The 57,473-nt window shown below is 72.8% G+C and carries 49 protein-coding genes and 2 pseudogenes (2 of these 51 cut by a window edge); 13 read left to right on the plus strand and 38 right to left on the minus strand.

The features are described 5' to 3' along the window. The 8 genes from ACGFIG_RS18490 to ACGFIG_RS18525 all read right to left on the minus strand — a co-directional run. On the minus strand, window positions 1-1,845 hold the 5' portion of the coding sequence (locus tag ACGFIG_RS18490) for an ATP-binding cassette domain-containing protein (RefSeq protein WP_393004319.1). 1,743 nt of this gene lie to the left of the window's left edge; 1,845 of the gene's 3,588 nt are visible here — the first part of the coding sequence; its start codon is at window positions 1,843-1,845; its stop codon lies off the left edge, out of view. A gap of 249 nt (window positions 1,846-2,094) precedes the next feature. Next, window positions 2,095-2,934 (minus strand): GNAT family N-acetyltransferase, encoded by an 840-nt coding sequence (locus ACGFIG_RS18495; protein ID WP_393004321.1) that lies wholly within the window; start codon window positions 2,932-2,934, stop codon window positions 2,095-2,097. 137 nt (window positions 2,935-3,071) lie between these two features. After that, window positions 3,072-4,244: a flavodoxin-dependent (E)-4-hydroxy-3-methylbut-2-enyl-diphosphate synthase gene (gene ispG, locus ACGFIG_RS18500; protein ID WP_393004323.1), complete on the minus strand. Its 1,173-nt coding sequence runs from the start codon at window positions 4,242-4,244 to the stop codon at window positions 3,072-3,074. A gap of 9 nt (window positions 4,245-4,253) precedes the next feature. Further along, window positions 4,254-5,504, minus strand: a complete 1,251-nt coding sequence (locus tag ACGFIG_RS18505; RefSeq protein WP_393004325.1) for a M50 family metallopeptidase — start codon at window positions 5,502-5,504, stop codon at window positions 4,254-4,256. Then, window positions 5,504-6,718 (minus strand): 1-deoxy-D-xylulose-5-phosphate reductoisomerase, encoded by a 1,215-nt coding sequence (gene dxr / locus ACGFIG_RS18510; RefSeq protein WP_393004327.1) that lies wholly within the window; start codon window positions 6,716-6,718, stop codon window positions 5,504-5,506. The genes ACGFIG_RS18505 and dxr overlap by 1 nt, the downstream gene beginning before the upstream one ends. Before the next feature lie 43 nt (window positions 6,719-6,761). After that, complete coding sequence (locus ACGFIG_RS18515; RefSeq protein ID WP_393004328.1) at window positions 6,762-7,448, minus strand: Uma2 family endonuclease; 687 nt, start codon at window positions 7,446-7,448, stop codon at window positions 6,762-6,764. 819 nt (window positions 7,449-8,267) lie between these two features. After that, a complete protein-coding gene (locus ACGFIG_RS18520; protein ID WP_393004329.1) occupies window positions 8,268-8,915 on the minus strand; it encodes a hypothetical protein in 648 nt (215 codons plus the stop codon). A gap of 231 nt (window positions 8,916-9,146) precedes the next feature. Beyond that, window positions 9,147-15,557, minus strand: coding sequence for a polymorphic toxin-type HINT domain-containing protein (locus ACGFIG_RS18525; RefSeq protein WP_393004331.1), 6,411 nt, complete (start codon window positions 15,555-15,557; stop codon window positions 9,147-9,149). 607 nt (window positions 15,558-16,164) lie between these two features. On the opposite strand from ACGFIG_RS18525, the gene ACGFIG_RS18530 reads away from it, so the two are divergent. After that, window positions 16,165-17,481: a family 43 glycosylhydrolase gene (locus ACGFIG_RS18530; protein WP_393004333.1), complete on the plus strand. Its 1,317-nt coding sequence runs from the start codon at window positions 16,165-16,167 to the stop codon at window positions 17,479-17,481. Between the two features lie 184 nt (window positions 17,482-17,665). Here the strand turns inward: ACGFIG_RS18530 and ACGFIG_RS18535 are convergent, their stop codons facing one another. Together ACGFIG_RS18535 and ACGFIG_RS18540 are read right to left on the minus strand one after the other, a co-directional pair. Next, the gene (locus tag ACGFIG_RS18535; RefSeq protein WP_393004335.1) at window positions 17,666-18,115 is read right to left on the minus strand and encodes a hypothetical protein; all 450 of its coding nucleotides are present in this window, start codon (window positions 18,113-18,115) and stop codon (window positions 17,666-17,668) included. 290 nt (window positions 18,116-18,405) lie between these two features. Beyond that, entirely contained in the window at window positions 18,406-18,978 is a 573-nt protein-coding gene (locus ACGFIG_RS18540) for a GNAT family N-acetyltransferase (protein WP_393004337.1), read from the minus strand. A gap of 272 nt (window positions 18,979-19,250) precedes the next feature. Between ACGFIG_RS18540 and ACGFIG_RS18545 the strand changes: the two genes are divergently transcribed. Continuing rightward, window positions 19,251-20,225, plus strand: coding sequence for a peptidoglycan DD-metalloendopeptidase family protein (locus ACGFIG_RS18545; RefSeq protein ID WP_393004339.1), 975 nt, complete (start codon window positions 19,251-19,253; stop codon window positions 20,223-20,225). A 245-nt stretch (window positions 20,226-20,470) separates the two neighbouring features. Continuing rightward, on the plus strand, window positions 20,471-21,298 hold the full coding sequence (locus tag ACGFIG_RS18550; protein WP_393004341.1) for a YhjD/YihY/BrkB family envelope integrity protein: 828 nt from the start codon (window positions 20,471-20,473) through the stop codon (window positions 21,296-21,298). 43 nt (window positions 21,299-21,341) lie between these two features. Here the strand turns inward: ACGFIG_RS18550 and ACGFIG_RS18555 are convergent, their stop codons facing one another. Together ACGFIG_RS18555 and ACGFIG_RS18560 are read right to left on the minus strand one after the other, a co-directional pair. Beyond that, entirely contained in the window at window positions 21,342-22,505 is a 1,164-nt protein-coding gene (locus tag ACGFIG_RS18555; protein WP_393004343.1) for an alkaline phosphatase PhoX, read from the minus strand. 73 nt (window positions 22,506-22,578) lie between these two features. Further along, complete coding sequence (locus tag ACGFIG_RS18560) at window positions 22,579-24,762, minus strand: MMPL family transporter (protein WP_393004345.1); 2,184 nt, start codon at window positions 24,760-24,762, stop codon at window positions 22,579-22,581. A gap of 100 nt (window positions 24,763-24,862) precedes the next feature. Here ACGFIG_RS18560 and ACGFIG_RS18565 point away from each other — a divergent pair, with 100 nt between their 5' ends. Both ACGFIG_RS18565 and ACGFIG_RS18570 read left to right on the plus strand, forming a co-directional pair. Then, the gene (locus tag ACGFIG_RS18565; protein ID WP_393004347.1) at window positions 24,863-25,717 is read left to right on the plus strand and encodes a TetR/AcrR family transcriptional regulator; all 855 of its coding nucleotides are present in this window, start codon (window positions 24,863-24,865) and stop codon (window positions 25,715-25,717) included. Between the two features lie 11 nt (window positions 25,718-25,728). Then, entirely contained in the window at window positions 25,729-27,321 is a 1,593-nt protein-coding gene (locus ACGFIG_RS18570; RefSeq protein WP_393004349.1) for a phytoene desaturase family protein, read from the plus strand. Window positions 27,322-27,344: 23 nt separating this feature from the next. Here ACGFIG_RS18570 and ACGFIG_RS18575 read toward each other — a convergent pair whose 3' ends face one another. Next, window positions 27,345-28,913 carry a Rieske 2Fe-2S domain-containing protein gene (locus ACGFIG_RS18575; protein ID WP_393004351.1) on the minus strand — a complete coding sequence of 523 codons (1,569 nt, stop codon included), beginning with the start codon at window positions 28,911-28,913 and terminating at the stop codon, window positions 27,345-27,347. Window positions 28,914-29,183: 270 nt separating this feature from the next. On the opposite strand from ACGFIG_RS18575, the gene ACGFIG_RS18580 reads away from it, so the two are divergent. Next, the gene (locus ACGFIG_RS18580) at window positions 29,184-29,405 is read left to right on the plus strand and encodes a DUF2631 domain-containing protein (protein ID WP_393004353.1); all 222 of its coding nucleotides are present in this window, start codon (window positions 29,184-29,186) and stop codon (window positions 29,403-29,405) included. Window positions 29,406-29,505: 100 nt separating this feature from the next. On the opposite strand, the gene ACGFIG_RS18585 is transcribed toward ACGFIG_RS18580, so the two are convergent. From ACGFIG_RS18585 to ACGFIG_RS18620, 8 genes and pseudogenes are all read right to left on the minus strand, one after another. Then, window positions 29,506-30,819, minus strand: a complete 1,314-nt coding sequence (locus ACGFIG_RS18585; RefSeq protein WP_393004355.1) for a DivIVA domain-containing protein — start codon at window positions 30,817-30,819, stop codon at window positions 29,506-29,508. Between the two features lie 31 nt (window positions 30,820-30,850). Beyond that, window positions 30,851-31,996, minus strand: coding sequence for a 23S rRNA (adenine(2503)-C(2))-methyltransferase RlmN (rlmN, locus tag ACGFIG_RS18590; RefSeq protein ID WP_393004357.1), 1,146 nt, complete (start codon window positions 31,994-31,996; stop codon window positions 30,851-30,853). Window positions 31,997-32,100: 104 nt separating this feature from the next. Further along, complete coding sequence (locus ACGFIG_RS18595; protein ID WP_393004359.1) at window positions 32,101-33,294, minus strand: phosphatidate cytidylyltransferase; 1,194 nt, start codon at window positions 33,292-33,294, stop codon at window positions 32,101-32,103. A gap of 297 nt (window positions 33,295-33,591) precedes the next feature. Beyond that, window positions 33,592-34,149 (minus strand): ribosome recycling factor, encoded by a 558-nt coding sequence (gene frr / locus ACGFIG_RS18600; RefSeq protein ID WP_393004360.1) that lies wholly within the window; start codon window positions 34,147-34,149, stop codon window positions 33,592-33,594. Between the two features lie 79 nt (window positions 34,150-34,228). Then, the gene (gene pyrH / locus ACGFIG_RS18605) at window positions 34,229-34,996 is read right to left on the minus strand and encodes a UMP kinase (protein WP_393004362.1); all 768 of its coding nucleotides are present in this window, start codon (window positions 34,994-34,996) and stop codon (window positions 34,229-34,231) included. A 159-nt stretch (window positions 34,997-35,155) separates the two neighbouring features. Continuing rightward, the gene (tsf, locus tag ACGFIG_RS18610) at window positions 35,156-35,983 is read right to left on the minus strand and encodes a translation elongation factor Ts (protein WP_393004364.1); all 828 of its coding nucleotides are present in this window, start codon (window positions 35,981-35,983) and stop codon (window positions 35,156-35,158) included. A 135-nt stretch (window positions 35,984-36,118) separates the two neighbouring features. Then, complete coding sequence (gene rpsB, locus ACGFIG_RS18615; protein WP_393004366.1) at window positions 36,119-36,979, minus strand: 30S ribosomal protein S2; 861 nt, start codon at window positions 36,977-36,979, stop codon at window positions 36,119-36,121. A 314-nt stretch (window positions 36,980-37,293) separates the two neighbouring features. Beyond that, a pseudogene (locus ACGFIG_RS18620) lies at window positions 37,294-38,521 on the minus strand (hypothetical protein). 319 nt (window positions 38,522-38,840) lie between these two features. Between ACGFIG_RS18620 and ACGFIG_RS18625 the strand changes: the two are divergent. The 3 genes from ACGFIG_RS18625 to ACGFIG_RS18635 all read left to right on the plus strand — a co-directional run bounded on the left by ACGFIG_RS18625 (window position 38,841) and on the right by ACGFIG_RS18635 (window position 42,008). Then, the gene (locus tag ACGFIG_RS18625) at window positions 38,841-39,200 is read left to right on the plus strand and encodes a YraN family protein (protein WP_393004368.1); all 360 of its coding nucleotides are present in this window, start codon (window positions 38,841-38,843) and stop codon (window positions 39,198-39,200) included. A 79-nt stretch (window positions 39,201-39,279) separates the two neighbouring features. Continuing rightward, window positions 39,280-40,800, plus strand: coding sequence for a YifB family Mg chelatase-like AAA ATPase (locus ACGFIG_RS18630; protein ID WP_393004370.1), 1,521 nt, complete (start codon window positions 39,280-39,282; stop codon window positions 40,798-40,800). Next, window positions 40,797-42,008, plus strand: coding sequence for a DNA-processing protein DprA (locus tag ACGFIG_RS18635; RefSeq protein WP_393004372.1), 1,212 nt, complete (start codon window positions 40,797-40,799; stop codon window positions 42,006-42,008). The genes ACGFIG_RS18630 and ACGFIG_RS18635 overlap by 4 nt, the downstream gene beginning before the upstream one ends. A 6-nt stretch (window positions 42,009-42,014) precedes the next feature. Here the strand turns inward: ACGFIG_RS18635 and ACGFIG_RS18640 are convergent, their stop codons facing one another. Continuing rightward, the gene (locus tag ACGFIG_RS18640; protein WP_393004374.1) at window positions 42,015-42,350 is read right to left on the minus strand and encodes a hypothetical protein; all 336 of its coding nucleotides are present in this window, start codon (window positions 42,348-42,350) and stop codon (window positions 42,015-42,017) included. A 449-nt stretch (window positions 42,351-42,799) separates the two neighbouring features. Here ACGFIG_RS18640 and ACGFIG_RS18645 point away from each other — a divergent pair, with 449 nt between their 5' ends. Next, entirely contained in the window at window positions 42,800-43,903 is a 1,104-nt protein-coding gene (locus tag ACGFIG_RS18645) for a tyrosine recombinase XerC (RefSeq protein WP_393004727.1), read from the plus strand. 21 nt (window positions 43,904-43,924) lie between these two features. Further along, window positions 43,925-45,106, plus strand: coding sequence for an aminotransferase class V-fold PLP-dependent enzyme (locus tag ACGFIG_RS18650; protein WP_393004376.1), 1,182 nt, complete (start codon window positions 43,925-43,927; stop codon window positions 45,104-45,106). Between the two features lie 40 nt (window positions 45,107-45,146). On the opposite strand, the gene ACGFIG_RS18655 is transcribed toward ACGFIG_RS18650, so the two are convergent. Then, window positions 45,147-45,710 (minus strand): murein hydrolase activator EnvC family protein, encoded by a 564-nt coding sequence (locus ACGFIG_RS18655; RefSeq protein WP_393004378.1) that lies wholly within the window; start codon window positions 45,708-45,710, stop codon window positions 45,147-45,149. Window positions 45,711-45,868: 158 nt separating this feature from the next. Here ACGFIG_RS18655 and ACGFIG_RS18660 point away from each other — a divergent pair, with 158 nt between their 5' ends. Continuing rightward, window positions 45,869-46,501, plus strand: coding sequence for a methyltransferase domain-containing protein (locus ACGFIG_RS18660; protein WP_393004380.1), 633 nt, complete (start codon window positions 45,869-45,871; stop codon window positions 46,499-46,501). Between the two features lie 184 nt (window positions 46,502-46,685). Here ACGFIG_RS18660 and ACGFIG_RS18665 read toward each other — a convergent pair whose 3' ends face one another. The 12 genes and pseudogenes from ACGFIG_RS18665 to proS all read right to left on the minus strand — a co-directional run bounded on the left by ACGFIG_RS18665 (window position 46,686) and on the right by proS (window position 55,043). Then, a complete protein-coding gene (locus tag ACGFIG_RS18665) occupies window positions 46,686-47,009 on the minus strand; it encodes a DUF2469 domain-containing protein (protein WP_007075222.1) in 324 nt (107 codons plus the stop codon). Then, a complete protein-coding gene (locus tag ACGFIG_RS18670) occupies window positions 47,006-47,818 on the minus strand; it encodes a ribonuclease HII (protein WP_393004382.1) in 813 nt (270 codons plus the stop codon). Before ACGFIG_RS18670 ends, ACGFIG_RS18665 begins: the two co-directional genes overlap by 4 nt. After that, window positions 47,812-48,339: an NUDIX hydrolase gene (locus ACGFIG_RS18675; protein WP_393004384.1), complete on the minus strand. Its 528-nt coding sequence runs from the start codon at window positions 48,337-48,339 to the stop codon at window positions 47,812-47,814. Before ACGFIG_RS18675 ends, ACGFIG_RS18670 begins: the two co-directional genes overlap by 7 nt. Before the next feature lie 48 nt (window positions 48,340-48,387). After that, window positions 48,388-49,008 (minus strand): signal peptidase I, encoded by a 621-nt coding sequence (gene lepB, locus ACGFIG_RS18680; protein WP_393004386.1) that lies wholly within the window; start codon window positions 49,006-49,008, stop codon window positions 48,388-48,390. A 9-nt stretch (window positions 49,009-49,017) separates the two neighbouring features. Next, a pseudogene (lepB, locus tag ACGFIG_RS18685) lies at window positions 49,018-49,892 on the minus strand (signal peptidase I). A gap of 186 nt (window positions 49,893-50,078) precedes the next feature. Then, complete coding sequence (gene rplS / locus ACGFIG_RS18690; protein WP_393004388.1) at window positions 50,079-50,435, minus strand: 50S ribosomal protein L19; 357 nt, start codon at window positions 50,433-50,435, stop codon at window positions 50,079-50,081. Window positions 50,436-50,577: 142 nt separating this feature from the next. Beyond that, on the minus strand, window positions 50,578-51,351 hold the full coding sequence (gene trmD / locus ACGFIG_RS18695) for a tRNA (guanosine(37)-N1)-methyltransferase TrmD (protein WP_393004390.1): 774 nt from the start codon (window positions 51,349-51,351) through the stop codon (window positions 50,578-50,580). A 20-nt stretch (window positions 51,352-51,371) separates the two neighbouring features. Then, window positions 51,372-51,926: a ribosome maturation factor RimM gene (gene rimM / locus ACGFIG_RS18700; RefSeq protein ID WP_393004729.1), complete on the minus strand. Its 555-nt coding sequence runs from the start codon at window positions 51,924-51,926 to the stop codon at window positions 51,372-51,374. A gap of 2 nt (window positions 51,927-51,928) precedes the next feature. Beyond that, a complete protein-coding gene (locus ACGFIG_RS18705; RefSeq protein WP_172862164.1) occupies window positions 51,929-52,189 on the minus strand; it encodes an RNA-binding protein in 261 nt (86 codons plus the stop codon). Further along, entirely contained in the window at window positions 52,164-52,625 is a 462-nt protein-coding gene (gene rpsP, locus ACGFIG_RS18710; RefSeq protein WP_393004392.1) for a 30S ribosomal protein S16, read from the minus strand. Before rpsP ends, ACGFIG_RS18705 begins: the two co-directional genes overlap by 26 nt. Window positions 52,626-52,877: 252 nt before the next feature. Next, window positions 52,878-53,525, minus strand: a complete 648-nt coding sequence (locus ACGFIG_RS18715; RefSeq protein ID WP_393004394.1) for a DUF402 domain-containing protein — start codon at window positions 53,523-53,525, stop codon at window positions 52,878-52,880. A 111-nt stretch (window positions 53,526-53,636) separates the two neighbouring features. After that, window positions 53,637-55,043: a proline--tRNA ligase gene (gene proS, locus ACGFIG_RS18720; RefSeq protein ID WP_393004396.1), complete on the minus strand. Its 1,407-nt coding sequence runs from the start codon at window positions 55,041-55,043 to the stop codon at window positions 53,637-53,639. A 104-nt stretch (window positions 55,044-55,147) separates the two neighbouring features. Here proS and ACGFIG_RS18725 point away from each other — a divergent pair, with 104 nt between their 5' ends. After that, window positions 55,148-55,756, plus strand: coding sequence for a TetR family transcriptional regulator (locus ACGFIG_RS18725; RefSeq protein WP_393004398.1), 609 nt, complete (start codon window positions 55,148-55,150; stop codon window positions 55,754-55,756). Between the two features lie 17 nt (window positions 55,757-55,773). On the opposite strand, the gene ACGFIG_RS18730 is transcribed toward ACGFIG_RS18725, so the two are convergent. From ACGFIG_RS18730 to ffh, 3 genes are all read right to left on the minus strand, one after another. Continuing rightward, window positions 55,774-56,853: an amidohydrolase family protein gene (locus tag ACGFIG_RS18730; protein WP_393004400.1), complete on the minus strand. Its 1,080-nt coding sequence runs from the start codon at window positions 56,851-56,853 to the stop codon at window positions 55,774-55,776. 70 nt (window positions 56,854-56,923) lie between these two features. After that, the gene (locus ACGFIG_RS18735; RefSeq protein ID WP_393004402.1) at window positions 56,924-57,082 is read right to left on the minus strand and encodes a hypothetical protein; all 159 of its coding nucleotides are present in this window, start codon (window positions 57,080-57,082) and stop codon (window positions 56,924-56,926) included. Window positions 57,083-57,154: 72 nt separating this feature from the next. After that, a protein-coding gene (gene ffh, locus ACGFIG_RS18740; protein WP_393004404.1) for a signal recognition particle protein crosses the window boundary here: on the minus strand, window positions 57,155-57,473 show its 3' end. The gene runs 1,241 nt beyond the window's last position; 319 of the gene's 1,560 nt are visible here — the last part of the coding sequence; the start codon falls outside the window, past its right edge; it ends in the stop codon at window positions 57,155-57,157.

Consider the following 57,473-nt stretch of genomic DNA (forward strand, 5'->3'; position numbering starts at 1 on the left):
CGACGGCGCGGTCGGGGGCGCGGCGGACGCCACGGTCACCGGCGGCGCGGTCGGCGTCTCCACCGGCGGCGTGGCCGGCGGGAAAGCCTCGTGCGGGGCGGTGGACGGCCACGGGTCCGACGGGCCGGTCAGCAGGTCGACCCCGCCGGAGCCGCTCGGGAGCGCGTGGGCGTACGCGGTGGCGTGGCTGGTGGCGAGCAGTTCGGCGAAGCGTTCCGAGGCGTGCAGCGGCGCGGCCTCGACCACCGCGCCGTCGGCCAGCACCACCACCTCGTCGCAGCGGCGCACGGAGGAGAGGCGGTGCGCGATGACGATGCCGATCCGGTCACGCAGCAGCCGCTCGGTGGCCCGCTGCACCCGCGTCTCGGTCACCGGGTCGAGGCGGGCGGTGGCCTCGTCGAGGATCACCACGTGCGGGTCGCGCACCAGGATCCGGGCGAAGGCGACCAGCTGCTCCTGGCCCGCCGAGAGCACGTGCCCGCCGTCGCCCAGCCGGGTGTCCAGGCCGGCGGGCAGCTCGGCGATCCAGCCGTCCAGCCCCAGCTCACGCAGCGCCCGGGCGGCGGCGTCGAGCAGGTCCGGTTCGAACAGCGCGACGTTCTCGGCGAGGGTCCCGGCGAGGATCTCGGTACGCTGCGGCACCACGGCGATCCATCGGCGCAACGCCTCGACGTCGAGGTCGCACACGTCGTCGCCGGCCAGGAAGACCGTCCCGCGTGGCACGTCGACGGCCCGGGTGAGCACCTTCGCCAGGGTCGACTTGCCGGAGCCGGTCCGGCCGACCAGCGCGTACGAGCGGCCCCGGGTGAAGGTCAGGTCGACGTCGCGCAGCACCGGCCCACGCTCGTCGTCGGCACCCGCGTAGCGGAAGGTGAGGTCCCGCACCACCAGGTCCCCCTCCGCCGGGGCGGCCCCGCCCCGGGGCTCCTGGGGCGAGTTCGCCAGCAGCAGCACGCGTCCCCACGCGCCGAGGGCGTACTGGAGTTCGGGGACCATCCGGCTGACGTGCTCGACGGTCATGCCGAAGCCGACGACGAGCAGCCAGATCGCGGTGAGGCGGGCGCTGTCGACCCGGCCGGTGACCAGCGCCCACGCACCGCCGAGCACCACGGCCGCGATCCCGGCCCGGATGGCGCCGGCGGCCACGGTGGTGACCTGGGCCGACATCCGCCACACCCGTACCCCCCGGCGCAGCACCTCGGCGGCCCGCCGGGCGTAGAGGCGCAGCACGTACGGCCGGGCCAGACTGGTACGCACGTCGTCCTGGCCGTGGATGGCCTCCTCCATCACGGCGGCGAGGTCGGACCAGGCCTCCTCCTCGGCCATCCGGGCCGGGCCGATCCGCGCGGTGGGCTTGCGCAGGCCGGCGGCCAGCAGCACGGTGAGCAGCAGCATCCCGACGCCGGCCGGCCACCACAGCACCAGGGCGACGACGGTCGACAGCACGCCCGCGGTCAACCCCTGCGCGATCCGTACGCCCTGGTTGCGCACCGACGCGGCGACCTGGTAGACGTCGCCGTCGATGCGGTCGAGCAGCTCGCCGACGGGGGTGGTCTCCAGGGTCGGCAGATCCTGCCCGAGCGCGACCCGGCACAGCCGGCGCCGGACGTCGGCGGACCAGTCGGCGGTCAGCCCGGCCATCAGCAGGCTCACCGCCAGATCGGTGAGGACGGCCGCCACCAGCGCCACGACGAGCAACGCGAAGTACCCGGCGGCGCGGTGCACCAGGACGGGGCCGGCCAGCGCGGCGGCGGCGGCCTGACCGCCGGCGCCGAGCACGATCAGGCAGGTCACGATCGCCATTCGGCGGGGCGAGGTGGCCCACATGTCCCGGAGCAGACGCATGGCAAAGTCCCTTCGGGCAAATGGGGGCGGAGTATCCAGCCTGGTCGGTGGAGCCGGCCGGCTCAACGCATTTACCGGCCGTTCACCTGGCCGGAGACCGGCGCGGGGGCCGTTCCGGGCGGGGGCTACGCCGGCTGCGCCGGCCGAGGGCTGCGTTGGCCGAGGGCTGCGTTGGCCGAAGGGCCGCTCCGGGCGAGAGCCACGCGGGCCGAGGGCCACGCCGGGTGGCTCAGAAGAGCGCCGGGTGGCTCAGAAGAGCACCGTGGCGAGCGTGCCGACGGGGCGGAACCCGCAGCGCTCGTAGACCCGGCGGGCGGGCAGGTTGAAGTCGTTGACGTACAGGCTGACGGTCGGGGCGACCTGAAGCAGCGCGTCGCGCACCACCGCCGCCATCGCGGCCGACGCGATGCCCCGGCCCCGCCAGGCGGGGGCCACCCAGACACCCTGCACCTGGGCGGTCCGGCGGGTCACCACCGCCAGCTCGGCCTTGAACACCACCTCACCGTCGACGAACCGGGCGTACGCCCGGCCGCTCCGGACCAGGTCGGCGACCCGCCGCCGGTAGCCGCGACCGCCGTCGTCGGCGAGCGGCGACACGCCGACCTCCTCCGTGTACATCGCCACCGCCGCCGGGAAGAGCCGGTCGACCTCGCTGGCGCGCACCCGCCGCACCTGCGGGTCCGCCCGCAGCGCCGGCAGCGCGTCGGTGGCCAGCAACGGCTGGTTGGGGCGTACGTCCCGGGCCGGCCCCCAGACGGCGGAGAGCCGGTCCCAGAGGCCGAGCACGGCGTCGGCCCGGCCCACGATCGACGAGCAGAACCGCTCCTCACCGGCGAGCAGGTCGGCGTACGCGGCGACGGCCGGCTCGGTGGCGAGCACCGGGGTGAGGTTGCCGCCCAGCCAGCAGATCGACTCCAGGTTGCGGCGGCTGCCGTAGCCCAGCACCCGCCCCTCGGCACGCCACCAGGCCAGGCCCCGCGCGGTGACCCGCTCGGCGACCTGCGCGCCCGCGAACGGGTCGAGGTCGAGCAGCCGCTCGACCGCGCGGCGCTCCGACTCCCCCAGTTGCCGTACCGGCACCGTCAGCACGGTTACCAGCCTGCCAGATCCGCCCGGTGCCGCGCGGGCCGTGTGACGAGTGGGACGACAGTCGCCCAACCCGTCGGACCCAGCGGCCGGGGTGCCCGTCGCCGTGGTGACGCGGGCACCCCGGCCGGCGCGACGGGTCAGTGCACGGTGACGGTGGCGCCGGGGAGCAGGCCGCGCAGTTCCTCGGGCAGTTCGGCGCCCATCTCGTCGGCGATGCGCAGCGCCTCCTCGATGAGGGTCTCGACGATCTGCGCCTCGGGGACGGTCTTGACGACCTTGCCCTTGACGAAGATCTGGCCCTTGCCGTTGCCGGAGGCCACCCCGAGGTCGGCCTCGCGGGCCTCGCCCGGGCCGTTCACGACACAGCCCATGACGGCGACCCGCAGCGGCACCGGCAGCCCTTCCAGGCCGGCGGTGACCTCCTCGGCGAGTTTGTAGACGTCGACCTGCGCCCGACCGCAGGACGGGCAGGAGACGATCTCCAGGCCACGCTCGCGCAGCCCGAGCGACTCCAGGATCTGGTTGCCGACCTTGATCTCCTCCACCGGCGGGGCCGACAGGGAGACCCGGATGGTGTCGCCGATCCCCTCGGCCAGCAGCGCGCCGAAGGCGACCGCCGACTTGATGGTGCCCTGGAAGGCCGGGCCCGCCTCGGTGACGCCCAGGTGCAGCGGGTAGTCGCACTTCTCGGCGAGCTGGCGGTACGCCCGGATCATCACCACCGGGTCGTTGTGCTTGACCGAGATCTTGATGTCGCGGAAGCCGTGCTCCTCGAACAACGAGCACTCCCACAGCGCCGACTCGACCAGCGCCTCGGCGGTGGCCTTGCCGTACTTGGCGAGCAGCCGCTTGTCCAGCGAGCCGGCGTTCACGCCGATCCGGATGGGCACGCCCGCGTCGCCGGCCGCCTTCGCGATCTCCTTGACCTTGTCGTCGAACTGGCGGATGTTGCCCGGGTTCACCCGGACCGCCGCGCAGCCGGCGTCGATCGCGGCGAAGACGTACTTCGGCTGGAAGTGGATGTCGGCGATCACCGGGATCTGCGACTTCTTCGCGATCGCCGGCAACGCCTCCACGTCGTCCTGGCTGGGCACGGCGACCCGGACGATCTGGCAGCCGGACGCGGTCAGCTCGGCGATCTGCTGGAGCGTGGCGTTGACGTCGGAGGTGAGGGTGGTGGTCATCGACTGCACCGACACCGGCGCACCCCCACCGACCGGCACCGGACCGACCATGATCTGGCGGCTGACCCGGCGCGGGGCGAGCGGCGGGGGCGGCACGGCGGGGATACCGAGACTGACAGCGGTCACTTCAGGCACTCACCTTGAGAAGAGCGTGATCGGGTTGACGACGTCCGCGGTGATGGTCAGCAGCGTGAACACGCCACCGATCAGGATCACCGCGTACGTGAGGGGCATGAGCTTGAGGTAGTCGACGCGCCCCGGGTCGGCGCGGCCGATGCGGGCGTAGAGCCAGGAGCGGGCCCGCTCGAACCAGGCGATGGCGATGTGCCCGCCGTCCAGCGGCAGCAGCGGCAGCAGGTTGAACACGCCGATGAAGAAGTTCAGCGAGACGAACAGCATGAAGAACAGCAGCCAGGCGTCGTTCTCGACGGCCTCGCCGCCGAGCCGGCTGGCGCCGACCACGCTGATCGGGGTGTCGATGTCCCGCTCCTCGCCGGTGATCGCCGCCCACAGGGCGGGGACCTTCTGCGGGATGCGCTTCATCGCCTCGTAGGTGTTGACCGCCATGTCGCCGGTGAAGTCGGCGGTCGCGCCGAACGCGCCGACCGGCCCGTACGTGATCCGGGTCGGGGTGCTGGGCACGAGGCCGACGCCGAGCGCGGCGACCGGGGCGACCTGGCCCTTCGGGTCGTCCAGCGGGGGCCGCTGGGTCTGCGCGAGCACCGTGCTGGTCGTCGCCGGCTGCCCGTCGCGGACGTACGCGATCTGCGCGGTGTCGCCCGGCTTGAGGCTGCGCAGGGTGGTGAGCAGCTGGCCGTAGTCGTTGATCTGCGTGCCGTTGATGGCGGTGATCCGGTCGCCGTCGCGCAGCTGCGCCTGGGCGGCCGGGCTGGCCGGGTCGGCGGTGGTGCACTCGCGCAGGGTGTTCTCCGGGACCACGCACTTCGACAGCTGGATGACCGCCGGTTCCTTGCGGATCTCCGCCTCGGTGGTCGGGAACTGCGGGTTGGGCAGGCCGGCGCTGACCGCGATGATCCAGAGGGCGATCAGGGCGAGGGCGAAGTGGGTGATCGAGCCCGCGGACATCACGATCGTCCGCTTCCACACCGGGTAGCGCCACATCGCGCGCGGCTCGTCGGCCGGGTCGACGTCGTCGTCCTGGGGGGTCATCCCGACGATCTTGCAGAAGCCGCCGAGCGGGATGCCCTTGATGCCGTACTCGGTCTCGCCCCGCTTGAATGACCAGAGGGTGGGGCCGAAGCCGACGAAGTAGCGGGTGACCTTCATGCCGAAGGCCTTGGCGGTGAGCATGTGCCCTGCCTCGTGCAGGCTCACCGAGACGAGGATCGCGAGGGCGAAGAGCACCACCCCGAGCAGGTACGCCATCAAGCTCCTTCCACCGAACCCGCGATGATGATCTCCTGCGCGTGCGCGCGCGCCCACGACTCCGCCGCGAGCACGTCTTCGACCGTACCTGGTTCGTCGAAATCGGGAGCGTCCTCCAACACCCGCTCGAGGGTGTCGACGATGCCGAGGAAGGGCAGCCGGCCGGCCACGAACGCGGCCACGCACTCCTCGTTCGCCGCGTTGTAGATCGCCGGCCGGCAGCGCCCGGCCTCGCCGGCGGCCTTGGCCAGCGCGACGGCCGGGAACGCCTCGTCGTCCAGCGGCGCGAACTCCCAGGTGTGCGCCTTCGTCCAGTCGACGGCCGCGGCGGCGTCGGGCACCCGGTCGGGCCAGCCGAGAGCGACCGCGATCGGCAGCCGCATGTCCGGCGGGCTGGCCTGGGCGATGGTGGAGCCGTCGACGAACTCGACCATCGAGTGGATCACCGAGGTCGGGTGCACGGTCACCGTGATGTCGGCGTACGGCACGTCGAACAGCTCGTGCGCCTCGATCACCTCCAGCGCCTTGTTGACCATCGTGGCGGAGTTGATCGTGATGACCTGACCCATGTTCCAGGTCGGGTGGGCGAGCGCCTGCTCGGGCGTGACCTGCGTCAACTCGTCGCGGCGCCTGCCCCGGAACGGGCCGCCGCTGGCGGTGACGATCAGCCGCCGCACCTCGCCCCGGGCACCGGAGCGCAGGCACTGGGCGAGCGCGGTGTGCTCGGAGTCGACGGGGACGAGCTGCTCCGGCCGCGTCACGGCGGCCTTCACGAGCGAGCCGCCGGCCACGAGCGACTCCTTGTTGGCGAGCGCGAGCGTACGCCCGGCGCGCAGCGCGGCCAGGGTGGGCGCGAGCCCGAGCGAGCCGACCACCCCGTTGAGCACGACGTCGCACGGCCACTGCGCCAGCTCGGTCATCGCGTCGGGGCCGGCGACGATCTTGGGCAGCTTGAAGTCCCCGGTGGCCCAGCCGCGCCGGCTCGCCTCGGCGTAGAAGGCGAGCTGGAGATCCTGCGCGGCGGACGCCTTCGCCACCCCGACCGCCTCGACCCGCAGTTCGAGGGCCTGGGCGGCGAGCAACTCGACGTTGCCGCCACCGGCGCCGAGCGCCACCACCCGGAACCGGTCCGGGTTACGCCGCACGATGTCGATGGCCTGTGTGCCGATCGAACCGGTGGAGCCGAGCAGAACAAGATCACGTGGGGATGTCACCGACCCATTCTTCCCCACCATCCCTGTGCCCCCGCTGGGAGCCTCAGCCCTCCGCGCCGGCCTGCTCCTCCGGCGCTTCCTTCTCCTCCTCGGGCGCTTCCTCGTCGAGGAGGTCGGCCGGGTCGACGGCGAACGCGAACGGCTCGATCATGGTGAAGGTGCTGCCGGCCGCCGCCGCGCTCAGCGGTCGGTACTCCCCCTCAGCCAGCTCGAACAGGGTCATGGTCGGCACCCGGTTGCGCAGGTCGACCCGGAGGAAGAAGGGGACACCCGCGGCGGCGTACTCACGCGGCCGGTCGATCACGTCCTTACGCCGATTTCCTGGTGACACGATTTCGCCCAGCAGGACGGCCTGACCGATGTCGACGGCCGGTCGCCCACCGCCCGAGGACCGGAGCACGGCGACGTCGGGGATGAAGAGGTCCTCGCCGGAGACCACGTTGATTTCGGGGTACACCCACAGGCCTGCCCGACGGGCGGCACGGTGCAGAAGGTAGGGCAGTTCACGGTCGACCGACTGGTGGTCGATTCCGGCGTGTGGGGTCACGATCACGCTTCCGCTCAGGACCTCAACCTTGGGGCCGTTGGTCTCCGGCAACAGGTCGAGGGCGAGCTGAGCGGTCCATGGCTCGTCGCGCCACCGCAGCACGTCGAACGACGGCCCGGTGGGCTGCGGCGCGGGGTCGGGTTGCTGCGGCGCCGGCTCGGGCGCGAAAGCTGCCTGGGCCATCCGGGCTCACCCCCTCAGCGGACATTCTGCTCAGGTCAGCCTAGCCGCCGCAGCCCTCGCCGCACGTCATCGCACACCTGGTCCGACACCGGAAGGAGAGACAACGGCACCGGCATCCCGCCAGGTCCAGTGGATCGCCCTCAGGCCCCGACCCTGCCAGCCTCCGGCCGCCATGCCAGGTCGCCGCTCGACAACTGCCCCGGCCACGCCTCCAGGCGTACGACGATGTCGAGCAGCGCCCGCTCGAAGGCCTCGTCGTCGGACTCGCCCGCCGACCGGCGACGCCACGTCTCGAAAGGTCGTCCTCTATCTCGCCCAACTGCACGAGGCGGTCACTGTAGGCGATCGCGCGTCGCGTCACCTCGGCCGTCGTACCGGTGTATCGCCTGTCCTTGTCCGCGAGCGCGGCGAGCGTGCAGCGCGCCTCGCCAGCGATGCCACGCCCGGCGAGCTGCACGGCGTGTAGACCGCACTGCCGAGCGTGGAGGATCTCGTCGAACACGCCGAGAATGCGTGAGTTGCGTATCACCACGGGGTTCGTCATCCTTGATCCTCTTCCTCGGTCGGGGCCGGCCCATCATCAGCCAGTCCCCGTAACCGCTGGAGCCGCCACGACGCGACGACCGACGGTGCGTGAAGTACTTCGACTGCCGCCGCACGATCGTCGACAGCACGACGGGCCTGAACAGTCTCCTGTTCAGGCCCGTCGTGGCGGCGCCGCCACGCTTCGCGGAAGTCATGCCCGCAGATCCGAGTTCCGCCTTGCGTCGAGCCGTACCACTGACGCAGGAGGCCGCTCTCAGATTGCCTGCCGCCGCCTCACGCCGACTGCGACGCCCCCACCGCCACGGCGACGGAAGGAAGTGGCTCTTCCGAATCCCGAGACCACCATACCGAAGCACCAAGTTCTTCAACGTAGAGTTCGGCTGGCGCTTCTCGTATCGAGAACCCCGCCGTCGTCAATGCGTCGCTCAGCTCACCATATGACCTTCCCAGCACTTCGATGTCACCCATCGCGGGTTTCGCCGGGGCGAGTGCGATCACATCGACCACCCTGTCGTCTGCATCGAACTTGGCTACGATGCCTTCCGTCCAATAATGGTCCATGCTGCGCGTCGCACTGACCACCGAATGCATGCCTTCGCCCATACGCTGACGAACTTCGCTTCGCATCTGACCTAAACGAACTCCAGCTATCCCATGGTGTGCATCTACTGGCCATACCTCGATCTTCGACTCCCCAGGCTCGCCAAAGAAGGAGGCATCCAAATCGACGGCGTCAACGGGCGCAGCCGACACCGCCTCGACCGCCGCGTCCTGCTCCGTGCTCGGAACGTACAGCTTCACGCCGGCATCTGCGATCGCCAGACCCGAGTCGATTGCGCGAGTCGTGAAGCCGGCACCACTGAGCCGGTCCGCGACGTCCACCACCCGACCAGGCAGGAGTTGCACGCCCTCAAGGGTCACGGCACACCGCCCCGAAGCTATTTCAATGAAGTCGAGGCCCCCTGAATCCGAATAGTCGAGCGTTAGCCAATACCGGTCGTAGCGATCAGTGAGATTGCGAGACCAAGCGACTCGCCGGGACATCTCGGTCGGTCGCCCCAAGATCGAACGTACCTCACGCCGACTTTGCCCGAAGCGCATATCCCCCACACCGGCAAGCGGCCAGATTGTAAGGCTATGAGACGTCATGCTTCACCTGAGAGTTCCTGTGTACACTCCCGCCCTGGCAATGGCATTGAGCAGCGCCGGCATTGAGCCACGCATTTCATCGATAGCAGCATCGTACCTGCCAGGGAAGTCGTTCTTTATCTGGTTTATATCCAGGTCCAGCGCTTCACTCAATCGACCCTGCCGAAGCAGGTACATCTGATGCGCTCGGTGCTGCTTTCCGACGTGGCTACTGCCCCAGCTCAGAGTCTTGTGGTGATCGGCTTTCGACATCTGGATCGCCAGACCCTGCCCTTCGGAAATACCGAACACCGCCTGCATGGCCTGATTGGCGGGCATGTGATTCCGCTCAATCTGGCCCTCCAATGCATGCAAATCCTTGTGCTGTCCGCCTCGGTAGGGCCCGCCGGTTACCGCACATGCCCCGGGCACCGGCGGCCCATTGACGTTGTGCACCAAGACTGGCGCGTCACCGGCCACCACATAGTACGTGTGGATGTCGTCGACGGTGAGGTCGTACGTGACGTGTTCGGCGTGGTATTTCCGGACCGCCCCGACCTGCACGTACGTGCCGGCAGAGGTCCGCAGCAGCTCGCCCGGCTTCAGGTCACCGGCGTCGACCCAACTCTCCCGCGTGACGGACCAGAACTTGTGGTGGTCCGTCGTGGTGAGCGTGTCGTCCCCGTCGGTCCCCTCGACCGTGACGTCGACGTACTCCTTGTCGCTGTCGGTACGGATCGTGTGCGTGACCTGGCGGGCCTCGGTGCGGCCTGACTCCGGGTCGGTGGCGAGCACGGTGTCACCCGGTTCAACCTGTTCGATCGCCTTGCGCGTGCCGTCGGCGAGCAGGACGAGGGTGCCGGCGACGAAGCTGTTCTTGCCGGAGCAGCCGCCACTGTCCTTCTTGGTCTTGGCTTTCGCCTTTGCCGCCAGCGCCTTGGCCCGCGCCGCCGCAGCCGCCGCAGCCCGCCTGGCCGCCGCCTCCGCGGCCGCCTTCGCCGCGGCGGCCTTCTGGGCCGCTTCCCTGGCCGCCGCCGCTGCCGCCGCCTTCGCCGCCTCGGCGGCCCGTTCGGCGTTGCGCAGGATGGCCCTGGCCCAGTCGAGTTCCTTGAGGAAGGTGACGACCGCCTTGCCGGCCCGGAAGATCGACTCGGCGATCTTCTTCGCCTTGAAGATCTTGCCCCAGGGCAGCGCCCCGATGACCATCGAGACGCAGGCGCCCAGGTCGCCCTTGAGGCAGTTGATGATGTCGTTGATCCCGAGGAACTCCATCAGGATCTGGCCGCCGGCCTCCAGCACCACGTCCAGCAGGCTCTTGCTCTGGATCTGCTGGGCCCTGGCGACGTCCTCCGGGTTCGACTGCGGGGCTCCCGTCGCCGCTGCCGGCTCCGGGGTCGCCCCGGTCGGATCGGTGTACGACGTCGGGTTGTTGTCGGCGTACGTGTACGGCGAGGTCGCCGCCCCGCCCATCGGCATCGGATCGGTGCTGGTGAACCGGCCCGTGCCCGGGTTGTAGTTACGGGCCCGCAGGTAGTAGTTGCCGCTGCCGGTGGTGGAGTCCTGGTACGCCCCGCCGTACTGCAACGGGTTCTCCGGCGCGCCGGCCTGACCCTCCGCCCCGCCGCCGCCCAGCGTCGGCCCGACGCGCGGGTTGCCGAACGGGTCGTAGTCGTAGCCGACCTGCGGCGTGCCGGTCGGGGTGAGCATGTTCGCGACCCCGCCGAGCCAGTCGTGGGTGTACGCGTGCGCCCCGCTCGCCGGGTCCAGCAGCGCCAGCGGCTCGTCGTCCGGGCCGTACGTGAAGCCGCGCTTCTCGGCGGTCTGCCCGTTGGCGTCGGTCACGGTGTCGACGGCGATCTGGGGCAGGGTGCCAGAGACGTCCCAGGACCAGCGCTGGGTGGCCTGTTCCGGCTTGCCCGGGTCGGTGGTGGCGGTCAGCCGCAGCCCGTCGGCGCCGTAGCCGAAGACCGCCTCCCGGCCGGCGACCTTCGCCTTGGCCAGGGTGTTGTCGAGGTGGTACTCGAAGCGGTCGGTGCCGGCCCGCGTCTGGTTGCCGTTGACGTCGTAGCCGTACTCCTTGGTGGTGACGTGCCGGGGCTCGAACAGGATCTCCTTGGTGAGCTGGTTGGCGTCGTCGTAGTGGTAGGTGGTGGTGTCGTTGCCGGCGCTGCCGCTGCGCTTCTGGCTGAGCCGGTTGCCCATCAGGTCGTAGCGGTAGTCGATCCGCCCGGTCGGCTTGCTCCTGTCATCACAGGAGGTGGCCGCGTAGCAGGCCGAGGTGAGCCGGTCGGCCTTGTCGTAGGCGTACGCGACGGACTCCGAGGTGCCGCCCCGGGTGGTGACGACCCGGGTCGGGTTGCCGACGGCGTCGAGTTCGAGTTGGAACGCCGACACCGGGTCCTGCGGCACCGGGACCGGGGTGACCGGGGCGGAGGGTTCCGACGCCTTCCCGGCGCCGTCCCTGTCGTGGGCGGCGACGGTGAAGGTGTACGCCGTGCCGGCGTCCAGCCCGTTCACCACCGCGCTCGTGGCGTTCGCGCCGACGGTGGTGGTCCTGCCGCCCGGCGAGGCGGTCACCGTGTAGCCGGCGACGTCGTTGTCCCGCGGCGGCTTCCAGGAGACGACCGCCAGGCCCGCGCCCGGCTGGGCGGTCACCGCGGTCGGCGCGTCGGGGCGGTCACCGAGGGCGAGCAGCCCGCCGTCCGGCAGCTTGGCCTGTTGCGCCTCGGGCGCCCGTTCGGTGCCGATGGCGGTCAGCCGGCCGGCGTCGTCGTACGTGCGCCGCTCGATCAGCCCGGTCGCGGCCGGTAGCCGGGTGACCTCCCGCCGGCCCGCCACGTCGTAGTCGAATCCCCAGGTCGCCGGGGTCGCCCCGACGGATCCACCCGAGGCGGTCAGCGTCTTCATCTGGCTGTCCGCGTCGTACGTCGCGGAGACCCTCGTGCCGTCCGGGTACTCGCGCAGCGTGATGTTGCCGCGCGCGTCGTACTCGTAACGGAACTTCTCCTCCAGGTCGGCCTCGACGCGGGTGACGGACTGGATCTGGTCCTCGTCGTCGTAGGCGACCGTGCGGTGACCGGTCGGGTCGACGTACGCGGTGGTCCGGTCCTTGGCGTCGTACCGCCAGGAGTAGCGCGGCCCCTCGCTGCCGAGGGTGCGGGTGTCGCGGCGGTTGACGATGTCGTACGTGTCGACGATGGTGCGCCTGGCCCGCTCCTCGGAGGTGAGCCGCTCGTGCTCCCGGCGGGTCAGGCTGGAGACGCGGTTGCCCTCGACGTCGTAGCCGTACTCGGTGACCCGGCCCAGCGGGTCGGTCTCCCTGGTCAGCCGGCCGCCGTCGTCGTACGACATCCAGGTGCGGTTGCCGTTCGGGTCGCGTACGGAGGCCACCAGGCCGTCGTCGAAGTAGTCGTAGACGGTGGTGTACCGGGTCGGGTCGAACAGGTCGCGTGGGGCGTCCGGGGTGCGCACGGTGCGCGGCAGGTTGTCGTCCCGGTAGGTGTAGTGCGTGGTGCGGTTCTTGGCGTCGGTGACCGAGGTCAGCCGGTTGTTGGCGTCGTAGCGGTACGTCGTGGTGTGGTCGAGCGGGTCGACGACCTTGGACGGGTTGCCGGCCAGGTCGTACTCGTGGTGGGTGGTGAAGCGCTCCCCGTCGGCGCCCGGGAGGTTGCCCCGGGGCTCGGTGGAGCTGGCCAGCATGCCGTCGTCGTCGTAGACGAAGGTGCTGATGCCGCCGGTCGCCCGCTTCGTCTTGACCTTGTTGCCCGCCTCGTCGTACTCGTACTCGACGACGCCCTGCTGCGGGTCCTTGATGCGGGTCTGCTGGCCGTTGTCGTCGTACCCCATCTCGGTGCGGCGTCGCAGGTTGTCCTGGGTGGCGGTGACGTTGCCGACGTTGTCCCGCTCGAACGTCGACTGCTTGTTGTGCTCGTCCGTCTTGGACGTGGTCCGGTCCAGTTCGTCCACGCCGATGTCGCGCTTGACGGTGATGCCACCCGGATAGGGGCGTTCCATCCGCAGCGGGTTGTCGTTGGCGTCGTAGAAGTAGGTGGTGGTGAAGTCGGCCGCGTTCGCGCCGGGCAGGTTGCCGCGCGGCGAGGTGACCTTGTGCAGCAGGCCCTTGGCGTTGTAGCGGTAGGTCGTCACCGGGTCCGGCTGGTCGTCCAGCTCCAGCCGGGCCGAGGCGCGCCGCCCCGCGTCCGTGTACGTGTAGGACATCGTCCGGCGCGGATCCTTGACGACCTTGAGCAGGCCGTTGTCGAGGTACCGGTACTCGGTGCGGGCCCCCATCGGCGTCGTCTGGGACCGTGTGCGGCCCACGTCGTCGTAGCTGGTCCGCCAAGGGTGGGCCTTGCCCGGCTCGTGCACCTCCGTGGTGCGGTCCTGGGCGTCGAACTCGTAGCGGGTTGTGTAGTCGCCACGGTCGGCCTTCGGCACGGTGCCGCGCGGGTCGGTCACCGCGATCTGCCGGCCGACCCGGTCGTACGCGAACTCGACCCGGCGACCCATCGGCGAGACGACCGCCTTCGGCAGGCCGCTGTTCGGGTGGCCGACTGGCAGGTACTCGTACCGGGTCACCTTCTTGCGCTGGTCGGTCCGGGCGACGAGCAGGCCGCGCTCGTCGTAGGCGTAGGTGATGGTGTTCTTCTTCGCGTCGGTGCTCTTGACCAGCTCGTCGAACTCGTTGTATTCGTCCTCCCAGACCTTGCCGTTGCCGTCGGTGTGCCTGGTCGGGTTGTTCCGGGCGTCGTAGGTGGTCTTCTCGTCGAAGTTCAGTGACTGCGGCGCCTTCCGGCGCGTCCGGTTGCCCCGGTCGTCGAACTCGGACTCGTGCTGGCTGTGCTTGCCGTTGACCACGAGACCGCGGTTGAGCGCGCCGTCGTAGCGGTGGTGCTCCGAGTCGCCGTTGCCGCGCTGGGTGTAGACCAGCACGTTGCCCCGGTAGCCGTCGTAGATCCGCACCCCGTCGGCGTCGGTGGTCAGCGACTCCTGCCGGTCGGCCCGCCACTCGAACGTGGTCGCCTTGCCCAGCGCGTCGAACTGCCGCACCACCCGGTCGCCCTCGTCGTACTCGGTGCGGACCTCGACGACCTTGTCCGGGTTGGTGACGGTCGTGAGCAGGCCGTCCGGGTCGTACCCGTACTTCCAGAGCTTGCCGCGCGCGTCCGAGTGCGCGGTGAGCAGCGTGCCGGTGTAGAAGAACTTGACCCTGCGGTGGTCGGGCAGGCTGATCTCGCGGATCAGGCCGCCCTCGACCGCCGCCTTCGCCACCCGCCCCGAGGCGTCCGTGATCGTGATGCCGGATTCGGTGTACGCCAACCGCACGCCCATGCCGCGCGGGTTGAGGATCGAGACCAGCCGCCCCTGCGCGTCGAAGGTGTGGGCGATGTTCCGGGGGGTGGTCAGCTCCCAGCCGTCCCCGGCCCTGCGCAGGTTCGACCGCACCCCCGGCGGCCGGCGGTAGCTCTCCCCCTCCAGCCGGTACGTCGCCTCGGCGCCGTCCTCGGCCCGGACGATCGCGCCGCCCTCGGTCGCGGTCACCGTCATGCCGTACGACCAGGCCCAGCCGCCGCCGAGCGGGCCGACCCCGTTGGCGGACGAGTAGGTGCGGGAGGAGTTGAACGGCACCCCGAACGACGCCATCGCCAGGTCCTGCTCGACCTGGACGAAGGACCCGATGGCGGTGTTGACGCCGTTGGCCCGGATCGCCTGGCCGGCGCTGGTCAGCGCGAGCGCGTTGCCGCAACCGCAGCCGGCCGCCTGACCACGCGGGATCGCCGGCGGCTCGATGGTGGCCCGGGGCTGTGCCTCGGAACGCTCCGAGATGACCTCGCGGCCCTCGTCCAGGATCGCCGTGATGGTGACCTCGTAGGTCCGGCCCGCGTCGAGCACCCAGCCCTGGTCCTTGCCGAACGACCGGCAGTAGTCGCGCTGGCCGGAACAGGCCGACCCGGCGATCTCGTCCCGGGTGAGCGTGGTCGACGCCTGCTCGGTCTGCGACTGCTTGTCGTACGCGGTGACCCGCCAGGTCGACCAGGCGGGGGCATCGGCGTCGACGTTGAAGTACAGGCTCAGCGAGGTGTCCCCGAGCAGGAAGCCGGGCCGCAGCAGCACGTCGGTGAAGACCCGGTCCTCGGCCGCCACCCGAGCACCGGTGCGCCGGTCCCAGTCGGCCCGGGCCAGTGCCCGCGGCGTGCCGTCGGCGCGCACCTCCGGGGGTACCACGGGTGGACGCTTGTCCGGTGGAAAGGCGGTGTCGGGGCGTACGCCCTTCGGCATCGGCCGGTCGACCGGCCCCTGCCCGGGCGCGGGTGCCGGGATCTGCGCCGCCCGCGCCCAACTTCTCTCGGCTGGCGGCGCCAGCGTGACGATCAGGATCAGCATGCAGAAGCCGGCCAACCAACGGCTACGGCTCAGCACAGTACGACTGGACAAGGTGGGATCCTCCCCCGTGGACGGATATGCCTGTCGTTTCCGGTTGATCCGTAGCCGAGAATAGACGCTTCTCTATAAGTTGCCTTGGTCGGCTTTATGACAGAAACCCGCTTCGTAAATCCAGGAAGAGACCCTGCGGGATCATCGATCTTCACAGTTACCCGGCGATTCCGGCCGTGCCGACCGCGTCGCCACGGGGCCACCTCAACCCGCCGCCCCCGCCTCAGGCACCGCCACTCACCAGCCGACCCTCGCCGCACAGTGCCGCCGGCACGGCAGAATCAGGCGGGGCGCAATTGCAGCACTGCACTTTGCCTTGTGCACTGCGGACGCACGCCTCGCCCGCATTTCGGATCGCCGGACACCGCCGAATTCCGCCCCGGCGATCAGGACGGCATGGACATCACCCAGCCTTTTCAAGGCCCATGGCACCCTGATCATCATTGGCCGGCCCGGCGCTCGTGGATCGCGTCAGCGACCGGCGACATTCGGGCGCAGTCGGGGCGACGGCGGGCGCACCTCACGACGCGGCGGCCCGCGCCCGTCGCAAGCCTCCGCGCGGTGCAGGAATCTTTCAATGCATCGATGACTGTGGTTGAATTCCGCCATGCGAAGAGGCCTCGTCTGGCTGGCGGCCCTGCTGGTCGCCGCCCCACTGCTCGTCAGCCCGGGCGTAGCCCAGGCCGCCACCGCCACCCCCTCGCTGGTCATCGCCAGCGACTTCCCCGACCCCGACGTCGTCAAGTTCGGCAGCACCTACTACGCGTATTCGACGAACAACGGCCACGGCAACGTCCCGGTCGCCACGGCCACCTCGCTGACCGGAACCTGGACCCGCCGCCCCGACGCGATGCCGACGCTCGGCGCCTGGGCCAACGGGGGCCTGACCTGGGCGCCCGACGTGTCGCAGCGGGCCGACGGCCGCTACCTGCTCTACTACACCGCCCGCAGCCGGGCCACCGGCCGCCAGTGCCTCGGCGCCGCGCTGGCCACGTCACCGCTCGGGCCGTTCACCTCCGTCGGCACCCAGCCGCTGGTCTGCAACGCCGGCGAGGGCGGCGACATCGACGCGGCGAGCTTCACCGACAGCACCGGGCTGCGTTACCTGCTCTACAAGGACGACGGCAACGCCATCGGCCAGCCGACGAGCCTCTGGCTGCAACGGGTCGCGGCCGACGGCGTGACCCTCCAGGGCGCCAGGGTGGAGCTGCTGCGCAGCGGGCGCGCCGAGGAGGGCGGCATCATCGAGGCGCCGGTGCTGACCAAGGTCGGCGCGCAGTACGTGCTGTTCTACTCCCTCGGCGGTTACGGCGGCGACGGCTACCAGACCAGCTACGCCACCTCGACCTCGCTGACCGGCCCGTACACCAAGGCGTACCGCTCGCTGATGACCACGGCGTCGCTGGACTCGGCCGTGCGGGGGCCGGGCGGCGCGGACGTGGTCCGCGAGGCGGGCGGCGACCACATCGTGTTCCACGGCTGGATCAACAACTACTCCGCCCGCGGCATGTACGTGGCGGCGCTGGGCTGGGCCGGCGGGTACCCCGTGGTGCGGGGCAGCCGGGTGCGCTACGAGGCCGAGCGCGGCACGCTCAACCACTGCGCGGCGCGCACCGCCGCGAACACGTCACAGGGCCAGGTCGTGGCGTACATCGACTACGCGGACAGCTGGGTCGAGGTGACCGTCTTCGCGCCCCGGGCCGGCGGGTACCGCGCGCACGTGGCCTACGCCGCCGGCTACGGCGACGCCCAGCACACGCTGACGGTCAACGGCGCGAACCCGAAGGTCGTCACCTACCCCAACACGGGCTGGGACGTCTGGCGGCAGGTGGGCGTCGACGTCACGCTGAACGCGGGCTTCAACACGCTCCGGTTCACCTATCTGAGCCGCTGGGCGGAACTCGACTTCGTCGAGGTCGCGTAACACGAAGACCCGGCTGCCTCGGAACGACGCGGGCCGAGGCGGCCGGTGGCACGTGGAGCCATGCCGGAAACCGCCGGGTCGGTTCAGGCCGACGCGTCGAACTGACCCACACGGGCAGCCCTGACGACCGACGGGCTCACCGAGCGGTTTCTCACCTGGGCCCAACCGGTCGTGGCGCGGCCTCTCAGGCGGGAGCGAGGCAGAACACGACGTCGACGAAGTCGGAGCGCTTCTCCCAGTTGGAGTAGTGGAAGTCGACGTAGGCCGGCGCCTCCGCCTTGCACAGTTCGATGGCCTGCCCCTCGTCGGTGACCGGCCGCTCGATCCGCGCCAGGACCCGCTGGGTCCCGTTGCCACAGGGGGCGACCTTCAGTACCAGCGTCTCCGCCTGCCTGACGATGCGTACACACTGCTCGGCCTGCACGAACTGTTCGTCACCGTTGGCCTTCACCGTCGAGGTGGGGGCTCCAGCGTCCACCGACGTGGTCGGCACCGGCGGCGGCGGATTGCGGGAGTCGGCCCACTCGATCATCTGGAACACCAGTCCGACGATGCCAGCGATGGCCGCAGCCGCGCCCAGCCAGCGGAAGAGGGCCCGCACCCAGCCCCGGCCCGGCTCGCTCTCGTCATCCATCACGGCGCCTCCGACATCGATCGTTCACCGAGGACGTTGAGGTGGATCAGGAATTCACACTGACACACGCCGAGAAGGGCACCGAGCCCTGGAATCCTGCCGCGCGAGGGCCCGCGTACGCACGTTTGCGCAGGTGAAGGCACCTCCAACGGTTGCGGGTTCCGATTTCGCCCGCCGGCGGCGAGCGCCGACAGTCAGATGTCCGACGGACACCGCCGCCTCGTCGGGGGCCGGGCCGTCCCGTCCTACGGGCAGCCGCTCCGCCGGCAGGGTGCGCCGTGACACGCCGCTCACCGAAGGGGCGGGGGCACGACCTCGTCCGTGGCGGCGGTCAGCACGAAGGTCTCCAGGGACTCGCCGCCGTACCAGTCGGTGCGGCGGCCCACGTGGCTCATCCCGAGTCGGCGCGCCACCGCCATCGACGCCTCGTTGCCGGGCGCCACGACGGCGTAGACCTCCCGGGTGCCGGTCGCCAACTCCCGGGCCACCAGGGCGCGGGCCGCCTCGGTGGCGTACCCGTGGCCCCACGAGTCGGGGTGCAGGTGCCAACCCACCTCGATGTCGTCGGTCGGCACGCGCTCGTCCCGCCCCGGCAGCGGCTTGAGCAGCACCGTGCCGGCCACCACGCCGGCGTCGCGGACCTCGATCGCCCAGGTGCCGTACCGGCCGCCGTGGTCCGCGTGCCGCTCCCGCCACATCGCCAGCCGGTCGGCGGCCTGCGCGGGGTCGGTCAGCGGCAGGCCGGGCGCGCCCAGCCAGCGGGCGACCTCGGGACGGGAGTAGATGTCGAAGAGCCGGGTCAGGTCGGCCGGGTCCGCCGTCCAGTCCCGCACGACCAGGCGTTCCGTGGCGAGGATTCCCATTCCCGCGATCCTAGGGAGCAGCGGACGACCGAGGGCCGCCGGGCCGCCCACCGGCAGACGCCCGAGGGGTGCTGCCGGCGGCCGGTCAAGAGGTAATGCCGGGCCGGCTCCCGGCGGGCGGTCGGGGGGCGCCGGGCCGGTCGGGGGCGGACGACGGGACGGGCATGAATGGCAACGACGTTGATCTATGCAAGTCTCTTACGATCATCGATCGTTATTGGTTGAATACCTTCACCTTCCGCCACCGAACCCCTCACCTCCGGAGGCACCTCTTGAGACTCGCCACCGTCGCGCGCGCCCTGGTCGCCGGGCTGACCGGAGCCGCCATGGTGCTGCTCGGCCCGGCCGGATCCGCGTCCGCAGCGACCACCACCGTGGACAACGCGACCGCCGGGAGCTTCACCGCCAGCGCCAACTGGGGCACGTCGTCCTGGGCCGGCCAGAAGTACGGCGCCGACTACCGGTTCGCGACGCCCTACACCGGCGGCAGTGACGCCGCCTGGTTCAGCGCGTCGGTCGCGGCCACCGGCGCGCACCTCGTCGAGGTGTGGTACCCGGCGGACGCCGGATACAACAGCGCCACCCCGTTCATCGTGGCCACCAGCGGCGGCAACCAGACCGTGATCGTGGACCAACGCGCCAACGGCGGCCGTTGGGTCAGCCTCGGCACGTTCACGCTGGCGGCCGGGGAGCACCCCGTCGTCGGGGTGAGCCGCTGGACCACCGCCACGGGCTACGTCGTCGCGGACGCCGTCCGGATCACCCCCACCACCGGCACCCCCGCCACCTTCTCCCTGCCGCTGGCGAAGAGCGCGCTGCCCCGCAGCGAGTACGACGACCCGCACCACGACTACCCCGCCATCGACCTGCCCGTCGGCACCGGCACCAGGGCGTACGCCGTGCGGGCCGGCACCGTGACGATCATCAACGACAGCTCCTGCGGCCAGGGCGTCAACCTCACCGGCACCGACGGCGCGGTGTACACGTACTGCCACTTCTCGGCGTGGTCGGTCACCAACGGCGCGACGGTGGCGCCGGGGCAGCAGATCGGCCTCACCGGCAACACCGGCAACTCCACCGGGCCGCACCTGCACTTCGGCATCCGCACCGGCAGCACCCGGCGGTGCCCGCAGAACTTCCTGCTGGCGCTCTACGACGGGGTGACCCCGCCGGCGGCGACGAGCCTGCCCACCACCGGCTGCTACTACGCCACCCTCGGCGCCAGCGAGGTCCCGCCGCTGGGCTGACCGCACGTCGCGTCCCCGCCGGAGCCGCCGGACCCACCCTCTCCGGCGGCTCCGCCGTACGCCGGGACGACAAGGACGCCGGCTCCGCCGTAGGCCGGGACCACAAGGACGCCGGCTCCGCCGCGCATCGGCACCCCGACCGGGCGGGCCGGGGCCGCCGCGAAGCCCGGACGCCGCAGGCGTCGATCCGGTTGCGGTCGGCGGTACGGTGCGTGACGCGAGGCGGTACGGGGAAAGAAGCCGCGATGGGCGACGGATGGCGGCGGGCGAAACGGGTCACCGGTGCGGCGTTCCGGCCGCTGCGGGGGCGGGACCTGTCCCTGCACGCCGCCGCCATCACCTTCTACGGGGCGATCGCCGTGGTGCCGGTGGCCCTGCTGGCGATCTGGCTGACCTCGCTGCTGGCCGGCGCGGACCGCGTACGGCGGCTCACCTCGCACGCCGTCGAGACGCTGCCGGACGCGATCGGCGCGCCCCACGCGGTGCGGGCGCTGGTCGAGGCCGGGGTGGGATTGACTCCTCTGCTGGCCCTGGCGTCGCTGCTGCCGGCGTCGCTCTACGGCGAGGGGCTGCGCCGCGCCTTCGTCTCGGTCGCCATGCCGCGCAGCGAGGAGTCGCTGGTCGGCTGGCGGGGCCGGCTGCTGTTGCTGCCGCTGCTGGCCCCGGCCCCGGCCCTGCTGCTGTCGATCCTGCTCGCGCTGCCCACCACCACCGGGCTGGTCCGGCAGGGCGGCTGGATGGGCGTGCTGGGGGTGGTGCTGTCGTTCCTGGCGGTCTGGCTGGTGCTCACCCCGGTGCTGCTCTGGCTGTTCCGGGTGGTCGGCCCGGCGTCGCCGGACTGGCTCTCCGCGCTGGGCGTCGGGTCGTTCACGGCGGCGAACCTCTCCGGTTTCCTGCACGGCTTCGTGCTCTTCGCCTCGCTCCCGATCGACCTGGGGGTGCCGTTCGGGGGCTTCGACGAGATCGGGGCGGGGGTGGCGGTCCTGCTCTGGCTCTATCTCTTCCACGTGATCGTGCTGGCCGGCTACTCCGCCACCCTCGCCCTCTCCGCCTGGCGCGCGCGCCGCGCTTGACCGCCACGTTCGTCGCCGCGCCGCCCGTCGACCGGGCGCAGGATCAGCGTCGGAACGGGCCGGAGACCTCGTAGGTGATCCCGTCGCTGCCGGTGATGCTGCCGGAGGGCCCGCGCTGGGAGGAGAAGTAGAGGCGCGACCCGTCGGGGGAGAACGCCGGGCCGGTGATCTCCGAGTCGGACTGGCCGAGCAGGCGCAGGAACGGGCTGACCACCCCGGCCGGGGTGATCACGTTGATCTCCATGTTGCCGCCGTCCTCGGCGACGTAGAGGTCCCCGCCGGCCGTGCCGGTGATGTTGTCCACGCCGGTCAGCGGCGCGGCTCCCGCCGGCACCAGCGAGTCGTCGTAGGCCAGGTCGAGGCGCTCGTTCACCGCGTCGTACGCCCACACCCGGTTGTCGCCCTTGGTGGTGAACCAGCAGGTGTTCCGGTCGTACCAGCAGCCCTCGCCGCCGTCGAAGTGCCGCGCGGCGTCGACCTGCCGGCGGGTCGGCGTCGGAAAACCGTCCCGGTCCGGCAGGTCCCGCCAGGTCACCGGCCCGGTCACCTGGTCGGCCGGGGCGCAGAGCACCTGCACCCTGCCGGTGCGCAGGTCGCCCCAGGTGTCGGGGACGAAGCGGTAGAAGCAGCCGTCGTCCTCGTCCTCGGTCAGGTAGACCACCCGCCGCTGCGGGTCGCAGGCGGCGGCCTCGTGGGTGAACCGGCCCATCCTGGTCCGTTCCTCGGCGGCCCGGCTGCCGTCCGGCCAGGTCTCGAAGACCCGGCCCAGCGGCACCTCCTCGCAGGAGAGCCAGGTGCCCCACGGGGTCGGCCCGCCGGCGCAGTTGACGTTGGTCCCGCCGAGGATCCGGTACGCCGCCGCGACCGAGCCGTCGGCCCGGAACCGCACCGCCGAGGCGCCGCCGACCAGGGGCACCTCGGAGTTGGAGACGTAGATCCAGCCGTCGCCGGCCCGGAAGCAGGCCCCGCCGTCCGGCGCCCAGTGCCACACGTACGACGTGCCGGGCACCCGCTGCCCGGAGCGGGCCACGATCCTGCCGGTGAAGCCGGCCGGTAACTGGAGGCCGTTGCCGTCGGCGGCGAGCAGGTCGCCGTACGGGCTGGGGCCCGGCTGGGCGGGGGCGGCGAGCGCGGCGCCGGCCCAGAGGCTGCCGGCGAAGGCGGCGCCACCGGCGACGGTGGCACGCAGCAGGGTACGACGGTCCATCAGAGGCCTCCCGGAGGGGACGGGGACGGTGTCCTGTCGACGCTAGAGCCCAACAAGACATCGATGGAAGCCTCTATTTGGTGAACGCGGCGTGACGGGTCTCCGGGGCCACCGGCCCGGGCTCGTCGGACTCGCGGAGGCCGAAGCGCCGGTAGACCCGCCCGAGCGGGCCGGGCGCCCACCAGTTCCACCGGCCGAGCAGCCGCATCGTGGCCGGCACCAGCAGCGCCCGGACCAGCGTCGCGTCCACCACGATCGCCACGATCATGCCGATCCCGATGAGCTTGATGTACGCCATCTCGCCCGTCGCGAAGCCGGCCACCACGATGATCAGCAGCAGCGCGGCGGCCGTGATGATCCGCCCGGTGCGCTGCAACGCGACCGCCACCGACGCGGTGTTGTCGCCCGTACGGTCCCACTCCTCACGCACCCGGGAGAGCAGGAACACCTCGTAGTCGGTCGCCAGCCCGAAGAGCACGGCGAGCATGAGGATCGGGTTGCTGGGTTCGATGAAACCGGTCGGGGTGAAGCCGAGCAGGTCGGCGAAGTGCCCGTCCTGGAAGATCCAGACCACCACGCCGAACGACGCGCCGATCGACACCAGGTTCATCAGCACGGCCTTGACCGGCAGCACCACCGAACCGAAGGCGAGGAAGAGCAGGACCAGGATCGCGGCGGCCATCAGCAGGGCCATCCAGGGCAGCCGGTCGGCGAGGCCGTCGATCAGGTCGAGGTCGGCGCCGGGCCGGCCGCCGACGAGCACCTCGGCGCCGGCCGGCGGAGGCAGGTCGCGCAGCGCCCGGACCACGTCGTGCGCCGCGTCGCCGGTCGGCTCGCCCGGATAGGTCACCGTCAGCAGCGTCGACGCGCCCCGGTTGGCCGCCACCTGCACCCTGGTCACGCCCGGCACGGCGTCCACCCGGTCGACGAAGGGCCGCACCTGCTCCGGGGACGCCCCGGAGACCAGCACGTCGATCGGCGCGATCGTGCCGCCGGGGAACTCCGCGGCGATCCGCTCGGAGACCACCCGGGGCTCGGCGGAGGCGGGCAGCACCCGGTCGTCGAACCCGCCGAACTCCATCCGCAGGACCGGCGTGGCCAGCAGCAGGAGCAGCACGGTCACCCCGACCAGGTAGCGCACCGGGCGGCGCATCACGCTGTGCGCGATCCGGGCCCAGGCGCCGCCCGTCGCGCCCTCCGCCGGCCGCCCACCGCGCGCCCCACGCCGCCACGGCAGCGGTACGCGCAGCGCGTCGATCCGGTGGCCGAGCACCGCGAGCAGGGCCGGCAGCACGGTCAACGCCGCCAGCATGGCGACCAGCACGGCGGCCATCCCGCCGAGCGCCATCGAGCGCAGGAACGCCTGCGGGAAGATCAGCAGGCTGGCCATGGCGGTCGCGATGGTGAGCCCGGAGACCAGCACCGTCCGCCCGGCCGTGGCCATGGTCCGGCGGATCGCGGCCGGGGTGTCGTGCCCGGCGGCCAGTTCCTCGCGGAACCGGCTCACCACGAAGAGCGCGTAGTCGACCGCCATGCCCAGGCCGATCAGGGTGATGACGTTGATGGCGAAGACCGACACGTCGGTGACCATGTTGAGCAGCCGGACGGCGACGAACGCGCCGAGGATGGCGAGCCCGCCGATGAGCAGGGGCGTGGAGGCCGCCACCAGCCCGCCGAAGATCAGCACGAGCAGCACCAGCAGCACCGGCATGGAGAGCAGTTCCGCGCGGGTGATGTCCTCCGTGGTCTGGGCGTTCGACTCCTGCAGGGCCGCCGTGGCGCCGCCGACCTCGGTCCGTACGCCGGGCGCCGTAAGGGCGGGCCGCAGTTCCTCGTACGCGGCTGCCTTGTCGTCCTTGTCGGCGGCCCGGAGCTGGATCAGCGCGTAGGTGGCCCGGCGGTCGGTGGAGAGCAGCGCGGGGGCCTGGGTGTCGTACCAGGTGGTGACGCTGGTGATGTCCGGACGCGCGCGGAGCCCGGCGACGGTGGCCGCGACCGGGTCACGGAAGGCGGGCTGGTCCACGGTCGGCCCGTCGCTGGACCAGAGCACGACGAGGTCGGCGCCCTGCGGACCCAGCTCACGGGTGATCCGCTCGGCGGCCCGGCTGGACTCGCTCGCCGGGTCGTCGAAGCCGCCGCCGGTGAGCTGCCCGAAGACGCCGACGCCCCAGGTGGAGCCGACCGCGACGAGCACCAGGGCGGCGGCCAGCACCGACCAGCGCAGTCGGACCACCATGTGTCCCCACCAGGCGAACATTCGCCTCTCCCTCCACAGCTGGTCAGCTGCTATCATCGCTAATTCCGGTGAACAGCGTTAACTATCGCAACGGTGAATTGTCTGGTCAAGGTGATTGTCGATGGCCGCACCCACTCGGCGGGAACGCCTGCGCAAGGCGACCGTCGCCGAAATCAAGGACGGGGCACGCCGCCTGTTGGTGACGGGCGGGGTCGACGCGATATCGCTGCGGGCCATCGCCCGTGACATGGGCATGACGGCGCCGGCCATCTACCGCTACTTCCCGAGCCTGGATGCGCTGGTCTCCGCGCTGGCCGGCGACCTCTACGACGAGTTGCGGCGCTGCCTGGAGGCGGCCCGCGACGACGCCGGGCCCGATCCGGTCGACCAGCTGCTGACCATGTCCCGGGCGTTCCGCGCCTGGTCGGTGGCGCACCCCGCCGAGTTCGGGCTGATCTTCGGCGCCCCGCCCCCCGGGCGCAACGCCCCCGTCGACGACGGCGAGCACCCCGGTGCCCGTCTCGGGGCGGTCTTCGTCCGGCCGATCCTCGACCTGTGGCGCCGGTCGCCGTTCCGCGCCCCGCCCGGCGAGCTGCTCCACCGACGGCTGGGCGGGTTGCTGGAGCCGCTGCGGCTCAGCCACGGCGAGGTGCCGGTCGAGGTCGCGTACGCCTTCCTCTCCGGCTGGACCCGGCTCTACGGGCTGGTCGCCATGGAGGTCTTCCACCAGTTCGACTGGGCGGTCACCGACACCGAGGCGCTCTTCGAACTGGAGCTGGAGACGTTCACCGCCCAACTGCTGCACGACCCGTCCCCGGGCGGCAGCCGGCCGGCCGGAGCGGGCTCCGCGGCTGCCGGCTCCGCGCCCGATGCGGCTCCGGTGCCCGGCGCGGTCCGGGCACCCGATGTGGCTGCCCCGCGTCGGGACGCACCGGCCGGCGGCGAAGGGCTGACCGGCGGCGGCCCGGGGCAGTAGGCTCCCCCGGCATGGGTGACGAGCTGCCGACCCGGGCCGACGTGGTGATCGTCGGGTCCGGGCACAACGGTCTGGTGTCCGCGATCCTGCTCGCCCGCGCCGGGCTCGACGTGCTGGTGCTGGAGGCGGCGGACGTCATCGGCGGGGCCACCCGCACCGAGGCCCCCTTCCCCCGGGTGCCCGGGCTGCGCCACTCCACCGGGTCGTACCTGCTCGGGCTGATGCCGCCGGAGCTGCTCGCCACGCTGGGCGTACGCATCCCGGTGCTGCGCCGCGACCCGCACTACTTCCTGCCCACCCCGGGCGGCCCCGGCTCGCCGTACCTGCTCTTCGGCAGCGACACCGCCGCCACCCGGGCGCAGCTCGCGGAGTTCTTCTCCCCCGCCGACGTGGCCGCCGACGACGCCCTCCAGGCCGAGCTGGCCGCGCTGCGCGAGGACCTCGCCCCCGCCTGGCTGGCCGAGCCGCTGCCCGTCGAGGAGACCGCCGAGCGGTACGTCCGGCCGGCGCTGCGGCAGGTCTTCGTCGACCTGGTCCGCGGCTCGGTCGCCGCGCACCTGGCCCGCTTCGACTTCCGCTCCGAGCTGCTCATGAGCATGTACGCCGTCACCGACGGCCTCTCCGGGCTCAACGCCGGCCCCGACGACCCGGGCACCGGGCACAACTTCCTCGTCCACAACATGTGCCGGCTGCCCGGCTCCGACGGCACGTGGATGATCGCCCAGGGCGGCATGGGCACCGTGTCGCGTACCTTCGCCGACGCCGCCCGGGCCGCCGGCGCGACGATCCGCACCGGCACGCCGGTGCACGCGATCACCCTGGCCGGCGGCGCGGCCAGCGGGGTCGTCCTCGCCGACGGACGGGAGGTCGGCGCGCGGGTGGTGCTCGGCGCGTGCGACCCGTACCGCCTGATGGACCTGCTGCCCGACGGCGCGCTCCCGGCGCCGCTGGCCGAGCGGATGGCGGCGGTCCGCCGCCCCGGCACCACGCTCAAGCTCAACCTGGCGCTGACCGGGCTGCCCCGCTTCTCCTGCCTGCCCAAGGGCGCGCCCAGCCCGTTCGGCTCGACCATCCACCTGCTGCCCGGCTCGGAATCCCTCACCGGCGGGGGCGGCGAGTCGCCGATGGCGGCGCTGCGCGCCATGTGGGCGGACGTCCAGGCGGGGCGGCTGCCGGACGAGCCGACCATCGAGTGGTACCTGCACACCACCGTCGACCCCTCGCTGTCCGACGGCCGGCACCACTCGTCGGCGCTCTTCGTGCAGTCGGTGCCGTACGAGCTGGCCGGCACCACCTGGGACGAGGCGCTGCCCGGCTACGTCGACCGGTTGATCGGCATCTGCGAGCGGTACGCCCCCGGCACGGGTGACCTGATCGCCGACGCGGTGCCGCTGCCGCCGCCCGGCATCGAGGCGCACTTCGGCATCACCGGCGGGCACATCCACCACGTCGACAACACGGTCTCGTTCACCGACCGGATGCCGTACGCCACCGGCGTCGACGGCGTGTACGCGGGCAGCGCCGGCTGCCACCCGGCCGGCAGCGTCATCGGCGCGGCCGGCCACAACGCCGCCCGCCGCATCCTCACCGACCTCTCCCGCTGACCCGCCCCGGCGGGGCGGGGTGGTCAGGCGGCGGGGGTGGGGGTTTCGGCGTCCGTGCGGTGGGCGCGGATCTTGTGCCCGACGCTCGTCAGGCAGCGGCCGCTGGGCAGGTCGAACTTCCAGCCGTGCAGCTGACAGGTCAGCTGGTCGCCGTCGACGATGCCGAAGCGGGTCAGGTCCGCCTTCAGGTGCGGGCAGCGCCGCTGCACCACCCAGTCGCCGAGGGTGACGTCCTCGGCGTCGCTGGTGCGCTCGTGCTCGTCGTACCAGCCCTCGGCGTACTGGAGGCGCTCGGTGGAGAGGCACTTGAAGAAGGCGTAGACGAACTCGTTGTACTGGCCGATCCGGGCCGCCGAGAAGCGGCAGGAGAGGAAGAGGGAGTTGACCCAGTCCACCTCGCCGATGTGCAGCAGGTGCTCGATCAGCGCCCGCTCCGTACGGAAGCGGTAGCGGACCTTCTCGTCGGCGTACGGCCGGACCTGCTTGCCGGGGAAGTCCACGACGATCGACTCGACCGACTCCCCGTCGTAGCCGACCAGGTCGAAGCGGACCGGCCCGCCGACCCCCTTGGCCAGGTAGATCGACTCCTCCAGCAGGGGCTCGACCCGGCGCTGCATCTCCTTGAGCACGTCCACCTCGGGGTGCCGCCAGGACGCCTTCTCGGCCTCGATGACGGGCCGCTTGCGCTCGCGCATCTCCTCCAGGTGGGCCACCTTGTTGGCGAAGAACTCCTCCACGGGCACCGGGTGCGTCGTGCTGGCTCCGGAGGTGGTGATCTCCGCGACGCTGCCCGGGAGCAGCACGATACCGTTGGTGCCGCCGACCTTGGCGTACTCGCTCAGGAAGACCGACTGGTCGGGGAAGATGTTGCCCTCGTCGCCGTGGATGTCGTTGAACTGCCAGAGTTCGTCGTCGAGGAAGCACGGCGGGCCGGCGATCGGGAAGACGTGGTCGGCCTTCAGGTCGTCGATGTAGCGCCAGGTCCGGTCGAACTGCCGGTCCCGCTTCTGCTTGCCGAACGCCGTCTTCGCCGCCTGCGGCAGCTCGTAGACCATCGGGTACCAGATCGCGCCGGAGAACTGGAGCATGTGCGCGTGCACGTGGCCCAGCTCGGCGAAGACGCTCAGGTCGGTGGGGCGGGCGTCGTTCTGGTTGAGCAGCCGGACCCCGTCGTACTCCACCCACAGCGAGGAGTCGCCGATCGGGCCGTCGGTCGGGCTGGTCAACGCCTGAATCATGATCTTCAGGCCGCCGTCCAGCTCCACGACCTGCTCGTTCGGCGCCTTCAGGAACTTGGTGAAGCCCAGCTCGCGCAGCTCGTCCTCCATCTCGGAGGTGGGGAACGCGGGCAGCAGCACGGTCGCGTCCTTCGACACGAAGCGCTTCAGGTGCGCCGCGTCGAAGTGGTCCCGGTGCAGGTGCGAGACGTAGAGGTAGTCGACGTCGCCGAGGGCCTCCCAGTCGAGCAGGGAGTTGTCAGGAAACGGGAACCAAGAGGCGAAATAGGCGGGATTGACCCATGGGTCGCACAGGATGCTGCCGGCGGCCGTGTCGATCCGCATGCTGGCGTGTCCCGTACCGGTCACTCGCACCGCAGTTCCCCCTCAAAACGACAAACAAGGTGTACGCCTGAAACGCTACCGGAGGAAGTCTGGCGACCCACCCGCGACGCCGGTAGTGCCGATGCGCCCGGGCCGAGCCGGGACCTTGGTCCCACCTGCCGGCCCTCGTACGCCCTGCCGGCCAGGTCCGCCCCGCCCGGTGGGATCGTGTGGTCCGCCCCATCGGTCGGACCCAGCGCCGGGCCCGGCACGGGGCGTGCCAGACTAACCGGAGATCCGATCGCGAGGGAAGGACCGACAGTGGCAGGAAGCGAGCCGGTAACGTCGCCAGACCAGCACAAGCCCGGGCACCGCAAGTCCGGGCGGATCGGTGCGGTGGTCTCCGCGCTGGCCCTGCTGGCGATGCTCTGCGGCAACCACGAGGGCAGGGTCGAGGACTTCTGGCTGATCGGCCTGGCCGTGCTGCTGCTGGCCATCGTCATCGGTGACGTCGTGCTGCGGCGCAACGGCCTGCGGTCCTGACCGCACCCGCGTCAGCCGACGTCGCACCGGTCCGCGCGCCGGAGGAGACACGCACGAGGGCCCGCCCCCGACCGGGGAGCGGGCCCTCGCCGTACGCGGATCAGCGGCCGAACAGGATGTCCTGCACGTCCTTGAGCGCGGCGTCGACCTCGGCCTCGAAGTAGCCGCCGGGCACCAGCCCGAAACGCAGCGTGTCCAGGTCCTTCGGGTTCACCGGCATCGGGTTTCGCCCCTGCATGCCGCCCAGCAGCGTGTCGAAGAACCGGTCGACCTGGTCCGGGTCGTACCCGCTGCCGAACCGGCGTACCTGGAAGCTGCGACGGATCTGGTCGACGCGGTAGAGGTCGCTGCCCGGCGGGCCGGCCATCGGCGGGCCGGCCATCGGCGGCGGGCCACCCGCCGGCGGGCCACCCGCGGGCGGGCCGGCGACCGGGGGGCCGCCGAAGCCCTGCTGCGGGGGCGGCCCGGCCGGGCCCCGGCCCCGCATGTCACGCAACTCCCGTTCCGGCATCCGGATCTCGGCGGTCATGTCGGCGCGCGCACGCCGACCGGCCTCGAACCCGTCGAAGCGCGGCTGGTCGCCGTAGCCACCAGGGCCGTCGCCGTAGCCACCGGGACCCTCGCCGTAGCCGCCGGGACGGTCGCCGTAACCACCGGGGCGGTCACCGTAGCCACCGCCGGGAGCGCCGCCGGAGTTGCCCGGGCGATCGCCGTAACCACCGCCGGGACCGTCGCCGAAGTTGCCCGGGCGGTCACCGTAACCACCGCCGGGACCGTCGCCGAAGTTGCCCGGGCCGTCGCCGTAACCACCGCCGGGACCGTCGCCGTAGCCGCCGGGGCCGGCAGGCAGGCCACGGGGCGGCGGGCCGCCGTGGCCGCCCGGGCCCATCGGGCCGGGACCGCCCGGGCCGCGCGGCGGCTCGTAGCCGCCCCGGGGGGCGTCGTATCCACCGGCGAAGGCTCCGGTGGGCTCGTCGTAGCGGCCGTAGCGGTCGGCGGGCGGCCCGGCCTGCGCGGGCAGCGCCCGGGGCGGCATCGGCGGCATGCGGTCGTCGCGCACCGGCGGACCCATCCGGTCCTGGGGACCCATCCGGTCCGGCGGGCCGAGGCGGTCGGGCGGGCCCATCCGGTCGGCGTCCCGCGGGTCGCCACCGCGGCCACCGGCGCCACCGCGCTCCTCCAACTCGGCCAGCTGGCGCTCCACCCGGTCGAGGTGCAGGTCCACCTGCCACTCGTCGTAGCCGTTGAAACGGACCCGGAAGACGACGTCGTGGACCTCCTGGGAGGCGACGGGCGCACCCACGGGCCGGCCGTCGAGCGTCGCCTCGACCCGGTCCAGGAAGGCGTCGACCTCGTCGACCTTGTATCCCCGGCGGAGCGCCTTACGCCGGAAACGCTGACCCTGACTCGCCACTATGTCTCCTGGTCTCGTTCGCTACGCCCGGTCACGCCTTCTCCCCTGCCCGGTCGGTGTCCATGTCCTCGGCGGCGGCGAGCTGCCCACACGCTCCGTCGATCTCGCGGCCTCGGGTGTCCCGGACCGTCGTCGACACCCCGGCCTCGCGCAACCGCCGGACGAACTCCCGCTCCACCGGCTTCGGACTGGCGTCCCAGCGGCTGCCCGGAGTCGGGTTGAGGGGAATGAGGTTCACGTGGGTCAGCTTCCCAGCCAGCAGCCGCCCGAGCAGATCGGCTCGCCACGGCTGGTCGTTCACGTCTCTGATCATCGCGTACTCGATCGACACACGACGTCCCGTGCGGGCCGCGTAGTCCCACGCCGCGTCCAGCACCTCGGACACCTTCCAGCGCTGGTTGACCGGCACGAGTTCGTCGCGCAGCTCATCATCGGGGGCGTGCAGCGACAACGCAAGGGTCACCGAGAGGTCTTCGCTGGCCAGTCGGCGGATGGCCGGGACCAGGCCCACCGTGGAGACCGTGATGTGGCGCTGCGACAGCCCGAGCCCCTCGGGCGCCGGGGAGACCAGCCGACGGATCGCCGCGACCACCCGGGAGTAGTTGGCCAGCGGCTCGCCCATGCCCATGAAGACCACGTGCGACAGGCGCGGCGGCGAGCCCGCCACCGCTCCGGAGGCGGCCACCCCGGCCAGGTAGACCGCCTGGTCGACGATCTCGGCGGTGGAGAGGTTGCGGGTCAGCCCCGCCTGGCCGGTGGCGCAGAACGGGCAGGCCATGCCGCAGCCGGCCTGGCTGGAGATGCAGACGGTGACGCGGTCCGGGTAGCCCATCAGCACGCTCTCCACCAGCGAGCCGTCGTGCAGCCGCCAGAGTGCCTTGCGGGTCGCGCCGTCGTCGCAGGCCAGCTCGCGGACCGGGGTGAGCAGCCGGGGCAGGAGCCGGTCGGCGAGCTTCTCCCGGGTGGCGGCCGGCAGGTCGGTCATCTGCGCCGGGTCGCGCACCAGGCGACCGAAGTAGTGGGTGGAGACCTGCTTGGCGCGGAACGCCGGCTCCCCCAGCTCGGCGACCAGGGCCCGGCGGCCGGCGAGGTCGAGATCGGCGAGGTGACGGGGCGGCATCGCGGGCCGACGCCCGGGGGCGTCGGGGTCTGCGGGAATCAGGGGCAGGCTCGTCATGGCCCGTCCAGTCTGTCACGCCGGACTGTCGACACACCTGTCCGGAGGCGGCGAATCGCCTCCCGCCGCCCGGGCGGGACCGCTGACGACGGGTGATTCACGCCTCACTCCAGCACCGGGACGAAGACCGCCAGGAGCAGGTACGCGGTCGGCAGCGCGAAGAGGATCGAGTCCAGCCGGTCCATCAGGCCGCCGTGGCCCGGAAGCAGGTTGCTCATGTCCTTGACGCCGAGATCCCGCTTGATCATGGATTCGGCGAGGTCGCCGAGGACCGCCGCGCCCGAGACCGCCAGCCCGAAGAGCGCGCCCCACCACGGGGCCACGTCGAGGAGCAGCCAGAGCAGCAGGGCGCTGCCCAGCGCCGCGGCACCGACCGAGCCGGCGAAGCCCTCCCAGGACTTCTTGGGGCTCACCGAGGGGGCCATCGGATGCTTGCCGAAGTTGGCGCCGGCCGCGTACCCGCCGGTGTCGGAGAGGACCACCGCGACCAGCGTCACCAGCACCCGCCACTGCCCGTCGTCGGGTGCCGCCAGCAGCGCGGCGAACCCGCCGAGGAACGGCACGTAGACGGCGATGAGGGCGGCGGCGGTCAGGTCCCGCTGGAAGCCGCGCGGCCCGTCGCCGAGCCGCCAGACCATGGTGCCCAGCACGGTCACCAACAGGCCGAGACTCAGGGCGTCGGGGCCGGAGAACCAGGCCAGCCCGATGGTGAGCACCCCGCCGGCGATCAGCGGCACCAGCGGCGGGTGCGCGCCGCTGCGGCGTACCGCCCTGGCCATCTCCCAGATGCCGACAGCGACCGCCGCGGCCACCACCGCCACGAAGACGGGCCGGTAGAAGAAGAGCGGCACCACGACCAGGGCGGCGAGGGCCAGGCCGACGGCGATGGCCGCCGGCAGGTTGCGCCCGGCCCGGCTCGGGGCGGGCTGCTGGGTCGGGGGCCGGTCGAGGCTCGCCCGGCGCCGGCCGCGCTGCCGGCGACCCGGGGGCCGCGCGGGCTCCGGCTCCGGCTCGACGTCCCGGACCGGTTCGAGCTGCGCGGTCGGGTAGTCGGAGTCGTCGGGACCGTCGCGGTGGCCGTTGACCGCGGCCGGGTCGCCGCCCGCCGGCACGTCGGCGTGCGGACGGGTGCGGGCCGGTGCCTCGGCGTACGCGTCGGAGAGGACGGCGGGGCGCCGGTGCCACTGGCCCGGGTCGATCTCGGGCTCCGGCCAGGGCAGGCCGGGTGCCGGGGCGGGGGCGTCGGGGCGGTCCCAGCCGCGGGGCTCGGCGCTGCCGTGGGGGTCGAGGTGGGCCATCACGCACCGAGCGGGAGCGCTACGAGATCCACCAGCTGACGCACAACCACAACCATTCCCCTACCCGCGCGACTGTTCCGTCCGGTTGACCCGCCCGACGGCCGGCCGATCCCCACCGTTCACCGCAGGGTGCCGGGAATCGTGCCGAGCCTACTGCACCCACCGATGTCTCACGTCGGACCGGGCCCGTGCGGACCCCTCGGACGGCGGTGGCACCGGGCCCCACCGCCCCGGGCCGGGACGGCGCAGCGCCGGTGCCACGATGCCGTCGTCGCCGGCGGAGGCCGGCGTACGGGCTCACACCTCGAGGAGTTCGTTCTCCTTGTGCTTGATGAGGTCGTCGACGGCGGCGACGAAGCGCTGGGTCAGGTCGTCGAGTTCCTTCTCGGCGCGGCGGCCGTCGTCCTCGCCGACCTCGCCGTCCTTGACGAGCCGGTCCAGCTCCTCCTTGCCCTTGCGCCGGATGTTGCGGATGGCCACCTTGGCCTCCTCACCCTTGTGCCGGGCGACCTTGATCATGTCGCGGCGGCGCTCCTCGGTCATCTGCGGGAGCAGGATGCGGAGCTGGTTGCCCTCGTTGTTCGGGTTGGCGCCGAGGTCGGAGTCGCGGATCGCCTTCTCCATGGCGTTGATCTGCGAGTTGTCGTACGGCTTGATGATCACCATGCGCGGCTCGGGCACCCCGATGGACGCCATCTGGGGCAGTGGCGTGGGGCTGCCGTAGTAGTCGATGATGATCTTGGAGAACATGGCGGCGTTGGCGCGACCGGTGCGGATCGCGCCGAACTCCTCCTTGGCGTGCTCGATGGCACGCTCCATCTTCTCCTCGGCCTCGAGGAGGGTGTCGTCGATCACCGGTCTCCTCGCCTCCTTCTGTGCTCGTCGTGGGCTTGTCGTGTCGGAGGAACCGCTGAGCTCGGGGTCTGGCGACCACTCAGGCGGTGATCAGGGTGCCGATCTTGTCGCCACCCACGGCCCGGATGATGGTGTCGTCGCCCTGCGCGCCGAAGACCAGCATCGGCAGGCCGTTCTCCATGCACAGGCTGAACGCGGCGGCGTCGGCCACCCGCAGGTTACGCCGCAGCACCTCGGAGAAGGTGATCGAGTCGAACTTGCTGGCGGTCGGATCGACCCGCGGGTCGGCGCTGTAGACGCCGTCCACGCCGTTCTTGCTCATCAGCACCACGTCGGCGCGGATCTCCAGGGCCCGCTGGGCGGCCACGGTGTCGGTGGAGAAGTACGGCATGCCGGCGCCCGCGCCGAAGATCACCACACGGCCCTTCTCCAGGTGCCGGATGGCGCGCAGCGGGATGTACGGCTCGGCGACCTGGGCCATCGTGATCGCGGTCTGCACGCGCGTCTCGATGCCCTCCTTCTCCAGGAAGTCCTGCAACGCGAGGCAGTTCATCACGGTGCCGAGCATGCCCATGTAGTCGGCCCGGGCCCGGTCCATGCCGCGCTTCTGCAGCTCGGCGCCACGGAAGAAGTTGCCGCCGCCGACCACGACCGAGACCTGCACGCCGCGACGGACCACGGCGGCGATCTGCCGGGCGATGGCCTGCACGACGTCCGGGTCCACCCCGATCGCGCCCCCGCCGAACACCTCACCGGAGAGCTTCAGCACCACCCGGCGGGCCCGGCCGGGGGGTGGCGCCGTCGGATCGTCCGCCGCCAGACTCCGGTCACTCGCAACCTGCGTCATCCGCCCCGCCCTTCCCCATGCGCACGTCCCGTACGCCGCGTACCGCGAAACTGCCGTAGCCGACCCTATGCGACGAGGAGGCCGCGGTGCCTGTCACGTACACCGGCGGCCTCCTCGTCGACGTTTCCCTGCCCGGGGGCGCGCAGCGCCCGGGGCGGCTCAGGCCTGGCCGACCTCGAACCGGACGAAGCGGGTGACCTCGATGCCGGCCTCGGCCAGCACCTGCTTCACCGTCTTCTTGTTGTCGGCGACCGAGGACTGCTCGATCAGGACGTAGTCCTTGAAGAACGCGTTCACCCGGCCCTCGACGATCTTCGGCAGGGCCGCCTCGGGCTTGTTCTCCTCGCGGGCGGTCTGCTCGGCGATGCGCCGCTCGGAGTCGACGACCTCGGCCGGCACCTCGTCCCGGGTGAGGAACTTCGGCCGCATGGCGGCGATCTGCATCGCGACGGCCCGGGCGTCCGAGTCGGCCGCCTCGTCGGTCTTGCCGGTGTACTCCACCAGCACGCCGACCGCCGGGGGCAAGTCCTGGCTCTTGCGGTGCAGGTAGACGGCGGTGGTGCCGTCGACCTTGGCGAACCGGTTGAGGACGAGCTTCTCGCCGATCTTGGCGGACTGCTCCTGCACCAGGTCGGCCACGGTCTTGCCGTCCAGCTCGGTGGCGAGCAACTCCTCGGCGGTGCTGACGCCGCTGCGCTCGCCGTGCTCGACGAGCTGCTGGGCCAGCTCGATGAAGGCGTCGGTCTTGGCCACGAAGTCGGTCTCGCAGTTGAGCTCGAGCAGCGCCTTGCCGGAGTGGGCGATCAGGCCGTTGGCGGCCGTACGACCGGCCCGCTTGCCGACGTCCTTGGCGCCCTTGACGCGCAGGATCTCGACGGCCTTGTCGAAGTCGCCCTCGGCCTCGGTCAGCGCCTTCTTGCAGTCCATCATGCCGGCGCCGGTGAGGTCGCGGAGCTTCTTGACGTCCGCGGCGGTGAAGTTGGACATGGCTCTCTCTTCGGTGTTGAGACTGCGGGTGGGTTGGTCCCGGTGCCGGTTACCCGGATCCGGGCGCGACGTGCCCGGCGTACCTGCCGCTTTCCCGCCGCCCGGCGAACGGGCGGCGGGAAAGCGGCGGTGCGGTCACTCCGCGGCGGCGGTCGCCGGCTGCTCGGCCGGCTGGGCCTGCGGGGCCGCCTCGACCTGCTCGTCGGCCTTCTTCGGCTCCTCGAGCAGCTCGCGCTCCCACTCGGCCAGGGGCTCGTCGGAGGCGACGCCCGGCTCCGGCTTCTCGTCGCTACCGCGACGGCGGCCGGAACGGGCGATCAGGCCGTCGGCGACGGCGGCGGCCACGACCCTGGTCAGCAGCTCGGCCGAGCGGATCGCGTCGTCGTTGCCCGGGATCGGGAAGTCGACCTCGTCCGGGTCGCAGTTGGTGTCGAGCACCGCGATGACCGGGATGCCCAGCTTGCGGGCCTCGTCGACGGCGATGTGCTCCTTCTTGGTGTCGACCACCCAGATCGCGGCCGGGAGCTTCTGCATGTCCCGCAGACCACCGAGAGTGCGGGTCAGCTTGATCTTCTCGCGCGAGAGCTGCAGGGTCTCCTTCTTGGTGTACCCGGCGGCGGTGCCGCTCAGGTCACCCAGGGCCTCCAGCTCCTTCATCCGCTGGAGCCGCTTGTAGACCGTCTGGAAGTTGGTCAGCATGCCACCGAGCCAGCGGTGGTTGACGTACGGCTGACCGACCCGGGTCGCCTGCTCGGCGATGGCCTCCTGGGCCTGCTTCTTGGTGCCGACGAAGAGGATGCTGCCACCCTCGGCGACGGTCCCGCGCACGAACTCGTAGGCCTTCTCGATGTAGTCGAGGGTCTGGCGCAGGTCGATGATGTAGATACCGTTGCGCTCGGTGAAGATGAAGCGCTTCATCTTCGGGTTCCAGCGCCGGGTCTGGTGCCCGAAGTGGACACCGCTCTCCAGCAGCTGGCGCATGGTCACGACGGCCATGGTGGGGTACTCCTCGTGGTCCCTGGTTGTCCCGCCCGGCCAGGCGGCCGGGCGTCCTGGCGCCCGGTCGGCGGCCATGGCGGGCCCGACCAAGATCGGGACCAGGGAGGCCGTCGCCCCACGACGGCTCGTGGAGAGGGCGCGCGAGGTCGACCGCGCGAGGCGGTCGCCAGTCGACCAGTGTACGCCCCTTCCCCGCCCCCGATGCCTCGGGTGCGGGGAAGGGGTCGAACCACGTCATTTCCGGCACCCGGCGCGCCACTTGGCCTGGCCCGGGCGCACCGTCAGGCGCAGTGGCCCCGACGGTCGGGGGGTCAGCGGACCGCGAGGGCGGCGGCGACGAAGAGCACCAGGCCGACGGTCAGGTACGCCGTCGGCGGGCGCAGCCAGCCCCGGCTCCCCTCCGCCAACGACAGCCCGCCGGTGCGCAGCCCGTACAGGCCGATCGCGAAGATCGGCAGGCCGCAGACCAGGAAGATCCCCACCACGACGTCGGCGGTCGAGGCCGGGTCGCCGGTCACGCCGCCGAGCAGCACCCGGACCGCGGGGACCTCGAACACCAGGACCAGCAGGGTGAAGAGCGCGGCCAGCGCCGGCCGTCGGGTCCGGTAGACCCCGTCGCCCGCCGGCGTCCCCGGGTGGGGGGCGACCACCGGTGGGTACACCGGCATCTCCCCCGGCGCCAGGTCGGCGCGGGGCGCGATCGGCGTCATCGGCCCGGTCGGCATCTCCAACGGGTGCGGCGGCTCGACCGGCCGGGCGGGCTCGTCGACCGCCGTCTCGACCGGGTTCGCGGCCTCGGCCGCCCGCCCGGGCGCGACGATCGGGTAGCCGCCCAGCGGAGCCGGCCGGGTCGGGTCCACGGCACGCTCGACCGGTCCCGCCCCGGCCAGGGCGTCGACGCCCGACGTCGACAGCACGTCGCGGGCCTCCCGCGACTCCCGGGCGGCGCGCCGGCCCGGGCGGTCGGCGGGCAGTTCCCCGGAGACGTCCGGCTCCGCCTCGGCCCGGCGCGAGCGGCTCGTCCGGTATCCCTCGGTCTCCGACCGGGCGTCCCCGAGCGGCGGCACCGCCCCGAATCGCCCCGAATCGCCCTCGCCGAACCTCCCGACCTCCGATCCCGTGGCGGCGAACCGACCGGAGTCCTCGGGACCCGTGACCGCGAACCGGCCCGAGTCCTCCGGTCCGCCGAAGCGGCTCCGGTCGGCGTCGACGGCGCCGAAGCGCCCGGAGTCGGGCTCGACGGCCCCGAAGCGCCCCGAATCGGGCTCTGTCGACGCGCCGAAGCGTCCTGTCTCGCTGCGCCTGGTCCCCCCGGCCTCCCCGTAGCGGGCGTCCTCCCCGGCCCGACGCGGCTCGGGGGCGCTCAGGTCGTCGTCCCGGTACCGGGACTCCGCCGGCCCGCGCCAGTCCGCCTCCCCGTAGCCGCTCTCGCGGTCACGGTCACGGTCGGCCGGATACCAGCGCGACTCCTGATCCTCGACAAAGTTTCGTCGTCCGTCCACGTCCGGCACCGTATGCGACCCGCTCCACGGACGCCATCCGCCCCCCTGGGCATCGGCGTTTCCCACGCACTTGGTCGCCGCGCGGCGACAGTCGGGAACGAACGGCGGGCGAGCAGTGCGGCCGGGCCGGCTACGGGTGAGCAGGGCGGCGGAGGCCGGCTGCGGGTGAGCACGGCGGCTGGAGCAGGCTGCGGATGGCGGCTGTAGCCGGTTGGGGGTGGGTGCGGCGGCCGGTCGCGATGAGCCGCATAGCACGACGAGGGCATGATCGTCCGTTCGTCCACAGCTCGTCCGTCGTCCACAGGTTCCGCGCTTCGGGGCGGCGGATCCCCGTTCGCCGGGGCACCGTGCCGGACATGACGAAGCGGAACCAGGCGGTCGGCGCGTACGGGGAGCGGTGCGCCGTCCGGCACCTGATCGGGGCGGGGCTGCGCCCGGTGGCCCGGAACTGGCGATGCGCCGCCGGGGAGATCGACATCATCGCCTGGGACGGGCCCGTGCTCGCCTTCTGCGAGGTGAAGACCCGCCGCAGCGACGAGTACGGCTCACCGGCGGAGGCCGTCGTACCGGCCAAGGCCCGGCGGCTGCGCGGGCTCGCCGCCCGGTGGCTCGCCGACACCGGCACCGCCGCCGACGAGGTGCGCTTCGACGTCGTCTCGGTACGCCTCACCGGCGCCGGCGCCGCCCGGGTCGAACACCTCAAGGGGGCGTTCTGATGGGCGGGCGCGACCGGATCAGCTCCAGCGCCGGGGCTCGGCGGGTCAGGGTCGGCTCGCCCTGCGCGCGGGTGGCGTCGTGAGCTACGCGAAGGTGCTCTGCGTGGGTCTGGTGGGCGTCACCGGGCATCTGGTGGAGGTCGAGGCCGACCTGGCGGCCGGCCTGCCGGCGGTGGTCATCTCGGGACTGCCGGACACCGCCCTGCACGAGGCCCGGGACCGGGTTCGCGCCGCCGTGGTCAACTCCGGCCAGCGGTGGCCCAACCGGCGGATCACCCTCAACCTGCTCCCGGCCGACCTGCCGAAGTTCGGCTCCGCGTTCGACCTGGCGATCGCGGCGGCTCTGCTGGGCGGCTCGGGCGAACTGCCGCTGCTGCCGCTGGAACACGTGGTGGTCCTGGGCGAGCTGGGCCTCGACGGCACGGTCCGCCCGGTACGCGGGGTGCTGCCGATGGTCGCCTCGGCGGCCCGCGCCGGCGTCCGGAAGGTGATCGTCCCGGCCGGCAACGCCGCCGAGGCGGCGGTCGTCCCGGGGGTCCGGGTCCGGGCGGTCGACACGCTGCACCGGCTCGTCAGCTTCATCCGTGACGGCTCGCCCCTGATCGAACCGGAGGCGAAGAGCCCACCGCCGGCCGCTGGTGGGCCCGACCTGGCCGAGGTGGCCGGGCAGGGGCTGGGCCGCAGGGCGCTGGAGGTGGCCGCGGCGGGCGGGCACCACCTGGCGCTGGTCGGGCCGCCGGGAGCGGGCAAGACCATGCTCGCCGAGCGCCTCCCGTCGATCCTGCCCGAGCTGGACGACGAGGCCGCGCTGGAGGTCACCGCCCTGCACTCGATCGCCGGGCTGCTGCCGCCCGGCGGCCGGTTGCTGCGCCGCCCGCCGTTCCAGGCCCCGCACCACACGGCGACCGTGCCGTCGCTGGTCGGCGGCGGTTCCGGGCTGGCCCGCCCCGGCGCGGTCTCGCTCGCCCACCGGGGCGTGCTCTTCCTCGACGAGGCACCCGAGTTCAGCCGGGGAGCGCTGGAGGCGCTGCGCCAGCCGCTGGAGAACGGCCGGGTCCGGCTGGCCCGCAGCCGGGGCGGCGCCGAGTACCCGGCCCGTACGCAGCTGGTGCTGGCGGCCAACCCGTGTCCGTGCGCCAAGCCGGCGGGGGACGCGTACTGCGAGTGCCCGCCGCAGGCCCGGCGGCGCTACCTCAGTCGGCTGTCCGGGCCGTTGCTGGACCGGATCGACGTGCAGGTGAAGCTGCCGCCGGTCCGCGCGGCCGAGCTGATGCAGGCCACCGTGGACAGCGAGTCCTCCGCCACCGTCGCCGCGCGGGTCGCGGTGGCCCGGCGGGCGGCGGCCGGGCGCTGGGCGGTGCTCGGGCACCGGCTCAACGCCGAGATACCCGGCCCGTACCTGCGCCGCCCGCCCTGGCGGTTGCCGGGGCCGGACACCGCCGAGCTGCGGGCGCGGCTGGACTCCGGGTCGCTGTCGGCCCGGGGCTTCGACCGGATCATCCGGCTGGCCTGGACGATCGCGGACCTGGACGGTCGGGACCGCCCCGACCGGGAGGACGTCCGGGAAGCCATCCAACTCAGGACGGGGGAAGCGACATGAGCACCGACGAGGAGACGCTGGCCCGGATCGCGCTCACCTGGCTCGCGGAGCCGGGCACCTGGTCGGTGCACCGGCTGGTCGACCGGCTCGGCCCGGTGGCGACGCTCGACCTGCTGCTCGACGGGGGCGCACCGGAGGAGACGCTACGCAACACCGTGGCGGCCCGCTGCGCGGCCGGCGACGCCAGGGCCGTCGCGGTCGAGGCGCTGGCCCGTACGGACCGGCTCGGCGCCCGGATCGTCGTACCCGGCGACGACGAGTGGCCCGGCCGGGTCGACGAGCTGCGCCGGCTCCGGCTGCCCGGCGCCTACCGGCGGGTGGACGTCGAGACCGCGCCCCCGCTCTGCTTCTGGGTACGCGGCTCGTGGCCGCTCGGTGAGGCGTTCGACCGTTCCGTCGCGGTCGTCGGCGCCCGCGCCGCCACCGGGTACGGCGCCCACATCGCCACGGAACTCGGCTACGGGCTGGCCGAGCGGGACTGGACCGTCGTCTCCGGCGGCGCCTTCGGCATCGACGCCGCCGCCCACCGGGGCGCGCTCAACGCCGGTGGCCTGACCGTGGCGGTGCTCGCCTGCGGCGTGGACCGCCCGTACCCGATGGGCAACGCGGCGCTGTTCGACCGGATCGCCGACACCGGGCTGCTGGTCAGCGAATGGATGCCGGGAGCCGACCCGCTCCGGCCCCGGTTCCTCATCCGCAACCGGGTCATCGCCGCGGGCACCCTCGGCACGGTGCTGGTGGAGGCAGCTGCCCGCAGCGGCGCCACGCAGACCACCCATCGGGCGCTCGCCCTGGGCAAGCCGAGCATGGTGGTGCCCGGCCCGGTCACGTCCGCGATGTCCGTCGGCGCCCACGAGACGCTGCGGGAGTACCCGAAGTCCCGGCTGGTGACCGGCGTCGCGCAGGTGCTGGAGGAGGTCGGGCGGATCGGGGAGCTGGCCCCCGTACCGCGCGGCGCGCAGCACCCGGTCGACCTCCTCGACGACGACGCGCGGGCCGTCGTCGAGGCGTTGCCCCGCCGGGGCACGGTGGGCGTCGACATCCTCGCCGCGCGGGCCGGGGTGCCCGTCCGTACCGCGCTGCGCAAGCTGTCGATGCTCGAGGAGCTGGCCCTGGTGCTCCGTCGCGCCGACGGGTTCGCCCTCGCGCCGCAGCCGCGCAGGAGCACGGCAGCCGCGCCGCAGCCAGCGGCGCGGGACGCGTCGTGACGGCCGTCAGTCACCCTCGAAGCGGATCTCCATCGCGCGGTCCTCCCGGCAGCGCCGGGCCAACCGGTCCATCCGGCGCACGTGTGTCATCTCCGGCGTCGACCGGGCCACCTCGGCGAGGCAGCGCACCTCGGCGAGGAGTTGCGGCGCCTGGCCGGCGGGGACCACCAGCTCACCGACCGGGTCCACCTGGTCGAGCAGGGGGGTACGCCCGCCGCCACGCACCCGCCGGACGAGATTCAGCAGCACGTCGTCGGGATCGGGCAGCACCTCGGCCGGCACGACACGGCGGCGGCCGGAGCCCACCACGACCGTCCGGTAGAGGACGACGTCCACCCCCATGTCCGGTCCCCCTTCGTCGTGCCTGACCCCGCCGCGCGGCGACCACGACCAGGGCCTCACATCCGCTGGTACGACCAGTCTGCGCGCACCGGCCGGCGCAATCCACCATCCCGGCCCCGCCACACCGACGGGAGTGCCCCACGAGCCGGCTCGGACGGCCGCAACCGGGGCACCAGAGCGCGCTGCCCTGCCGGTGCCGCCGGGCGACCGTAGGCTGGTCGCGTGCCGCCCGAGGATCCGCCACCCGCCGCCCACACGGCCTCGACCCGCACCGCCGCGCCCACCGCCAGCACGGCAACGACCCACACCACCGCGCCCGCCGCCCGCAGTCTCGTGGCAGGAGCGCCGGCGCGAGGCACACCGACCGCCCGACGGGCGGCCGCGAGGGGCTCGCGGTGAGCCGGGAGGCGAACGGCACCCGGGCGACCCACGAGGCTCTTCCCCCGCCGATGCGCGAGGCGGTGGACGACTTCGCCGCGCACCTGGCCGGGGTGCGCAACCGGTCCGCCCACACCGTCCGGGCATACGTCGGTGACGTGGTGTCGCTGTTGGACCACGCCCAGCGGATGGGCTGCGCCGAACTGTCGCAACTGGATCTCGCCGTGCTGCGCAGCTGGCTGGCGAAGCAACGGACGATGGGGGCGGCGCGGACGTCGCTCGCCCGGCGGGCGGCGTCGGCGCGGACGTTCAGCACCTGGGCGCACCGCGGCGGCCTGCTCCCCGCCGACGTGGCCGGCGCCCTGGCCAGCCCGCGCGCCCACCGGGACCTGCCGACCGTGCTGCGCGCCGACCAGGCGGCGGCCCTGGTCGAAGCGCCGGGCCGGCTCGCCCGACCCGTGCCGTCGGCGCCGCCGACCGGAGACGACTCCCCACCGAAGACGCCCGCCGGGGGCGACTCCCGAGCGGCACCGCCCGCCGCGGGGCCGGGATCGCCGGGGTCGCCGGATCCTTCCGGGACGACCGACGCAGCGGCCGACGGGACGACCGACGCAGCGGCCGACGGAGTGACCGACGGGACGACCGACGCAGCGGCCGACGGGGTGGCCGAGGCGGTGCTGCTGCGGGACCGGGCGCTGCTGGAGTTGCTCTACGGCACGGGGGTGCGCATCAGCGAGGCGTGTGGGCTCGACGTCGCCGACGTGGACCACGCGCGACGGGTCGTACGGGTGCTGGGCAAGGGCGGCCGGGAACGTGCGGTCCCGTACGGGGTGCCGGCGCAGCGAGCGCTCGACGAGTGGCTGCGCCACGGCCGGCCGGCACTGGCCGCACCGCACTCCCGTGACGCGCTGCTGCTCGGCGCACGCGGCGGACGGCTCAACCCGACGACGGCGCGACGTGTCGTCAGCGGGTACGCACAGGCCGCCGGCCTGCCTCCGGTCAGCCCGCACGGGCTACGGCACTCGGCGGCCACCCACCTGCTCGAGGGCGGTGCGGACCTGCGGGCGGTGCAGGAACTGCTGGGGCACTCGTCCCTGGCGAGCACCCAGATCTACACCCACGTGTCCGTGGAACGGCTCCGCGCCGCCTACCGTCAGGCCCACCCCCGCGCCTAGGCACCCGGATACGATCATCGGGTGAGCTTCCCGCAGCCGCCCGAGCCGATCGCGGCAGCCCGCCTGCTCTTCTCACTCGACCCGGCGGTCAGCCACCTGAACCACGGTTCGTTCGGCACGGCGCCGATCGCCGTGCAGCGGGCCCAGCAGCGGTTGCGTGACGAGATGGAGGCCAACCCGCAGCGCTTCTTCACGCAGGGCCTGGTCGACCGGATCATGCACACCCGCCGGCACCTGGCCGGCTTCCTGGGCGCCGACCCGGACGGCACCGCCCTGGTCCCGAACGCCACCACCGGCGTGGCGGTGGTGCTCCAGTCGCTCGGCCTGGGCACCGGCGACGAGGTGCTCACCACCGACCACGGCTACGGCGCGGTCGGCCTCTCCGTCGCCCGGGAGTGCCGGCGTACGGGGGCCGTCGCCCGGGCACTGCCCGTCCCGTTGACCGCCTCGGACGAGGAGATCGTCCAGATCTTCCGCTCGGGGCTGCGCCCCGGCCGGACCCGGCTGCTCGTCGTGGACCAGCTCACCTCTGCCACCGCCCGGCTCTTCCCCGTCGCCGCGATCGTGGGCGTGGCCCGGGAGCACGGGATACCGGTCCTCGTCGACGCCGCGCACGCCCCCGGCATGCTTCCGACACCGGTGGGCGACATCGGCGCCGACTTCTGGGTGGGCAATCTGCACAAGTGGGCGTACGCGCCGCGCGGCACCGCCGTGCTGGTGGTCGCCCCGTCGTGGCGGGAACGCATCGAGCCGCTGGTCGTCTCGTGGGAGCAGGAGTCGGGGTTCCCCCGCCGGGTCGAGTGGGCGGCGACGCAGGACTACACGGGCTGGCTCGCCGCGCCGGTGGGCCTGTTCACGCTGCGTAGCCTCGGCCTCGACCGGGTACGCGGGCACAACGCCGCGCTGGCGGCGTACGGCCAGCGGGTGCTGGGGGACGCGCTCAAGGTGGCGCCCGCCGACCTGCCGGACCCCGGCGGACCGGAGGTCGCCATGCGGATCGTGCCGCTGCCGGCGGGCCTGGGCAGCACGTTCGAGGCGGCGCGGTCGCTGCGCGAACGGATCGCCGAGCGGCTCGCCACGGAGGTCGCCGTCATGGTCTGGAACGGTCGGGGCTGGTTGCGGCTCTGCGCCCAGGTCTACAACACCGCCGACGAGTACGAGCGGCTCGCGGCGCGGCTTCCCGCGCTGCTCGCCCAGCGCTGAGGACGGCTCCGGTCCGGCCTGCCGACGAGCTGGGACGCGGTCAGCCGCCGGCCGCGCCGTCGAGCGGGAGCAGCCGCACGGGTCCCAGGCCGAGCAGGGCCAGCGGGTCCAGGTAGTCGGCGCCGCGCCGCAGCCCCCAGTGCAGGCAGGCGGGGGCGGGGCAGCCGGGGTGGCCGGCGAGGAGGGTGCCCAGCGGTGCGCCGGCGGTCAGTGTCTCGCCGGGGCGGACCGCCGGCGACACCGGCTCGTGGGTGGTCCGCAGCCCGTCGGCGTGCCCGACGGTGACGACGGGACGCCCGGCGACCAGGCCGGCGAAGAGCACCGTGCCGGCGCTGGCGGCCCGCACGGTCGCGCCCGGCGCGGCGGCCAGGTCGACGCCCCGGTGCCCGGGCAGCCACGGCCGGGGCGGCGGATCGAACCGGCGCACCGGGCGGGGGGTCCCGTCGAGCGGCCACCGGAACCGCGCGGCCACGACCGGCTCGGGTGACACGGCGGCGGCCGCCGCGACGGGCGGCCGTGGCGTCGCCGAGACCGGTCGGGCGACGGGCCCGGGGGACAGCAGGACGGCGCAGAGCGCGACGGCGGTACGGGCGGCAGGTCGCATGGGCGCAGCCTGCCCGGCGCTCACCTGCCCCTGCCACCCGCGACCCCCTCGGCTGTGGACGACGCTCGTCCTGTGGACAACCCCCACAGGGCCGGGTGATCTGCTAGGCGTCCACGGGGGACGGCCGGGCGGCTCCGGTGACGTCTACGCTGCGATGCGTGACGCGGGACTGGCACGCCTGGCACGGGGACTACGACGAGGCGGGTTCGGCGCTGTCCCGCCGGCTCGCGGAGGTGCGGCTGCGGGTGCGGGAGGCACTCGACGCGGCCCCGCCCGGTCCGTTGCGGGCGCTCAGCCTCTGCGCCGGCCAGGGGCGTGACCTGATTCCCGAACTCGCTGCCCACCCCCGCCGCGAGGACGTGACGGCCCGGCTGGTGGAGCTGGACCCGCGAAACGCGGACGTGGCCCGGTCGGCGGCCCGCGCGGCGGGCCTGTCCGCCGTGGAGGTGGTGACCGGCGACGCGGCGCGCACCGACGCGTACGCCGACCTGGCCCCGGCCGACCTGGTGCTGGTCTGTGGGGTGTTCGGCAACGTCAGCGAGGCGGACGTACGCGCCACTGTGCGGTACTGCGCGGCGCTCTGCGCGACCGGCGGCACCGTGCTCTGGACCCGGCACCGGCGCGAACCCGACCTCGTACCGACCATCCGTGGCTGGTTCGTGGAGGAGGGTTTCGCGGCGGGGACGGTCAGCAGCCCGGCGGACGGTGTGGGCGTGGGGGCACACCGCTTCCTGGGTACGCCGCCCCGCCCCCTGCCGTCCGGCGTGACGATGTTCGCCTTCGTCGACTGACGGTGGCCGGTGCGGCACCGACGTCGGCAACGGCCTTCGGGGAGGGCTCGATCACCACTGTGGACGACAGACCGGGCTACGGCTGTCGGAGAGGAGCCGGGCGGTGGCCTCGCGGCGGTGGGGGGCGCCGACGGGCCGTACGCCCGGTGTGGTGGGACCAGCGGACGGGCGGCGGAGCGGCGGGTCAGCCGCCGAAGCCGGAGTCGGCCGGCAGCGAGATGTCGGGCTTCTCCAACTCCTCGACGTTGACGTCCTTGAAGGTCATCACCCGGACGTTCTTCACGAACCGGGCGGGACGGTACATGTCCCACACCCAGGCGTCGTGCATCTCGACCTCGAAGTAGACCTCGCCGTCGGAGTTACGCACGTGCAGGTCGACCTGGTTGGCCAGGTAGAAGCGACGCTCCGTCTCCACCACGTAGGAGAACTGGCGGACGATGTCGCGGTACTCCCGGTAGAGCTGCAGCTCCATCTCGGTCTCGTACTTCTCGAGGTCTTCCGCGCTCATCGCACTCCGCCTTCCATGACCACATCTTCCCCCACCGACGCCGGAGGCCGAGGCTGCTCGCCCAACGCCACGCCGACGGTACCCCCTGGCGGGCAGGACCGCTCCATCGGCTCGTCCCGCCTCGCGTCGGCCGGGCGACGCGCCCGGGGCGGGGCGCCGTCACGACCGGACACCGCCGCCACGTTGACGTAGGAGAACCGGTGCTCCCGGCACGGCCCCCGATCCCGCAGCGCCGCGGTGTGTTCCGCGGTGATGTAACCCTTGTGCTCGGCGAACCCGTAGCCCGGGAACGTCCCGTCCAGCTCGACCATGATCCGGTCCCGGGTGACCTTGGCGAGGACGCTCGCCGCCGCGACGCAGGCGGCCACCCGGTCGCCCTTCCACACCGCCAGCCCCGGCACGTCGAGACCGTCCACCCCGAAGCCGTCGGTCAGCACGTAGTCGGGGCGGGTCGTCAGCGACGCCAGCGCCCGGCGCATCGCCGCCAGGTTGCACACGTGCAGGCCCCGCTCGTCGACCTCCTCGGCCGGAACGACCACCACGGCGTACGCCAGCGCGCGGGCCACGACCTCGTCGTGGATGCGTTCCCGGCTGGCGGGGGTGAGCAGCTTGGAGTCGGCCAGCCCGTCGATCTCGCCGCGTCGCCCCTCGGGCAGGATCGCGGCGGCGGCCACCAGGGGCCCGGCACACGCCCCGCGACCCGCCTCGTCGGCCCCGGCGACGTGCCGGAAGCCGCGCCGCTGCAACGCGCGCTCCAGCGCGTAGAGCCCGCCCTCGCGGCGCACCACGGTGCGCGGCGGCGTCAGCACGGCGCCTCCTCGTGACCGTCGACGCCTTCCTGGCGCCCGCCCGCCTCCACCGTCGGCGGCGCCGTGGCGGCCAGCGCCCGGGCCAGCACCGTCGGCAGTTCCGGCGGGTAGTAGCGCTCGCCGCTGGCGACCAGTTCGTCCGGCGCCCACCACCGGTGCGCGGCGACGGTGGCCCGCTCGATCTCGCTGAAGCCCGCGGTGTCGACCTCGTGACCCGCCACCCGCACCAGGAAGAACTCCTGCTCCTGCCGGTACCACACCCCGTCGAAGGGGAACTCCGTCACGTCTCGGTGCACGGGCGCGGCGAACGCCGTGGCCGGCAGCCGCAGGCCGGTCTCCTCGGCCAGCTCCCGCGCCGCGCACTCGGGGTAGGTCTCCCCCGCGTCCAGGCCGCCGCCGGGGGTGAACCACCAGCGGCCGCCCTCGGGGCGGGCCGGGTCGGAGCCGCAGAAGAGCAGCAGCCGACCCGCCGCGTCGACGAGCAGGACGCGCGCCGCACGCCGGGGGGTGTAGACGGTCACCGCACCAGCCTGCCAGACGCCGCCGACATCGCCCACGCCCGGCGACCCCTACGGTTCGGGGATGGCCTCGTACTGCTTGGGGACGCTCAGCCAGGTGGCCCGGCTGAACGGCCAGAAGACGGTGAAGGCCCGCCCCACGACGTCGCCCTCGGGGATCGTGGCGATGGTGATGTCCTGACCGGACTGCTGCCAGTGCTCCAGCGAGTCGCCGGACGCCTCGCGGTGGTCGCCCATGACCCAGAGCCGGCCCTTCGGGACGGTGATGTCGAACTCCTCGGCGGTCTTGTCGCCGGGGAAGATGTAGGGCTCGTCGAGCGACTTGCCGTTGATCACCAGCCGGTCCTGCGCGTCGCAGCAGACCACGTGGTCGCCGCCGACGCCGATGACGCGCTTGATGAAGTCCTCGCCGTCGGGGTTGGCGCTCCACTCCACGGGGGCCTTGAAGACGATCACCTCGCCGCGGTGCGGGGAGCGGAAGTCGTAGACCAGCTTGTTGACCAGCACCCGATCGTCGATCTGGAGGGTGTTCTCCATCGACGGGGAGGGAATGAAGAAGGTCTGCAGCACGAAGGCGCGCACCAGCACCGCGACCAGGATCGCCACACCCAGGAGGATCGGCAGCTCCTTCCAGAAGGAACTGCGCGGCTTGTCGGTCTGCTCGTCAATCACGGCACGAGCCTACGTTGCCGGGCCGGACGCCACCGTCCGGAACCCGCGAGAACGGCGAGCACGGCGACGACGGGACCGAACAGCGCCACCCCGCCGGTCGGCGAGGGGCGGACCGGGGGCGGGGCGCCCGTGGAGGCGGCCGGCGGATCGGCGACGTCGTCGAAGGTGGCGGGCACCGACAGGGTGCTCCACCGCGACGACGGCCAGACCACCGTGAACGCCCGGCCCACCACGTTCTCGATCGGCACCGGCCCCTGGCAGCGGGCGTCCTGGGAGACCATGCGGTGGTCGCCCATCACGAAGATCTGCCCGGGCGGGACCACGACCTCGTCGAAGCGCCGGGAACGGCACTCGCGGGGGTTGGGCGGGATGTCGAGCGGCGAGTCCCGCAGGACGTACGAGGACTCGTCGAGCGGCGTGCCGTTGACCAGCACCCGCCCCTCGGCGTCGCAGCACTTCACCCGGTCGCCCGGCAGGCCGATGACCCGCTTGATGAAGTCCTTCTCGCCGGGGCGGCTCACGCCGACCAGGTCGCCGACGGTCCGGGTGAGCTTGCCCGCGAACCCGGGCTCCGGCTCCTGGTCGACCTGCGGGGCCCAGCGCTCGGTGCCCCGGAAGACGACGACCTCGCCCCGCAGGGGGTCGCGTACGTCGTAGACGACCTTGTTGACCAGGACCCGGTCGCCGACGAGGAGGGTGTCCTCCATCGAGCCGGAGGGGATGAAGAACGCCTGGAGCAGGAAGGTGCGGATCAGCACCGCCAGGCAGAAGGCCACGACGAGCAGCAGCGGCAACTCCTGCCAGAGGGGCATCTGCCGGCGGGGTCTGCGGGCCCGACGGCGCCAGGGGTCGACGGCGCCGTTCTCGTCAAGCGTCTGCACCACGCCACTCTCCGGTCAGCAGAAATGACACTACCGCCCGGGAACCCTGTCGGGGCTCCCCGGGCGGTAGTGGCCGTCGCTCCGCCGTGGTGGCGGGACGTCGCCCGGCTGCGCCCGTAGCGACCAGGGTAGTGCGATCCGGTCGATACGACATACGCGCAGCTCGCGGCGGCGTGGCGAGCGCGAGGGTCAGCTGGGCTGCTTCTCGCGCTTCTCCTTGATCTTGGCCTTCTTGCCCCGCAGCTCGCGCAGGTAGTAGAGCTTGGCGCGGCGGACGTCACCGCGGGTCACGATCTCGATCCGGTCGATCGCCGGGCTGTTGACCGGGTAGGTGCGCTCGACACCGACACCGAAGCTGATCTTGCGGACCGAGAAGGTCTCGCGCAGACCGTCACCCTGGCGGCGGATGACGACGCCCTGGAAGATCTGGACACGGGACCGGTTGCCCTCGACGACCCGGGCGTGCACCTTGACGGTGTCACCGGCACGGAAGTCGGGGAGGTCGGTGCGCTTCGACTGGGCGTCAAGGGCGTCCAGGATGTTCATCGCTGCGTCCTCGTGAGGCTCACGGCGCACCGTCAATCGGTGCGCGGGTGGGTGATTCTGATCTTCGGGTGGTGGTCGGTGACCCGACCCCGGTCGGAGATCCTCGCAGCCGTCCGCGGCGCGGCCGGCTGCGGCAACCCCCCTACTTTGCCACATCCCCCGGTGGCACCTGAAATCCGGCCCAGTCCAGCGCGGCCACGTCCCGTTTGTCCAGGTGCTCCGGGTCCAACGTGGCGAGCATGTCGGGACGGCGTGTCGCGGTACGGGTCAACGCCTCGTCCCGCCGCCAGCGGGCGATCCTGCCGTGGTCGCCGGAGCGGAGCACCTCCGGCACCTCCAGCCCGCGCCAGGTTGCCGGCTTCGTGTACATGGGGGCCTCCAGCAGCCCGTGGGCGTGCGACTCCTCGGCCAACGAGCCCGCGTTGCCCAGCACGCCGGGCAGCAGCCGGGTGACCGCCTCGAGGATCACCAGCACGGCCACCTCGCCGCCGAAGAGGACGTAGTCGCCGAGGGAGACCTCGGTGACCGGCATCCGGGTGGCGGCGTGGTCGAGCACCCGCTGGTCGATGCCCTCGTACCGGCCGCAGGCGAAGAGCAGGTGCGGCTCCGCGGCCAACTCGTGCGCCAGCGCCTGGGTGAGGGGAACGCCGGTCGGGGCCGGCACCACCAGCCGGGGTGGGGTGACCTCCGCCGGGGCCAGGGCGTCGAGCGCCTCGCCCCACGGCTCCGGCCGCATCACCATGCCCGGTCCGCCGCCGTAGGGCGTGTCGTCGACCGTACGGTGCACGTCGTGGGTCCAGATCCGCAGATCGTGTACGGCCAGCCGCAGCGTGCCGTTCGCCCGCGCCCTGCCGATCAGCGACAGGTCCAGCGGGGCGAAGTACTCCGGAAAGATCGACACGATGTCGACGCGCATGCGGGGGTGCTCCAGCGGTTCTACAGATCGAGCAGACCGGCCGGCGGGTCGACGACGACGCGACCGCCGGCGAGGTCAACCTCGGGGACGATCGCCTTGACGAACGGGATGAGCGCGGTGCCGCCTCCGGCACGGCGCAGCACCAGCAGGTCGGAGGCCGGGGCGTGGTCGATCCGGGCCACCTCGCCCAGCCGGTCGCCGCCCGGCGTGACCACGGCCAGTCCGACGAGCTGGTGGTCGTGGAACTCCTCCGGGTCCTCCGGCGCGGCGACGTCGGCGCTGTCGACCCCGATGAGGGTGTTGCGCAGCGCCTCGGCGACGTCCCGGTCGAGAATGCCCTCGAACGCCACCAGCATCCGGCCCTGGTGCCAGCGGGCGGACTCCACGACCAGTTCGGCGGGCACCCGGAAGGCCTCCCCGGGCCCGGGCGCGGCCTGCGCCGGCGGGGCCGCCCCGGGCTCGGTGCGCAGCACCGTCCCCGGGGCGAACCGCGCTTCGGGCTCGTCGGTCCGCACCTCCACGGTGACCTCACCGCGGATGCCGTGCGGCTTGCCGATCCTGCCGACGATGAGCAGCATCAGTACGAGTCGACGATGTCGACGCGTACGCCGCGCCCGCCGATGGAGCCGATCACCTGGCGCAGCGCCTTGGCGGTCCGGCCGGACCGCCCGATCACCGTGCCGAGGTCCTCCGGGTGCACGCGGACTTCCAGCCGCTTGCCCCGACGGGAGTCGACCATCCGGACGCGCACGTCGTCAGGGTGGTCGACGATGCCCTTGACCAGGTGCTCCAACGCCGGACGCAGAGGCATGTCAGGCCTGCTCACCGGCGTCGGCAGCCGGGGCCTCGGCCGCGGCCTCGGTCTTCGGCGCCTCGGCCGCGGCGTCGGCCTTGGCGGCCTTCTTGGCCGGCTTGGCGGGCGCCTCGGCCAGCCCGGCGGCGGCCTTCGCCTCGGCCTCGTACGCCGCGGTGCGGTCGGCCCGCTCCGGGGCGACCTTCAGCGGCGGCGGGGCCGGCAGGCCCTTGAACTTCTGCCAGTCACCGGTCAGCTCCAGCAGCCGCTGCACCGCCTCGCTCGGCTGGGCGCCGACGGACAGCCAGTACTGGACCCGCTCCGACTTGACCTCGATCACCGAAGGGTCTTCCTTCGGCTGGTAGACCCCGACGAACTCGATCGCCCGGCCGTCGCGCTTGGTACGCGAGTCGGCGATGACGATGCGGTACTGCGGGTTGCGGATCTTGCCCATCCGCAGGAGCCGGATCTTTACGGCCACAGTTGTTTCGCTCCTGTTGCGATCTCACCTGCCCGAACGGGCGGTGCACGGGTGAGTGTCGACCGGCACAGTGGGGTTGGGCCGGAGACTGCTCGGTGGACTGGCGACGTGCCCGGGTTAGAGGGCGCCGGACACACGCCGGATACCAGCCAGCCATTCTGCCAGATCGGGCCCGGATCTCTCACACCGGACCGCCCCGGGTCCCCCGCCCGGCGGCAGAAGTGACCGAAAGCACACCGTCAGGCGGCGGGCTCAGCGCACCGGGGGACGGTCCCAGCCTGGCGGCAACCCGTCGGGGGTGACCCAGTCCGACGGCGGGACGAAGTCGCACCAGGTGCCGTCGAACGGGAACTCCCCCGCCTCGGCCAGCGCGATCACCCGCTTCCCCTCGGCCCGGACGGCGTCCGGGTCGGCCACCCAGTAGTGCTCGGGAAAGGCCAGCCGCTCGGCGAACTCGTCCTCGTCCTTCCACTCCCAGCTGCGGTCCGGGCGGACGACCACGTCGAGATCCTGGTCCACCATGTCGACGCCGGCGAGCGTGCCGTCGTCCCAGCGCACGCCGGGCTCCTCCAGGTTGACGTACCAGACGGCGAAGCGGTCCTGCGCGTCGCGGAACCACCACACCGAGTGGGCGGCCCCGGCGGGCAGGAACTTCAGCACGGACGGGCCGTCCCACCGGCCGATGGCCAGCCCGTACGACGAGGAGATCCACTCGGTGAACGGCACCGCCCGCATGCCCAGCCCGGCCTCGGTGACCTCGCTCGCGACCGGGGAGTCGCGGGGCACCCAGAGCAGCAGGCCCCGGTCGTCGTCGCTGACCACCCGCGCGGTGCGGGCCCAGCCGATCCGGCCCCGCCGCACGTTGCGGTGCACGATCAGCCGCCCAGGTTCGAATCTCACGCCCCGACCCTACCGGCGCCCCGCCGGCTCCGGCCCCGTCGACCCACGGGCGCCGGAACGCCGCACGGCCGGCCCCGCGAGGCGGAACCGGCCATGCGGCGTACGGGTGGGTCAGTAGGCGCGGGCCAGGATGGCGACCAGGTCGGGCTCGTCCTCGGAGTCGGGCACCGAGCCGTCGGCGCGCAGCAGGCAGCGCACGGTCACGCCCTGGCCGTTCGCCTCCGCCTCGCCCTGCACGCCGACCGCCGACCACGGCACCATGGCCCAGCCGGTGGCCGCCGCCTCGATCGCCTCGGCGAGGGTCGACACCTCGACCGTGCGGGACTTCCGGTGGGCCAGCGCCTCGTCGTGCAGGGCCCGCTGGTCGGCGTCGAGGGCGGCCAGCACGGCGGCCACCACGTCGGCCACCGGCGTCGGGGACTTCGAGCCGTCCGTACGCCGCACCACGACCGCGTTGCCGGCGGCCAGGTCGCGGGGGCCGACCTCGACGCGTACGGGATAGCCGCGCAGCTCGGCGTCGACGGCGCGGCGGCCGAACGGGGTGTCGGTGCGGTCGTCGAGCGCGACCCGGACGCCCGCGTCGCGCAGCGCGTCGCGCAGCTTGCCCGCGGCCTCCCCGACGCCCTCGCCGTCCTTGACGACCATGACGTACGCCTGCACCGGCGCGAGCCTCGGCGGCACGCGCAGGCCGTTGTCGTCGCCGTGGCACATGATCAGGCCACCGAGCATGCGGGTGGAGGTGCCCCAGGAGGTCGTCCACGCGTGCTCCCGGCCGCCCTCGGCCGAGGAGTAGCTGATGTCGAAGGCCTTGGCGAAGTTCTGCCCCAGCTCGTGGCTGGTGCCGAGTTGGAGGGCCTTGCCGTCGCCCATCATGCCTTCGCACGTGTAGGTGGCGGTGGCGCCGGCGAAGCGCTCGCGGGCGGTCTTCAGGCCGACGACCACCGGGATGCCGAGCACGTTGACCATCAGGTCCTCGTACGCCTCGTGCAGGATCCGGCGGGCGTAGGCGCGGGCGTCGTCGCGGGTCGCGTGCGCGGTGTGCCCCTCCTGCCAGAGGAACTCGCTGGTGCGCAGGAAGACCCGGGGACGCAGCTCCCAGCGGACCACGTTGGCCCACTGGTTGAGCAGCAGCGGCAGGTCCCGGTAGGAGTCGATCCACTTGGCCATGAACTCGCCGATGACGGTCTCGCTGGTGGGGCGGACCACGACCGGCTCGGCGAGCTGCTTGCCGCCGCCGTGGGTGACCACCGCGAGTTCCGGCGAGAAGCCCTCGACGTGCTCGGCCTCGCGCTTGAGGTAGCTCTCGGGGATGAAGAGCGGGAAGTACGCGTTCTCCGCGCCGGCCGCCTTGATCCGGTCGTCCATCTCGGCCTGCATCCGCTCCCAGATGGCGTAGCCGGCCGGTCGGATGACCATGGTCCCCCGGACCGGGCCGTTGTCGGCCAGCTTCGCCTTGGCGATCAGGTCCTGGTACCAGCGGGGAAAGTCCTCCGCACGGGGAGTGAGCACGCGTGCCATGACCGCACATCCTATGCGTCAACCGAAGGGACGACGTCATCGGGCGCGACGTCACCGGTGTCCGCCGTGCCGGACGGTGCGGCGGGCCGTAGGATTCGACCACCATGGGTGAGGTGAGGGACGGCACCCGTTCCCGGGAGGCGATCGTCGAGGCCGCCCGGACGTTGACCATCGCGACTGGCTGGGACGGCGTCCGGATGGGCGCCGTCGCGCGCGCGGCGGGGGTGAGCCGGCAGACGGTCTACAACGAGTTCGGCACCAAGGCGGGGCTGGCCGAGGCGCTCGCCCGCCGGGAGGTCGACCGGTTCGTCGGGGCGGTACGCGGCCTGCTGCGCGCCCACGGCGACGACGTCCGGGCCGCCGCGCACGCCACCATCTCGCACACCCTCACGGAGGCGGTCGACGACCCGCTGATCAAGGCCGTCCTGACCAGCTCCCGGGGCGGCTCGGACGACCTGCTGCCCTACCTCACCACCCGGTCGGAGCTGGTCCTCGACGAGGCCACCCAGGTGCTCCTGGAGTGGGCCGACGAAGTCCTGCCGGGCGCGGACCGCGACGCGGTGGCCTTCGCCACGGACTCGGTCGTCCGGCTGGTGATCAGCCACATCGTCCTGCCGGGCGCCCCGGTCGAGCAGACCGCCACCGCCCTCGCCGACCTGGCCGTCTACCTGCTCCTGCACGCGGTCACCCAGGGCACGCTCCGCACCGGCTGAGCGGGCGGCGCGGCCGGTCAGCGCACGACGCGACCGCGCAGCACGATGCGCGCGGGGCTGCGTACGGCGCGCAGGTCGGCGCGCGGGTCCTCCGGATAGACGACGAGGTCGGCCAGGCCGCCCTCGACCAGCCCGGGGAAGCCGAGCCACTCGCGACCGCCCCAGGACGCGGCGGCGAGCACGTCGGTGGTGGACATGCCGGCCTGCTCGTGCAGCAGCAGCATCTCCTCGGCGGCGAGGCCGTGGTCGATGCCGCCGCCCGCGTCCGTGCCCACGTAGATCGGCACTCCCGCCTCGTACGCCGAACGCACCACCTCGGGGAAGCGGTCGCGCAGGGCGAGCATGTGCTCGGCGTAGCCGGGGAACTTGGCCCGTGCCTGCTCGGCGATCCCGCCGAAGGTCCGGATGTTGATCATCGTGGGGATGAGCGCTGTGCCCCGGCGAGCCATCTCGTCGATCAGGTCCAGGCTGAGGCCCGTGCCGTGCTCCACCGAGTCCACCCCGGCACGCACCATGATCTCGACGGCCGACTCGGAGAAGGTGTGCACGGCGGCGCGTACCCCGGCGGCGTGTGCGGCCCGGACGGCGGCGGTCATGGTGTCGGCGTCCCAGGCCGGGGCCAGGTCACCGACGCCCCGGTCGATCCAGTCGCCCACGAGCTTCACCCAGCCGTTGCCGGCGCGCGCCTGCGCGGCCACGGTCGCCGCCACCTCCGCCGCGCCGACCTCCACGCCGATGTCACGCAGGTAGCGCTTGGGCGGCGCGACGTGCCGGCCGGCGCGGGCCAGCCGCGGCAGGTCGGGCTCGTCGTCGAGTTCGGGGTACGGGTACGGCGACCCGGCGTCGCGGATCGCGAGGACCCCGGCGTCGCGGTCGACGCGGGCCAGCTCGCGGGCCTGGTCGAGCGAGGTGATCGGGGCGCCGCCCCGGGCGATGCCGATGTGGCAGTGCGCGTCGATCAGGCCGGGCAGCACGAAACCGCCGTCGGCGATGGTCTCCGCGCCGGGAACCGGGGTGAAGGTCACCCGGTCGCCGACCAGCCACAGGTCACGGACCTCGTCGTCGGGCAGCACCACGCCGCGTACGTGCCAGGCCATGTGTCCTCCGTCTGCGCGAAAGGGGGGCGGTCCGCCGCCATTCTCCCCGCCCCGCGCGGGCCGGTGGCGCTCAGCCCTCGTCGCGCGCCAGCAGCCCGGCCCGACGCGTCGTCAGCGCGGGCAGGTCGACGGAGACCTTCCACGGCCGCTCGGTGACGAAGAGATCCTTCGGCAGGTCGCCGAGGTCGTCGACCGTCCACTCCGACCGCTCGGGCAGGATGGGTGCCACGGTCTTGACTCCTTCTCCAGGGGCGAGATCACCCTAGGCAAGGATCATGTCACCCGCCGCCACCGACACGCGTCAGCGGGGCCGGCCGTCGCCGCCCTTGCCGAGCTTGTTGAAGTCGATCTTCGGCAGCTTGAAGCCCGGCGGGAGGCCCTGGCCGGCGGCCAGGTCGTTCGGGTCCATGCCCGGCGGGAGCTGCGGCATGCCGCCCGGGAACCCGCCCGGCATCCCGGCGCCCGCCCCGGCGCGCGGCCGGTTGCCGCCCTTGGTGCCCTTGCGCTTGTTCTTCGGCGACTTGGTGGCCTTGCGCCGGCCGCCGCCCGGCAGGCCCATCATGCCGCCCATCTGCTTCATCATCTTCTGCGCCTCGGCGAAGCGGTTGAGCAGCTGGTTG

Origin of the sequence: Micromonospora sp. NPDC049048, from assembly GCF_043197615.1 — a bacterium.
In the GTDB taxonomy this organism is placed as follows: Bacteria; Actinomycetota; Actinomycetes; order Mycobacteriales; family Micromonosporaceae; genus Micromonospora.

Coding starts and splice junctions, on each gene's coding strand:
- ACGFIG_RS18505 (WP_393004325.1), bottom strand. CDS start 5,504: ATGGCGTACCTGCTCGGGGTGGTGCTCTTCGCCCTCGCGATCCTCGTC.
- ACGFIG_RS18515 (WP_393004328.1), bottom strand. CDS start 7,448: ATGGCCCAGGCAGCTTTCGCGCCCGAGCCGGCGCCGCAGCAACCCGAC.
- ACGFIG_RS18530 (WP_393004333.1), top strand. CDS start 16,165: ATGCGAAGAGGCCTCGTCTGGCTGGCGGCCCTGCTGGTCGCCGCCCCA.
- ACGFIG_RS18535 (WP_393004335.1), bottom strand. CDS start 18,115: ATGGATGACGAGAGCGAGCCGGGCCGGGGCTGGGTGCGGGCCCTCTTC.
- ACGFIG_RS18540 (WP_393004337.1), bottom strand. CDS start 18,978: ATGGGAATCCTCGCCACGGAACGCCTGGTCGTGCGGGACTGGACGGCG.
- ACGFIG_RS18550 (WP_393004341.1), top strand. CDS start 20,471: ATGGGCGACGGATGGCGGCGGGCGAAACGGGTCACCGGTGCGGCGTTC.
- ACGFIG_RS18555 (WP_393004343.1), bottom strand. CDS start 22,505: ATGGACCGTCGTACCCTGCTGCGTGCCACCGTCGCCGGTGGCGCCGCC.
- ACGFIG_RS18560 (WP_393004345.1), bottom strand. CDS start 24,762: ATGTTCGCCTGGTGGGGACACATGGTGGTCCGACTGCGCTGGTCGGTG.
- ACGFIG_RS18565 (WP_393004347.1), top strand. CDS start 24,863: ATGGCCGCACCCACTCGGCGGGAACGCCTGCGCAAGGCGACCGTCGCC.
- ACGFIG_RS18570 (WP_393004349.1), top strand. CDS start 25,729: ATGGGTGACGAGCTGCCGACCCGGGCCGACGTGGTGATCGTCGGGTCC.
- rlmN (WP_393004357.1), bottom strand. CDS start 31,996: ATGACGAGCCTGCCCCTGATTCCCGCAGACCCCGACGCCCCCGGGCGT.
- ACGFIG_RS18595 (WP_393004359.1), bottom strand. CDS start 33,294: ATGGCCCACCTCGACCCCCACGGCAGCGCCGAGCCCCGCGGCTGGGAC.
- pyrH (WP_393004362.1), bottom strand. CDS start 34,996: ATGACGCAGGTTGCGAGTGACCGGAGTCTGGCGGCGGACGATCCGACG.
- tsf (WP_393004364.1), bottom strand. CDS start 35,983: ATGTCCAACTTCACCGCCGCGGACGTCAAGAAGCTCCGCGACCTCACC.
- rpsB (WP_393004366.1), bottom strand. CDS start 36,979: ATGGCCGTCGTGACCATGCGCCAGCTGCTGGAGAGCGGTGTCCACTTC.
- ACGFIG_RS18625 (WP_393004368.1), top strand. CDS start 38,841: ATGACGAAGCGGAACCAGGCGGTCGGCGCGTACGGGGAGCGGTGCGCC.
- ACGFIG_RS18635 (WP_393004372.1), top strand. CDS start 40,797: ATGAGCACCGACGAGGAGACGCTGGCCCGGATCGCGCTCACCTGGCTC.
- ACGFIG_RS18640 (WP_393004374.1), bottom strand. CDS start 42,350: ATGGGGGTGGACGTCGTCCTCTACCGGACGGTCGTGGTGGGCTCCGGC.
- ACGFIG_RS18645 (WP_393004727.1), top strand. CDS start 42,800: ATGCGCGAGGCGGTGGACGACTTCGCCGCGCACCTGGCCGGGGTGCGC.
- ACGFIG_RS18655 (WP_393004378.1), bottom strand. CDS start 45,710: ATGCGACCTGCCGCCCGTACCGCCGTCGCGCTCTGCGCCGTCCTGCTG.
- ACGFIG_RS18665 (WP_007075222.1), bottom strand. CDS start 47,009: ATGAGCGCGGAAGACCTCGAGAAGTACGAGACCGAGATGGAGCTGCAG.
- rplS (WP_393004388.1), bottom strand. CDS start 50,435: ATGAACATCCTGGACGCCCTTGACGCCCAGTCGAAGCGCACCGACCTC.
- trmD (WP_393004390.1), bottom strand. CDS start 51,351: ATGCGCGTCGACATCGTGTCGATCTTTCCGGAGTACTTCGCCCCGCTG.
- proS (WP_393004396.1), bottom strand. CDS start 55,043: ATGGCACGCGTGCTCACTCCCCGTGCGGAGGACTTTCCCCGCTGGTAC.
- ACGFIG_RS18725 (WP_393004398.1), top strand. CDS start 55,148: ATGGGTGAGGTGAGGGACGGCACCCGTTCCCGGGAGGCGATCGTCGAG.
- ACGFIG_RS18730 (WP_393004400.1), bottom strand. CDS start 56,853: ATGGCCTGGCACGTACGCGGCGTGGTGCTGCCCGACGACGAGGTCCGT.